Genomic DNA, 52,612 nt, shown 5'->3' with positions numbered 1-52,612 from the left:
GAGTCGCGCCACAGCTCTTGCTGCATCAGGTCAGGGGTGTCAACTCGACACGCTTTTCGTCGAGTTGACACCCCTGACCTGATGTGGCCCGCTCTTGGTGCGGCTCGTGACGGGACCCCACCGCCAACGCAACCCTCAAAGCAACGCGCAGCCGCCCAAAGCAACAGGCGTGCCATCAACCCGCGAGTGGCGCGGACCCCCCGATCAGATTGCCGGGGGTCTGGGGGCAGAGCCCCCAGGGGAAGCACGCAAGGCGACCAGGCCGCCCGCAAGGCGACCACCAGCAAGGTCGCGGCCCACAAGGTAACGACCCGCCCGGTGTCCACCCGCAAGGTCGCCGCCCGCAAGGTCGCCGCCCGCACGGTGACCCACCCAGCCGGTCGCGCACAGCACCGATGACCACGCTGACGCAGGCGTCCCCCCGATCCGGGAACCCCTACAACTCAACCTACTCAGAGGGTCCGACAAGATCAGCCGAGCAGAGCATCCACAAAAGCCCCAGGCTCGAACGGCGCCAGGTGGTCGGCGCCTTCACCAAGACCGACGAGCTTCACCGGCACGCCGAGTTCGCGCTGCACCTGAAAAACAATCCCGCCCTTGGCCGTACCGTCCAACTTGGTCAGCACGATCCCGGTGATGTCCACCTGCTCGGCGAAAACCCGAGCCTGAGTCAGCCCGTTCTGCCCGGTGGTCGCGTCCAGGACCAGCAGAACCTCATCCACCACGGCCTGCTTCTCGACCACGCGCTTGACCTTGCCAAGCTCGTCCATCAGGCCCTTCTTGGTGTGCAACCGCCCAGCGGTGTCGATCAGCACCGTGTCGACCCCGGTGTCCATCCCCCGCTTCACCGACTCGAAGGCCACCGAAGCCGGGTCCCCACCCTCAGGCCCGCGCACGGTCTCCGCGCCGACCCGCTTGCCCCAGGTCTCCAACTGGTCGGCGGCAGCAGCACGGAACGTGTCCGCGGCACCAAGCAGAACAGTCCGACCGTCCGCCACGAGAACGCGCGCCAACTTGCCGGTGGTCGTGGTCTTGCCAACGCCGTTGACACCCACCACGAGCAGCACGGCGGGCTTGCCGGCGTGCGGCAGCGCCTTCAAAGACCGGTCCATCCGAGGCCCGAGAGCGTCGACCAGCACAGTGCGCACCAACGCCTGCGCCTCAGCCTCGGTCCGCACGCCAGCGCCGGCGATCTTCGAACGCAACGTCGAGACGATCTCGGTCGTCAGCGCCGCGCCCAGGTCCGCGATGAGCAGCGTGTCCTCGACGTCCTGCCACGAGTCCTCGTCCAGGTCTCCGGCGCCCAGGAGGCCCAGCAGCGACGTGCCGAACGCGTTGCGCGACTTCGAGAGCTTGCCGCGCAGCCGTTCCAGGCGGCCGGAGGTGGGCTCGATCTCCTCGACCTCGGACGCCTCGACGGGCAGGTCGACCTCGACGAAGCCGCGCTTCGCCGAGTCGCGCGGCACGGAGGCGTCGTCGCCCACGCCCGGCTGGCCGTCGACCTCGGTGCGGTCGGCGACCGGGTGCTCGACGGGAGTCACCTCGGCGACGGCCACCGCTTCGGCGGCACTCGCTTCGGGGGCGGCCGGGGTCAGCGAGATCCCGGACGACGCCTGGTATCCGCCAGGCCTCGGCGCCTCCTCCTTCTGGGTCAGGCTGATGCGACGGCGACGCGTCAGCACCACACCGGTCACCAGCGCGGCGATCAGCACGACCGCCACGACGACGAGGATCAGGACAAGGGAGGACGTCGGCACGAGCTCATGCTTTCACAGACCATCATGTGACCTGTCAACCATGTATTGCTCATTTAGGCGAAGATTTCACCAAGGCTCTTGCGTCCCGCCACGCTGTGGAATAGACCACACGTCGTGAGGGTGATCGGACTGATTTCCGGCACGTCGATGGACGGCATCGACGTCGCCGTCGCCGACCTGTCGATCAACGGTGACGTGGTCGAACTCGTGCCGGTGCAGTGCGCCGAGCACCCCTTCCCCAAGGACCTGCTGGAGAAACCGCGGGACCTCGCCGAAGTGTGCGCCTTCGACACGTCGCTGGGGCAGGCTTTCGGCGAAGTCGCCGCCGGGTACCTGCCGGCGGACCTGATCTCCTCGCTCGGGCAGACCGTGCACCACGAGGTCCAGGACGGCGACTGCCTCGGCACCCTGCAACTCGGCCAGCCCGCCTGGATCGCCGAACGGACCGGCGTCCCGGTCGTCGCCGACCTCAGAGTCCGCGACGTCGCCGCAGGAGGCCAGGGAGCCCCGCTGGCCTCCACCCTCGACGCGCTGTGGCTCGCCGGCATGGCCGAGGACGCGCCCGCGATCGCGTTGAACATCGGCGGCATCGCCAACATCACCGTCGTCAGACCCGGCAGCCGGCCGATCGCCTACGACACGGGCCCCGGCAACGCGCTGATGGACGCCGTGATGGAGGTCCTGAGCAACGGCGAACGTCGCCAGGACACCAACGGCGAGTTCGCGAGAAGAGGCACCGTCAGGGAAGACGTGCTCAAGAAGCTCCTCGCCGACCCGTACTACGCGAAGCCGTGGCCCAAGTCGACGGGCAAGGAGCACTTCAACGCCGAGTACCTCCAGGGCTTTCCCACGGTCCAGGCCGAGGACATGCTCCGCACGCTCGCCGAACTCACCGCGCGCACTATCGCGGACGCCTGCCGCGCCCACGACGCGAGCGTGGTCGTCGCGTCCGGCGGCGGCATGCGCAACCCGGTGCTCGTCGAGGCGCTCACCCGAGCGCTCGACCCCGTCCCGTTGAAGATCAGCGATTCACTGGGCCTGCCGCGCGACGGCAAGGAGGCCTACCTCGCCGCGCTGCTCGGATTCCTGACGTGGCACGGGATCGCGGGCAACACGCCGTCCGCGACCGGTGCGTCCGGACCGCGGCTGCTCGGCAGCATCACGCCCGGCAACGGGCCGCTCAGGATGCCGGAGCCCGTCACCACCGCCGTGACCAAGCTGAATGTGGGGGACCCGAAGTGCGCGGACTAGACCTCGCGATCATCGCCCTGTTCCTCGTCGGGATGCCGTTGCTCGGCATGTGGATCGGCGGCAGGCAGAAGTCGTCCACCGACTACTTCGTCAGCGAGAAGCGCATCTCGTGGTGGGTCGTCTGCCTGTCGGTCGTGTCCGCGGAGACCTCGACGCTCACGGTGCTGAGCGTGCCGGTGATCGCGTACATGGCGACGCCCGCGCAGGGCGGCATGACGTACCTGACGCTCGCGCTCGGCTACATCGTCGGCCGGATCATCGTCAGCTTCGTGCTGCTGCCGCGCTACATCGCCGGTGACCTCGTCACGGCGTATGCGTTCCTGGGCAAGCGATACGGCAACGGCATGCGCGCCACGGCGTCCGTGACGTTCCTCTTCACGCGACTGCTCGCGGACGGCATCCGGCTCTTCGCCACAGCGATCCCGATCAAGCTCGTGCTCGCGCAGTACGGCATCGACGCGAGCTACTGGGCGATCATCCTGGCGCTCGGCATCGCGATGGTGTTCTACAGCTTCTTCGGCGGCGTGCGCGCGGTCGTGTGGGTCGATGCCATCCAGATGCTCTGGTACGTGCTCGGTGGCGTCGTGGTGATCTGGTGGCTGTCGGGTCAGCTGCCGGACGGCTGGTTCTCGAAGGCCGTCGACGTCAACAAGTTCCAGATCTTCGACTTCACCTCGTCACCGCTCACGGGCGCGTACCCGTTCATCGCGGCGTTCTTCGGCGGCGCGCTGCTGTCGATGGCCTCGCACGGTGCGGACCAGTTGATCGTGCAGCGGCTCATGTCCACGAAGGACGTGAAGTCCGCGCAGAAGGCGTTGATCGCCTCCGGTTTCGTGGTGTTCCTGCAGTTCGCGTTCTTCTTGTTCATCGGCGTGATGCTGTGGGCGTTCTACAACGGCGTAGACCCGGTGAAGAACCTGAAGCTCGGCAACAAGGACGAGCTCTTCGGCTACTTCATCGTCAACTCGCTGCCGTCCGGCCTGTCCGGCTTCGTGATCGCCGGCATCCTCGCGGCCGCGCTGTCGTCGTCGCTGGGCGCCCTGGCCTCCAGCACGGTCACCGACGTCTACGAACGCATCCGCAAGACCCCGATGACCGACGACGAGCGCCTGCGCCACGGACGGATCTGGACCCTCGTGTGGGCGGGTCTGCTGATCGTCTGCGCGGGCCTGTTCGCCTCCTCGAACAAGACCACGGCGGATCCGATCGTGGTGCAGGCGCTCGGCATCGCCGGCTACACCTACGGCGCGCTGCTCGGAGCCTTCCTCCTCGGCCTCATCTTCAAGCGCGTCACGCAGGTGGACGCGATCATCGCGTTCGTGTCGACGGTGCTGGTCGTCGGTTTCGTGATTCTCGGTGTCAAGTTCGCCGGCAGCACGCCGACGATCGACTTCGGCAAGGCCACCGCTGACCTGAAGTCCTTGACCGGCTGGTGGAACACGCCCCTGGGGGTGGCGGTCACCTTGCTCGTGGGTGGGTTGTTGTCATTGCGGCATTCACGCGGTGTGGCGGTACGCGACGAGCTCGATGTGAAGGCGGAATCCTAGTCGGGCGAACATGTTCTGCGACGACTCGTTGCCCGCGTGGATCGACGCGGCGGCCTGCGGCCTGGCACCGTGGTCCGCCGCGAGTTTCCACAGCAGTTCGGTGATGAGCGCAGCGCCCACGCCCTGACCGCGAACATCGGGTTCGACGGCCACGAAGTCGACGTAGTACTCCTCGGGCTGGGCTTTGCCCGCGGCGTACCCGAGCACGCGCCGGCCGTCCATGGCGACGACGATCGTGCGCTTCTGCGGATCGGATTCGACGAGTTGCTTCCCGGACAGGTAGGTCCGCGGGAAACATCGCTCGTGCAGGACCGCGACGGCCTCGTGCACGAACCGATCTGTCGGGAGGACGCGCATCTCGCGGTCGCTGGGACATTTGGCGTCCCTGAGCAGCAACGTGCGCAGGTCCCCGTTGTCGAGTATGTGGATGGCACTCGCCTTGCCCGCGCTGAAGGCGTGCCTCTCGGCGAACGCCGCCAGTCGCTTGTGGGCTGTGTGCCCGTAGAGCTCGAGATCGGAGATGCCGGTGAGGAGCTCGGTGGCGCGCCGGAACATCGCGTCGGCGGTCTGGTCCCAGATGCGGCTGCCCGCGGGGTGGTTGACCGGTACGTCGACGAACGGTCCGTGCAGCCACGCACGACCGAGCTCGGCGTCGATCTCCACGCTGAGCATGCCGGTGATGTTGTCGTCGGCGTCGACGGCCACCACCGTGCAGTCCGCCCAGCTGGGCTCGAACTCGCCGAGCTCCGCGCGGAGCTCTTCGACTGTCTCACCGAGGTACCCGATGTGATGCGCGTTGTCGGCCTGGAGCCGGACCAGCAGCGCCATCGTGGCGCCGAGGTCGCCAGGTTCGGCGAAACGGATGTCGTACATAGAAGGAATGGTTGCTCGCACGGCCGTTCGAAGCGAGGGAGTTTTCCGCGGTCTCAGGTCACGATCGTGCGGCTCTGTAAAATGGCGTGGATGTCGTCCGTCCGAGACCTCGAAGAGCTGGCAGCCAGGAACGCGTTGGCGCAGGCCAAGGCCCATGCGGGTGACTTCAGGGGAGCCGCCGCCGAGTTCAGGTCGCTCGTGAGGGACCACGTGGCCGCGGTGGGCGCGGACGATCCACGAACTCTCGCCGTTCGCCTGAACCTGGCGCAGGTGCTCGGCACCGCCAAGCAGTACGGCAAGGCCATCGAGGTCTGCGCGCCGCTGCTGCGCGACCAGACCCGCGTCCTCGGTCCCGAGCACGACGACGTAATGGAGACCACTCAGCTGCTGGCGAACCTTCGCTACCAGGCCGGTGACGCCGAGGGAGCGGTCGAGGATCTGGAGCGGTTGCTGGCGGCCCTGTCCCGCGTGCTCATGCCCACCCACGACCGGATCGTCAAGGTGAAGCGCGAGATCGCGTACTTGAAGCGCCCTACATGACGTAGGAGACAACACTCACACCGGGGCACTGCGCGGCGCTGGTATGCCGTAGCACGAACACCGACGTCCCGGGCACAACACCCAGATTCGGGCTTGCAGGGCAGGTGAGGGTGGGGGACTCTTCTACGGTGAGTGAGGAAACGATCCAACTCGATCTCAACGAATCCGGGGTGGCCGTCGACCTGCCCTTGCCGGCGAACATCCGGGACGGTGTCCAGGGAGTTCCGTATCGGCCGGTCGAATTCCGAGACGATGATCTTCCGTCAGCTCTGGAACGCGCTGCCGCCTGGTTGCGGCAGACCCAGGACTGGCTGGGCGAACCCGTGGACGTGATCGCAGTCCATCTCGACTACGACGACACCCACGGCAACCCGTACTACGACCTCAAGCTGCTGTGCAACGACGAGGATCTGGCGGGCGTGCCAAAGATCATGCGAGAACACGAAGGGGCTCCTACCGGCCAGTAGCTTTTCCGGCTACCGTTCGGAAGATGTCGGATCGCGTATATCCCCCGGTGATCGCCGCAGCGAAGCTCATGTTCAAGGTGCTCGACGTGCGGCTCACCGTGGAGGGGGCGCACCACGTCCCGCGCACAGGTGGAGCGGTGCTGGCGTCGAACCACGTCAGCTACCTCGACTTCATCTTCGCGGGCTACGGGGCGCGTCCCTCGGGGCGCCTCACGCGGTTCATGGCGAAGCACGAGATCTTCGCCAACAAGATCGCAGGCCCGCTCATGCGCGGCATGCACCACATCCCCGTCGACCGGAGCGCGGGCCAGGCCTCCTACCAGCAGGCCCTGTCCGCGCTCCGCACCGGCGAGGTCGTCGGGATCTTCCCCGAGGCCACCATCAGCCGGTCGTTCACGGTCAAGGACATCAAGTCCGGCGCGAACCGCCTGGCCTACGAGGCCGGCGTGCCGATCGTCCCCATGGCGTTGTGGGGCACCCAGCGCCTGTGGACCAAGGGCCGTCCCAAGGACCTGACCCAGCGCCACGTGCCGGTCACCATCCTCATCGGCGAGCCGTTCGAGCCCTCCCCCGGCGACTCCGGCGACGACGTGCTGCGCAAGCGGATGCAGGAACTGCTGGACACCGCGCAGGCCGACTACCCGACCGAGCCGGGTGCCTGGTGGGCGCCGGCGCACCTCGGCGGCACCGCTCCCACGCCGGAACAGGCGGCCAGGCTGGACTCGCGCGGCGCCTGAACCAGGTTTCTCCAACGCTCCCTTGCGAGGCTGGTTCCCCGACCAACCACCTCGACCGGGGGATTCGATGAAGATCGGACGTGCGGCGGTACTGCTCGCGGTGATGGCGTTGTTCCTGGGACTGACGCCCGCGGCCCAGGCAGACGTGACCTGGGTGATGAAGTCCAGGTTCAACAACTACTGCCTGGACTACAACCCCACCGACGGCGTGCACACGCGACAGTGCAACGGCGGTGACTTCCAGCGTTGGGACCCGACCTACTACTCGGACGGCACGACCAGGTACATGAACGTCGCCACCAAGATGTGCCTGGACGCCAGCGAGTTCGGCGTGCGCGGGTGGGGGTGCAACGACCTGAACTACCAGCGCTGGACGCGCAGTTCGTTCAACGCCACGGAGTTCCAGCTGTTGCACCAGCGCAGCAACCACTGCCTCGACATGAGCGAGTTCGGCGTGCGCACCGTCGGCTGCAACGGCCGAATGTGGCAGCGCTGGGTCAGGGTCAACTGACTGATCGGCCCCTGACCTGGCGATACAAGGTTTCCACAAGCATCGTCCGGCAGAGTGGTCCGTGCGCACCTGGAGCGATGAGGTCGATCTGGGGGATCTCATCCCTTCGGGCGCGTAGAGGCCGCGGCCGGAGTTGGTTAAAGCCCCCCAGGCACCGCTCCGGCCGCCCTCTCAGGCTTCCGCGTCCGCCGGTTCGGGCGAAGGTTCCGCCACCGGCTCCTCGGTCACGACGGGCTCCTCGGTCACGACCGGCTCCGCGGCCTCGACCGGCTCCGCCACCGCGACGGGTTTCGCCGCCGCACGCGCGGGCACGTCGCTGGACGTGCGCAGCCGCTGCGAGATCACCTGCGAGATGCCGTCACCGCGCATCGAGACGCCGTACAGGGCGTCCGCGATCTCCATGGTCGGCTTCTGGTGCGTGATGATCAGCAGCTGCGACTTCTCCCGCAGCTGCTCGAACAGGGTGATCAACCGGTGCAGGTTCGTGTCGTCCAGCGCGGCCTCGACCTCGTCCATCACGTAGAACGGTGAGGGGCGGGCGCGGAAGATCGCGACCAGCATCGCGACCGCGGCCAGCGACTTCTCGCCACCGGAGAGCAGCGACAGGCGCTTGACCTTCTTGCCGGGCGGGCGGGCCTCCAGCTCGATGCCGGTGGTCAGCATGTCGTCGGGCTCGGTCAGCACCAGCCGGCCTTCGCCACCGGGGAACAGGACCTTGAAGACGATCTCGAACTCGCGCGCCACGTCCTCGTAGGCCAGCGTGAAGACCTCGAGGATCTTGTCGTCGACCTCCTTCACGACGGTGAGCAGGTCGCGGCGGGTGTCCTTGATGTCCTCCAGCTGCGTGGAGAGGAACTTGTAGCGCTCCTCCAGCGCCGCGAACTCCTCCAGCGCCAGCGGGTTCACCTTGCCCAGCAACGACATGTCGCGTTCGGCGCGCTTGGCTCGGCGGGTCTGGGTGTCGCGGTCGAACGGCATCGGCTGCGGCTCGGAGACCTGCTCGCCGCGTTCCTTGGCGGCCTGGTACTCGGCCATCTCGGCGGCCGACGCGGGCACCATGACCTCGGGGCCGTACTCGTTGATCAGGTCGTCCAGGCCGATGCCGAAGTCCTCGGCGATCTTGGTTTCCAGCTGCTCGATGCGCATGCGCTGCTCGGCGCGCAGGACCTCGTCGCGGTGCACGGCGTCAACGAGCTTCTCCAGCTCACCGGACATCTCGCGCGCCAGGTTGCGCACCTGGGTCAGCAGGAGTTCGTGCTGCGAACGACGTTCCTGGGCCTGGTCGCGTTCACGGGCGGCACGGGACAGCGAGATCTCGATGCGTTCCAGCGCCTGCTCACCGCCGCGAGCGACGGCCTTCGCCACCACGGCGCCACGGGCGCGGTGCTGGGTCGCGCGGGCGTGGCGTTCGCGTGCCTCACGCTCGGCGCGCGCGGCACGACGAAGGCCCTCTGCTTTGCCCTGCAACGCCCGTGCGCGCTCTTCCGCGGTGCGCTGCACCAGACGCGCGTCCATCTCGCCCTGACGCGCCTGAGCGAGCTCTGCAGCCAGTTCGTCGCGCTGCTCGGTGTCCGGCTCGTCGTCGAGGGTCTGCTCCTCCTCGGCCATCAGCAGCCGCTCTTCGAGTTCGCCCAGCTTCATCAGGGCTTCCTCGCGCGACCGCTCGACCTTGGCGCGCTGCTCGGAGATGCGGCTGACCTCGGCCTCCGCCGACCGCACGGCCGTGGCCATCCGGTTGAGCCGCTCGCCGGAGCGGGCCTGGCGGACCTTGGCCTCCTGCATGGCCTCCTTGACCGCGTCGAGCACCTTGCGGCGGGACTGCTGCTCGGCGCGGGCACCCTCCAGCGCGGCCGAAGCGTGCTCCAGCGCCCGTTCGGCGGTCGCGAGCTGCTCCTGCGCCTCGTCGACGGCGGCCTGCACCTCGATGACGCTCTGGCCCTGGGCACCCGAACCACCGACGGCCCAGTCCGTGCCGAAGAGGTCGCCCTCCCGGGTCACCGCGCGGCCGTGGAACCCGGCCGCGGTGTCCAGATCTCCCACCACAGCAAGGCGATCGAGCGCCCGGGCCAACGCCGGACGCAACGCCTCGGGGGCGTGCACGACGTCGATCGCCCACCGCGCGCCGTGCGGCAGGTGGCCCCACTGACTCGTGTCCACAGTGGACCCGTACGAGCCGATCAGCACGCCCGCGCGGCCGGCGTCCTTCTCCTTCAACAGCTTCAGCGCCTGCAACGCGCCGTCGCCGGACGACACCGCGACGGCGTCGGCGATCGGGCCGAGCGCGGCGGCCAGCGCCACCTCGAAACCGGGCTCGACGGTCAGCAGCGCGGCGACGGAACCCAGCAGGCCGGGCACGTCCGACGCGAGCAGCGCGCCCGCGCCGTCCTTGCGCGTCAGTCCCAGCGAGAGAGCGTCGACACGGGCCCGCCACGACGCGATGTCGCGTTCGGACGTGCGTTCGGCCTTGACCAGTTCCTCGACGCGCTGCCGTGCCGCGTCGTTGGACTGCACGGCCTGGCGGTGGCGTTCGTCGAGGCCGTGGTCGTCCTCGTCCTCGGTGCCGGTGATCTCGCGGGCCTCGGCCAGTTCCATCGACGCGTACTCGACGCGTTCGGAGGCCTCGGACAGCGTGACGGACAGTCGTTCGATCTCCTCGGCGGTCGCGCTCGTCTTGCTGCGCAACGCTTCCACCTGACCGGACAAGCGGGCGAGGCCCTCGCGGCGGTCGGCGATCGCGCGGACGGCGGCGATGTGCGCCTTCTCCGCCTGCGAGACCATGCGCTCCAGCTCGGCACGCGTCTCCACGGCCTCCGCCAGCGCGATGCGGGCCTCCGTCACGCCTTCCTGGAGCTCCAGCTCCATCTCGGCGGTCTCCTCGGCCTCGCGGTCGAGGTCGTCGGGGTCGCGGCCCCTGCTGGGCGCGTCCACGACGTCGGAGAGGTGGCGGGCTCGTTCGGCGGCGAGGCGCACGGTGCCGCGGAGGCGTTCCTCCAAAGCGGACAGCCGGTACCAGGTGTCCTGCGCGGCCTGCAGCCTCGGCGCGTCGGCGGCGACCCGCTCCTCCAGCTCGTTCTGCTGGTACTGGGCCGCCTGCAACGACTTCTCGACCTCGGCGCGGCGCACGCGGGCCTTCGCCTCGTCGTGCTCCTCCTGCGCGATGGTCTCGCGCTGCGTCACCAGGTCGTCGGCGAGCAGGCGGAGTTTGCTGTCCCGCAGCTCGGACTGGACGACCTGCGCGCGGCGGGCGATCTCGGCCTGCTTGCCGAGAGGCTTGAGCTGGCGGCGCAGTTCGGCGGTGAGGTCGGTGAGGCGCGTCAGGTTCGCCTGCATCGCCTCCAGCTTGCGCAGCGCCTTTTCCTTGCGCTTGCGGTGCTTCAGGACGCCGGCGGCCTCTTCGATGAACGCGCGCCGTTCCTCCGGTTTGGACTCGAGGATCGCGGCGAGCTGGCCCTGACCGACGATCACGTGCATCTCGCGGCCGATGCCGGAGTCCGACAGCAACTCCTGGATGTCCATCAGGCGGCACGAGTTGCCGTTGATCTCGTACTCGGTGGCGCCCTCGCGGAACATGCGGCGGGTGATCGACACCTCGGTGTACTCGATCGGCAGCATGCCGTCGGCGTTGTCGATCGTCAGCGTCACCTCGGCGCGACCGAGCGGCGCGCGGCCGGACGTGCCGGCGAAGATGACGTCCTCCATCTTGCCGCCGCGCAGGTCCTTGGCTCCCTGCGTGCCCATCACCCAGCGCAGCGCGTCGAGCACGTTGGACTTGCCGGACCCGTTGGGGCCGACCACACAGGTGATGCCGGGCTCGAAGCGCAGCGTGGTAGCCGAGGCGAAGGACTTGAAGCCCTTCAGCGTCAGGCTCTTGAGATGCACGCCGGGCAGAGTACCCAAACGCTTGCGGGTGATGCGGGACGCGGGCCTTGACCTGCGTTTCTATGGACGGAGAGTAACCAACAACCCGCTCTCGTCCGACACCTCCAGACGTTCGATCTGGTCGACCCGGAACGACGTCGAACCGGGAATCCGCTCGTCAGCCCCGTGATCGGAACCCCACCAGCCGCCGATCTCCCGCTGGCCCTGCCGGTCGAACACGATGACCTTGCAGCGCGCGCCGGGCTTGACCTCGCCGAGCTTGAACCACATCTCGGTGCCCCAGGTCTTCGAGACCATCGACACCTCGCCGTTCACGCCACTGGCGGCGTCCTTGGCGGCCCAGGTCGGCGTGGGCGGCTGGGACGACGAAGGCGGTGTAGCCGTGGGCTGCGACGGCGTCTGCCGCAGGAAGAAACTGCCTCCGACCAGTGCGAGGAGGACGAGGGCTGCCGCGCATGCGATCAGAACGCGGCGCTGGTTGTGCTTCGGCGCCGGAGGGCAGGCGGGGATCTCGTCGAGGTTCTCGACGTCCTCCAGGGTCAGGCGGCCGAGCAGGCCCGGCAGCGGGGCCAGCCGCAGCATCTCGGCCTGGCAGCAGTCGCAGGTGCCGAGATGACGTTCGAACGCGGCTCGTTCCTTGAGGTCGAGCGAGCCGAAGAGATAGGCGCCGACATCGACGGTGTGCTGGCAGCTCACGCCTCGGTCACCCCTCTTTCCTCCAGCGCGTCGCGCAGCGCCCGCAGTGCGTAGAAGCAGCGCGACTTGACCGTGCCCGGCGGGATGCCGAGCGTCTTGGCGGCCTCCGCGACGGTGCGGCGGCGGTAGTAGAGCTCGATGACGACCGTCCGGTGCTCAGGCGTGAGCGCCCGCAGCGCCGACGCGATCTGCCACGTCTGCAGCACGTGCTCGACCTGGTCGCTGACCGGCGGCAGGTCCACCGGTTCGAGCGGCACCTCGGTCGCGCGTGCGTTGCGGCGGCGGTAGCCGGAGATCACCAGGTTCTTCGCGACCGTGTAGAGCCACGGCGCCGCGTCGTCCGGTTTCAACTCCTCGTGGTGCCGCCACGCGCGGAGCAGGGTCTCCTGCACGACGTCCTCTGCCTGCTGGTAGTCGCCGTCGACCAGCCGCAGCACGTAGTGCAGCAGCGGGCCCCTCCAGCGGTCGTACAGCTGGATGAGGACGTCTTCCGAGGAGTCCACGATCTCCTACTACGCCATCTCGTCCGGAAAGGTTCAGCGCTCGATGAACCCTGTCAGGTCACCCCTGGCGTCGGACCACTGCTCACCGACAGATTCGACGTGTCCGGGGGTTTCACCCGAACGGAGAGCATTCAGCAGTTGTTCACAGTTCTCCCGTGACCCCTCGGCAACGACCTCGACCCGGCCGTCCGGCCTGTTCGAAGCACTCCCCACCAGGCCGAGTTCTAGCGCCCTGGCTCGCGTCCACCAGCGAAAACCAACACCCTGAACCCGTCCTCGCACCCACGCGTTTAGTCGCACGTCCACCTCCGAATGGTTGCGTAGTCACGCCAGGTGACCGAAGACGCACTCTGGGGTTGTCACCCATTAGTGGTACGGTCCCGGCTCGTGAGTGCCCGCAGCCTCTTACTCGGCCTGCTGATCGGTGCAACCGGAATCGGCGGCCTCGCCCTCTCCGGTACCTCTCCTCTCGGCATCGGTTTCACCAATGCCGCACAGCAGGAGACCACCGACGCAGCGAACCAGTTCGGAACGGGCAACGCCGCCGCACCCAACGGCAACAGACCGCAGTCCGACGGCGGCAACGCCGACGTTCCAGCACCTCAGACGTCCTCCTCGGTGCCCGCCACCTCGACGACGTCTGAAACGCCTTCCTCCACGCCTTCGACGCCGGCGTCCCCGTCCACCACGACGCCACCCCCCGAGGCGCCGAAGCCGCCGGCCCAGACGCAGCCGCCCACCGGTCAGACGCCGGAGCAGGCCGTGCTCGCGCTCACGAACGACGCCCGTGCCGCAGCAGGATGCAAGGCCCTCGTGATCGACGACCGCATCACGACCGCCGCGCAGGCCCACAGCACGGACATGGCGACCAAGAAGTACTTCTCGCACACGTCGCAGGACGGCAGGACGTTCGACGTGCGGATGAAGGAAGCCGGTTACCCGAAGCCGGGCGGCGAGAACATCGCGATGGGCTACCCGACCGCCGCGGCGGTCGTGGACGGCTGGATGAAGTCCACCGGCCACCGCGAGAACATCGAGAACTGCAGCTTCACCACGATGGGCGTGGGACTGGACACCCGCGGCAACTACTGGACCCAGAACTTCGGCCGCTGACCGTTCAAACAGGGGAAACTTCGTGTACGAGAGCCCGGAACCGGACTCGCGCTCGCGCTTCTTCCGAGGTGCACCGCAGGTCGTCCTAGCCGCCTCAGGCGTCGTGCTGGCGACCGTCTTCGCCGCCGTCGCCTCCTTCGCGGCAGGCTCGGACTCCGCATCCGAGTCACCGGCGACCCAGCCGCCCCGCAAGGAGGCCGTGCGCGACGCCCTGAGCATCGTGCCGACCTCCGCACCGACCTCGAGCGTCGAGCAGACGTCGTCGGCCGCGGAGACCACCACCGCCACCTCGGCGACCACGACGACGAAGAAGCAGACGCGCGTCACGACCATCACGCGTCCCGACGGCACCACGACGACGGTCACGACCGACGACCCGCCGCCGGTGATCACCTCGTCGTCCACGACGACCACCACGTCGAAGACCACGACCACGACCACGTCGTCGACCACCACCACGACGGACCCGACGACAACGACGACGGCGCCCTAGGGTTACGCCCGTCACCGCCAAGTGACGCAGAGCTACACGAAGGTGTGGCTCTGCTGAGGCGATGGTTCGTTTCCGCCGATAACTCGAACGCAAGTCCATCCGACCGGGTTTCCCCCGAGGAGCGAGTGGTGTTCGAGGAAGATCATCCGCAGTCACCGGCCGAGCAGGCCCAGCCGAAGAAGCGCGTGGGCACGGCAGTGATGCTGGCGGCCGGCGGTGTGGTCGTGGCGACCCTGTTCGCCACCGTGGCCTCCATGCTGGCCGCCTCCGGCCGCGAAGCGAGCCCGGAACGCACCGCGGCCGACGTCGTGCAGACCATCACGAGCGTCGCGCCCGACGGCAGCACCAGCACCGTCGTGGTCACGGTGTCCTCCGGCGCCCCGAAGCCGGCGTCCGCACCGGACCGCAAGCAGGCCGCCCGCCCGCAGGACCAGCCGAAACCGGGCACGCCGGACCAGCCGCAGCTGACCACCGACCCGGCCAAGCCCACGAAGCCGACGCAGAGCACCCCGCCGCCGTCTCAGACCGAGCCGCCGTCGTCGACCCCTTCGTCCTCGGCGTCGCCGACCACCGAGCCGCCGGCGTCCTCGTCGTCGAGCACGCCCCCGCCGGACCCGAAGCCCTAACGGCCACGAAACACCGCCGCAGGAATCCCGTCGAGGGCACAGAGCCGGTAGTCGTGCGGCGCGGCGAGCCAGAACGCACGCGAGCCCGGCCAGAGCACGACGGTCCGGGAGGCGTGCGCCTGGCCCCAGGGATGATCTGCGAACGCTCCCAGCTCGGGTGCGCGCTGATCTCCGCAGGCAGTTCGATCACGGGCGCCCGGCGACCTCGTCCTCTTCCACCCGTCTCAGCCCGTCGGACGGCGCCCCGGACAACGCTCCCCCTACAGCTCGAACCGGTACCCCATGCCGGGCTCGGTCAGCAGGTGCCGCGGCCGCGCGGGCTCCGGCTCCAGCTTCCGCCGCAACTGCGCCAGGTACACCCGCAGGTAGTGCGTCTCCTTCTCGTACGCGGGGCCCCACACGTCCCGCAGCAGCTGTTTCTGCGCGACGAGCTTTCCCGCGTTGCGGGCGAGCACCTCCAGCAGGCCCCACTCGGTGGGCGTGAGGTGGATCTCGGTGCCGTCCTTGAGCACGCGCTTCGCCGCCAGGTCGACGGTGAACGAGGCGGTCTTCACGATCGGCTCGTCCTCGGGGCCGGCCGCGGCCGAGCGGCGGACGGCGGCGCGCAGGCGGGCGAGAAGTTCATCCATGCCGAATGGTTTTGTCACGTAGTCGTCGGCGCCTGCGTCGAGGGCTTCCACCTTGTCGGCCGAGTCGGTGCGGGCGGACAGGACGATGATCGGCAGGCTGGTCCAGCCGCGCAGGCCCGCGATGACGTCGGTGCCGTCCATGTCGGGCAGGCCTAGGTCGAGGACCACGACGTCCGGTTTGCCGTCGGCCGCCAGGCGGAGGGCCGTGGCGCCGTCGGGGGCCGTGAGCACCTCGTAGCCGCGGGCCGAGAGGTTGATCCGCAGGGCGCGCACGATCTGCGGCTCGTCGTCGACCACCAGTACTTTTGTCACGCGACCCTCTCATCTGCGGGGAGTGAGATCACCACGGTGAGGCCGCCACCGGGTGTGTCCTCCATGGTGATCGTGCCTCCCATCGCCTCCGTGAAGCCCTTCGCCACGCTCAGACCGAGACCAACGCCACCTGGCGTGCGGTCGCCCAGGCGCTGGAAGGGGGCGAACACCTGGTCCGCCGTGCCGCTGGGCAGGCCGCGACCGTGGTCCACGACGCGTAGCTCCACCTCGGAGCCGTGTGCGGACGCGCGCAACGCCACGGCGCCGGCGTAACGCAGCGCGTTGCCGACGACGTTCGCGATCACTCGTTCGAGCAGGCCCACGTCGGCGCGCACGGGCGGCAGTGACTCCGGGACGTCGACCTCGATGTCGCCGGGCTGGCCGACCAGGGCCCGCGCGACGGCCTCGTAGTAGTCGACGGCGCGGAACTGCGGTTCCACGGCACCCGTGGCCAGGCGGGAGGAGTCGAGGAGGTTGTCGACCAGGCCGGTGAGCCGGTCCGCCGACTCCTCGACCGCCTCCAGCAGTTCGGCCGTGTCGGAGTCCGAGAGTCGCAGCTCCGGGTCGCGCAACGAGCCCACGGACGCCTTGATCGACGTCAGCGGCGTGCGGAGGTCGTGCCCGACGGCGGACAGCAACGCGGTGCGCAGCTCGGTCCGGGAGGCCTGGCGCTGGGCTTCGAGGGCCTGCTCGGCCATGCGTTGCTGCCTCAGCGCGAGCAACGCCTGACCCGCGGCCGCTTCGAGAACTCGGCGGTCGGAGGCGGGCAACGAACGGCCGCGCAGCGCCAGGTGCACTTCCGGCGTCACGGCGATGTCGACGTCCGCGTCGTCGGGCTCGTCGCACGGGCTGACGCCAACGCACGCGACTCGCTCCCAGGACCCGTCGACTCGTTCCAACAGCGCGACGGACGTCAGTCCGAAGTTCTCCTTCACCTTCTCCAACAGCCGTGCGAGCGGATACGGGTTCGTCAGCACTGTGCGCGCGTACGACGCGAGGAGCGTGGCCTCGGTGCGAGCGCGCGCTGCCTGCGTCGCACGGCGAGCGGCGTGGTCCACCACCAACGCCGTGGAGACGCCCACGATGATCATCGCGAAGAAGGTCAGGACGTTCTGCTGGGCGTCGATGGTGAACGTGTAGAAGGGCTCGGTGAAGAAGAAGTTCAGCAGCAACGCGTTGATCAGCGCGGCGGCGATCGCGGGGCCGAGCCCGCCGACGATCGCGACGACCAGCGTGACCAGCAGGTAGCCGATGACGTTGGTGGAGAAGTTCAGGCCGCTGCGCAGCGACGCACCGGCCGCGGTGACCAGCGCGGGACCGGCGACCGCGAGGAACCAGCCCCACGCGAGCCGGCTCGGCTTCAACGGGCTGCCCGCGAACCGTGCTCGCCAGCCGCTGGTCGTCGCCGGGTGCGTGACCATGTGGACGTCGATCGCGCCGGACTCCTGCACGACCGTCGAGCCGATACCTGCCGAGAACACGCGCGCGAACCGCGAACGGCGCGAGGTGCCGACCACGAGCTGAGTGGCGTTGACGCCCCGTGAGAACTCCAGCAGCGCCGTGGGCACGTCATCGCCGACAACGGTGTGGAACGTGGCACCGACGTCCTCGGCGAGCTTGCGGTACTTCTGCAATGAGTGCGGATCGGCTCCTGCGAGGCCATCACCGCGAAGTACGTGCACGACGAGAAGATCGCCACCCGCGCGCGTGGCGATGCGACGCGCGCGACGGATGAGAGTCTCGCTTTCCGCGCCACCGGTGATGGCGACGACAACGCGTTCGCGCGTCTCCCACGTGTCGGTGATCTGCTGCTCGGTCCGGTAGCGCAGCAACGCGACGTCGACCTGGTCGGCGACCCACAGCAACGCGAGTTCGCGCAGCGCCGTGAGGTTTCCGACGCGGAAGTAGTTGCCGAGCGCGGCGTCGATCTTGTTCGCCGCGTAGACGTCGCCGTGCGCGAGCCGGCGGCGCAGCGCTTCCGGCGTGAGGTCGACGAGCTGCATCTGGTCGGCTTTGCGCACGACCTCGTCGGGCACCGTTTCCTTCTGCGGCACGCCGGTTATGCGCTGAACGACGTCGTTGAGCGATTCCAGGTGCTGAATGTTGACTGTCGACAGGACATCAATCCCGGCTTCGAGGAGTTCCTCGACGTCTTGCCACCTCTTTGCATTACGGGATCCGGGCGCGTTCGTGTGGGCCAGTTCGTCGACGACGGCGAGCTGCGGCGCACGGGCCAGCACGGCGTCGACGTCCATCTCGGTGAGTTCGACGCCGCGGTGCACCGAGTGCCTGCGCGCGACGATTTCCAGGCCTTCGACCAGTTCGGCGGTCTTCGCACGACCGTGGGTCTCCACAAATCCGATGACCACATCTGTGCCGCGTTCCCGCCTGCGGTGCGCCTCACCGAGCATGGCGAACGTCTTGCCGACGCCGGGAGCGGCGCCGAGGTGGATGCGAAGCTCGCCACGTCGGGGTTTCGGACTCACCGGCCCAGTCTGCTCCTGGCCGGACATGGACCGTTCGGTGGTATGCGCTGCGCCACACGGCTAAACGAGTGCGCCTTCCCACAGTTCTGTCAGAAGATCTGTCTCGTTGAATCATGCTTCAGCACGGCGCCCGTTCGAGTGAGCTTCGCTGCGCTTTTTACGCCGTTTACCAGCACATTTAAGTGTGACGGACGCGCGCCGTGACACCCCGCGTCACCACAACGGCCGAATGGGTTATCGGCAGTTGGCGGATAGCGCGCGGAGCGTGAATGAGGGAAAGTGCCAGGGTTCGTGTCCGAATTCGGACAATCACATGCGCGCGGAGAAACGATGCCCACCACCGTCACCAACCACGAGGCACTTCAACTCGTGGTGGCCGTGCACCGGCTGGTGCGAAGTCTTCGGCAGGCCGCTCCGGCCCGCCGTTTGCAACCCACCCAGTTATTGGTGCTGTCAGAACTGAGCGCCCACGGCCCGATGCGGATCGGCGAGATCGCGGTGCGCGCCTTGTGTTCGCAGCCGACCGCCACAACCGTCGTGACCAGCCTGGAGTCCACCGGCCTCGTCCGTCGCGAGCCAGATGCCGCCGACGGCAGAGCAACGATAGTCGTGCTCACGGAAGTCGGTCGCGAGACGATCCTGTCGCTCGCTCACGGCGAAGCCGAACTATTGAGTGAAAGAATGTCCGAACTTTCGCCAGAAGACAGAGAACACCTGCGCTCGGCCATGCCGGTTTTGCGGGGCCTGGCCGAACCACAGCAGAACAAGTAGGAGCGGGACCCCCCGACGGGCCCCGCTCCTACGTTTACTTGCTGGGTGACACGGAAGTAGGTGGCACCGAGCTCGAGGTCGCGCTTCCAGAACTCGACGGTGTCGCACTGGACGTTGATGACGGAGCGGACACGCTCGGTGCCACCGTGTAACAAACACCGTTTTCGTAGTCGATCTTCGGCCGCGGATAGCGGTTAGCCGGAATGACCGGCTCAGGACCGTTACCCGGGTCATTGCAGCTGTTGTAGCTTCGCGGCGCGTTGATGGGCTGGCCGTCCTGGTCGTACAGCAGCACGTTCGTGAGCAACTTGCCGTTCTCGTCGTACGCGTAGATGTTCTGGTACGTCTCGACCATCGGCTGCGGGTAGGACGAGCGCGACGAGGAGCCGTAGGCCAGCTGGTTCGCCGTCACGTCGATCACCTGGAAGAGCAGTCCCACCGCCAGTGCCGACGCGGGCAGGCTGAACCACAGCCACCGACGGTCGATCTTGGCGCGCGGCCCGGCGAACACCGACACCACCGCGATCGCGGCGAGCGCCAGGAACCCGAGGATGTCGCGACCGGCGAGCAGCACCGCACCGAGCCCGAGCAGACCGGCCCGGATCAGCCACCACGCGGGCTGCAACGACTTCAGGTAGGTCAACGCCCGTTCCGCCGGCGTGCCCTGCTCCGGCGTCAGCCACTTCTTCAGCCGGTGGGTCTCCGGCAGGTTCATGATCTCCTGCTGGACCGGCCCGCGGTCGTACACCAGCGCCAGGCTGAGCACCAGGATCACCGCGGGCAGCAGCAGGATCGCCGGCTCCCGCAACGCCGCCGCCCCCGCGAGCAGCGTGACACCGGTGGCGGCGACGAGTCCCCACGCCGCGGCCCGAGGCCTGGTCAGCCAGCCGCCCTTCGCGGTGACCGGCAACCGCTCGGTCTTCGGCGGATATCCGGCCGCCTGCCGCAGTTCCTGCGCGTACTGGTCGGGCGACCCGAGCCGCTGCTCCAGCGTCTCGTCCTCGCCGAGCTCGGTGGACAGCTCGGCGACGTGCGCCTCGACGTCCTCCATGATCTCGGCGACCTCGTTGGGCGGCAGGTCGTCGAGGGCGGCACGCATCCCGGCCAGGTAGTGCTCGACACCGAGCGCTTGGGTGTTCATGCTGCGACCTCCTCGAGCAGGCCGTCCAGCGTGCTGGCGAACGACCTCCACGTCTCCCTCGACTCAGCCAGGCGCGCCCGCCCGGTCTCGTTGATGCTGTAGTACTTGCGGTGCGGGCCTTCTTCGCTCGGCACCACGTACGAGGTCAGCATCCCCGCGTTGTAGAGCCGCCGCAGCGTGCCGTACACCGACGCGTCACCCACTTCGTTCAGTCCCCCGGCGCGCAGTCTGCGCACCACGTCGTACCCGTACCCGTCGTCCTTGCGCAGAACCGCAAGCACGGCCAGGTCCAGCACCCCTTTGAGCAGTTGACTGGTGTCCATCGCCCCTCCGACCTCGGCTTGGTGGTCGAAATCGGCAAAGCCCATTTCGACCACCAAACGAACCCCCGTCTTTCCGAGAGTCAGCACTGTTGCGTTATGGAGGCTACTACGCAGTGCGCAGTACTGTCCAACGCGCGTTACGGCACCGAGATTTGAGACGCGGAGGTGGGTTCGACTACAGGACGCTCAGGCGCGTGCGCGGGTTGTCAGCACGTCGCGGAGCAGGGAAGAGAAAGCCTCAAGCCCGAGGGCGAGGCTGGCACCGCGGGCACGAGTACGAGGAGCGGTTCATGAACGGCTCTCGGATCATCGCCGCACCGCACCGCTTGCACGGCCGGTTCTCCTGCCCGTAAGCGTTCAGGGAGCGGTCGAAGTACCCGGACTGCCCGTTGATGTTGACGTACAGGGCGTCGAAAGAGGTCCCACCCTGGCCGAGCGCCTCACGCATCACGTCGGTGGCGTGGTCCAGCAGTTCGGCGGCCTTGACCTTGGCCAGCTTGTCCGTCATCCGGGTGCCGTGGAGCTTCGCGCGCCAGAGGGCCTCGTCGGCGTAGATGTTGCCGATACCGGACACGAGGGTCTGGTCCAGCAAAGCGCGCTTGACCTCGGTGTGACGCAGGCGCAACGCGCGCACGGCAGCATCACGGGAGAACAAGGGGTCCATGGGGTCGCGAGCGATGTGCGCGACGGAGTCGGGGACCAAGGTTCCGTCGACCTCGACCAGCTCGGCCAGAGCGAGGCCGCCGAAGGTGCGTTGGTCGACGAAACGGAGCTCGGGTCCGCCGTCGTCGAACGTGAAACGGACGCGCAGATGCTTCTCGTCGGGGGCCGACGAGGGTTGAACGAGCATTTGGCCGCTCATGCCCAGGTGCGCGAGCATGGCGGCCTTGTCGGCCAGTTCGACCCAGAGGTACTTGCCGCGGCGCTTGGCTGCCACCATCGGTTGCGAGGCCAAGCGCGCGCAGAAGTCCAAGGAACCCAGGTCATGCCGGCGAATGGCACGTGGGTGCAACACCTCTACCGAGGAGATGACCCGGCCGGCGACGTGGGCTTCGAGGCCGAGGCGTACTACCTCGACCTCTGGGAGTTCGGGCACGTCAGGCTTCGGACTTGCCCTCGTCGACGGGCTGCGCCTCGATCACGGCAGCCTGCGGCTTGGTGGGCTTGAGCACCCACACACCCGCGCGGCTCGTGTCCCTGACCAGCACAAGGCCCTGGATTCCTCCACTGCGGGAGGTGTTCACCGGCCCGCGGTTGGTGCGCGTACGGCGGTTCGTGCGGTTCCTGGTCGCATACATTTGCGGTCTCAGTCTTCCTCGGTTGGGGAGATCCCTGGCGTCACCGAGGCGCCATTCTGTCCGTTCTTGGCCACGGCCGACTCCTGCTCGGCCTTGACCCGTTCCGACAGAACATGATAAGCCGCTTCGGCGGCTTTCTGCTCGGCTTCCTTCTTGGTGCGCCCATCACCCTTGCCGTAGGGCTGGCCACCGACGAGCACCGTGGCGGTGAACTCCTTGCGGTGGTCCGGCCCCTGGTCGTCCACGCGATACTCCGGGACGCCGAGACTGGCTTGAGCGGTGAGCTCCTGCAGGCTTGTCTTCCAGTCCAGTCCAGCACCCAAAAGCGGAGCTTTGGCCAAGAGCGGATCGAACAGCCGGTGAACGAACGTTCGTGCGGTATCGATACCGAACTGCAGGTACACCGCACCGATGACGGCCTCGAGACCGTCAGCGAGAATGCTCGCCTTGTCCCTGCCCCCGGTCAGTTCTTCGCCACGACCGAGCAACAGGTGTGCACCGAGCCCGCCCTCACTCAGGTTGCGCGCGACGCCGGCCAGCGCGTGCATGTTGACCACGCTGGCACGGAGCTTCGCGAGCTGACCTTCTGGAAGGTCGGGATGAGTGCGGTAGAGGTGGTCGGTGACGACCAGCCCCAGTACCACGTCTCCCAGGAACTCGAGACGCTCGTTCGGCGGCAAGCCGCCGTTCTCGTACGCGTAAGACCTGTGGGTGAGCGACAGCACGAGCAGCTCGGCGTCGAGTTCGACGCCGAGCGCTTCGAGCAGGTCCGCGCGGTCCGCTTGCGGTGCGCGCGGCGGCTTTCCCCCCACTACGTCGCCGAGGAGATCAGGCCGGCTGAGCGACCTGGCGGCCAGCGTACTGACCACAGGCCGGGCAGGCGACGTGCTGCGGCTTCGGCTGGCGGCAAGCCTTGTTGGAGCACGCCACCAGGTGCACGGCAGACGTCTTCCACTGGGAACGGCGCGCACGGGTGTTCGAACGCGACATTTTCCGCTTCGGGACGGCCACGACTACTTCTCCTCCGAGTTGTCATCGCTGAACCGCTCTTGCAACGCGGCCCAACGAGGGTCAATCGTCTCATGCCCGTGGTCGGGCCCGAGCTCCGCCCACCTGCCACCACACTCGGAGCAAAGCCCCTTGCAGTCCGGCTCGCAGAGCGGTGCCTGCGGCAGCGCGAGAACGATGGCGTCCCGCACCACAGGCTCGAGGTCGATCAGATCGTTGACGATCCGGCTGACCTCGTCTTCATCAGTGGTCGCGTCGGTGGTGCTGTCCGGCCAGGCGTAGAGCTCGGTGATCCGGACTTCGACCTCATCGGTGAGCGGCTCGAGACACCTCGAGCACTCCCCTTCGACCTTCGCGAACGCTGTCCCCGACACGAGCAGGCCCTCCACGACCGATTCGATCAGGAGGTCGAGCTCCACTTCCCCGTCCTCGGGCACCGCGATCACCCCGAGCAGCCCCACACCTGCGCCGGGAACCGACCTCACGAAGGGTCGGCTGAGGCCGGCGCGACGGCCGATGTCCCTGGTGTCGATGACCCAGGGACCGGATGCTGTGGGACGCGTGGACGCGTGACGATGCTCAGTCATGATTTCGGGTTTTGCCGGCGGGGACCTACCACGTCCAGCCGTTCCAGGGTACGGGACGACGCCCCCGTGCGTGAAATCGGCAGGTGATCGCACCTGTCCGACGTAGCACGAATCACACGTTCAGGCGTGTTCCGAGCCGCTGGTTCGTCAGGAACCGTAGTCGAACGGCGCCGCGGCACCCGCGACGGCCGGCCCGCGCAGGTGCGAACGGCCCTTGCCGACCGACCTGAGCGTGTGCGCGAGGAGGTCCTCGAAGTCCGCGAGCTTGCCGTCCACGTACGCGTCGCACTCCGACCGCAGCCGGATCGACTCGCTCTGGGCGGCGTCGAGCAGGCGCGCCGACTCGGCGTGCGCCGCCCGGACGACCTCCTGCTCGTTGACGAGCCTCGCCTGCTCGGCGCGGCCGTCCTCGGTGGCGCGCTCGTAGTTCGCGCGGCCCGCCTGGATCATGCGCTCGGCCTCGGAGTGCGAACGCCCCACCAGGTCGTCGTACTCCTGGCGGCCGGCGGACACGGTCCGTTCGGCCTGGTCCTCCGCCTCGGCGATCATCCGCTCGGCGCGGGCGCGCGCGTCGGACAGCATCGCCTCCGCCTCGGCCTGCGCCTCGGCGAGCATGCGATCCGCGTCCGCGCGTGCCTTGGACACGCCCGACTCGGCCTCGTGCTTGGCCTTGCCGACGACCTCGTCGCGGTGGTCCAGCACGTCCTGCGCGTCGTCGAGTTCGGCAGGGATCGCGTCACGCACGTCGTCGAGCAGTTCGAGCACGTCGCCGCGCGGCACCACGCAGCCCGAGGTCATCGGTACTCCGCGCGCTTCCTCGACGATCGTGACGAGCTCGTCGAGTGCCTCGAACACCCGGTACACGTCTCACTCCCTAACCCCTGTGACTCCCACCCACAAGTGTGCCCTGCCGATCTACCCGGGAGAGGGAGATCGGCAGGGCGTGTCAGGATTTGCCCCGATCCGGCAGGGGGAAACGTGAAGATCACAATCAGGCGGGCCACGGCCGCCGATGTCCACCCGATCGTGGCGATGCTGGCGGACGACCCGCTCGGCGCGCGGCGCGAGACGCCCGGCGATCCCGCCTATCTGAAGGCGTTCGAGGTGATCGACGCCGACCCGCACCAGTACCTGGCGGTGGCGGTGGACGGCACCGAGGTCGTGGGCACGCTGCAGCTGACGTTCACGTCCGGCCTGTCGCGCCTGGGCATGACCCGCGCGACCGTCGAGGCCGTGCGGGTGCGTTCCGACCAACGCGGCAACGGCCTCGGCGAGCACCTGATGAGGTGGGCGATCGACGAGGCGCGCGCACGCGGTTGCGGTGTGGTTCAGCTGACGACGGACGCGTCACGCGTGGACGCGCACCGGTTCTACGAACGGCTCGGGTTCACCGCGTCGCACGTGGGAATGAAGCTGGCGCTCTAGCGGGTTTCGGCGAGGCGCTGCTGCAAGCGCTGCTCGATGGACGCGGGCAGCAGCGTCGAGACGTCGCCGCCGTACGTCGCGACCTCCTTGACCAGCGAGGACGCCAGGTAGGAGTACTGCGGGCTGGCCTGCATGAACAGCGTGTCGACGCCGGTGAGCTGGTGGTTCATCTGCGCCATCTGCAGCTCGTAGTCGTAGTCGCTGACCGCGCGCAGGCCCTTCACGATGGCCTTGATGTTGTTCTCGCGGCAGTAGTCGACCAACAGCCCGTGCCACGAGTCCACGCGCACGTTGTCCCATTGCGCCGTGACCTCGATGAGCATCTCCTGGCGCTCCTCGACGTCGAACAGCGTGCGCTTGTTCTTGTTGATGAGCACGGCGACGACAACCTCTTCGAAGAGGTGCGCGGCTCTCCCGATGATGTCCAGGTGACCGTTGGTTACCGGGTCGTAGGAGCCGGGGTACACGGCACGCGTCATGTGCCGGACGTTAGCACCCGATCGGACGCCTCCAGGCGTGTCCGTGGTTCTCGTCACCCATCAGAACGCACCTGTGCCCAGTACACGGCCGTGTCCCCGTAACGCTTGGCACGCAAGGCTTCCACTTGCTCAGGCCACGCTGGTTCGCCGCTTCGCGAAGCACGTTCCACGATCAAGATGGCGTCCCCGGCGAGCCTGGGCACGATCCCGCGGAGCACTTTGGCGAGTTCCTCGTCGCCCACGGCGTACGGCGGGTCGGCGAACACGACGTCGAACTTCTCCCCTTCGGCCGTGACGTACGCCTCGGCCGTGCGATTCACAACGACCGTGTTCGCGAACCCGAGCTCTTTGGCGTTGCCCTTGAGGACGTCGGCGGCCCGCTTGTCCGACTCGACGAACGTCGCGTGCTCCGCGCCCCGGCTCAGCGCCTCGAACCCGAGCGCGCCCGACCCGGCGTAGAGGTCCAGCACCTTCGCGCCGTCGAGGTCGAACAGCGCCTCGAGGGAGCTGAACAACGCCTCCCGCACCCGCTCGGACGTGGGCCGCGTGCCCTTGGGCGGAACCTTGAGCCTGCGGCCTCCCGCGGTCCCGGCAACGATTCGTGTCACCGGGCCATCGTCCCAGGTGCGCTCCGCGCGTCAGGCGAGCGCCTGCCACCAGCCGTCGACCTCGGCCGGCTTGTCGACGTCGACCCGTTCGCCAGGCCTCGGCACCGCGAGCTTCAGCCCGCCCGCCTTGACCTCCCGCCACACGCGGTCGATCGGCTCGCCCCACGGGTGCAGCGCGAGGTTGAACGTCGCCCAGTGCACCGGGATCAGCAGCTCGCCACCGAGGTCCTTGAACGCCTGAACGCCTTCCTCCGGCGTCATGTGGATGTCCGCCCACGCGTCGTTGTACGCGCCGACCTGCATCAGCACCACGTCGAACGGCCCGTGCTCGGCACCGATGGCCGCGTAGCCCGGGAAGTAGCCGGTGTCGCCGCTGTAGAACACGGCACGCTCACCGCGCTTGATCACCCACGACGCCCACAACGTCACGTTGCGCTGCACCGAACGGCCGGAGAAGTGTTGTGCCGCAGTGCAGGTGAGCGTGAACCCGTCGACGGTGTGCGACTCGTCCCAGTCCAGTTCCACGACGCGGTCGGCGGGCACGTCCCACCGCGCGAGGTGTGCGCCGAGCCCGAGCGGCACCACGAACACCGCGGACGTCCCGGCGGTCAGCGCCTGCACGGTCTCCATGTCGAGGTGGTCGTAGTGGTCGTGCGAGATCACGACGGCACTGATGTCGGGCAAATCCGACAACTCGTGCGGAACCGGGTGCAGTCGCTTGGGACCGACGTGCGCGGACGGCGAGACTCGGTCGCTCCACACAGGATCGAGGAGCACGGCGGCGCCGTCGATCTCGATCAGCGCGGACGCGTGGCCGTACCAGGTGACGTGCAGTCCGTCGGTGACCGGCGTGGCGGGCCCCACGAGCGGCACCGCCACCGCGGGCTTGCGGTCCTGTCCACCGCGCACGAAGTCGCTGATCGAGAACGAGTCCCTGTCCGGAACGGTGCGGACTTCCTTGTCGTTGTGGAACTTCCCGTCGCGGAAACGCGGCGAGCGGGACATGTGGACCGGATCCGGCTTCCCGCCGAGCTGCCGGGGCACGTCCTTGAGCGCCCAGGCCACCCCAGCCAGGCCGAGCAGTCCGGCCAACGCCTTCTTCATGTGCGAAACCCTCTTCCCCTGACTCCCGTGTCCGGTGCAACGCAGGGAATCGTCGTGGAGTTCCGCGCACTCCGCACAGCGAAAGGGCCCGGTCTCGACGAAACCGGGCCCTTCACACGAGACGAGCTACTCCAGAACGATCAGGAGGTCGCCGCCCTCGACCTGCTGGGCCCCGCGCAACGCCAGGCGCTGCACGACACCCGCCTTCGGGGCGGTGATCGCGGCCTCCATCTTCATGGCCTCGATCGTCGCGACGGTCTGGCCGGCGTCGACGCGGTCGCCCTCGGCCACCACGGCCGTCACCACGCCGGCGAACGGGGCCGCGACGTGGTTCTGGTTCGCGCGGTCGGCCTTCTCGGCGGCCGGGATGTCGGCTGCCACCGAGCGGTCGCGGATCTGGATCGGGCGCAGCTGGCCGTTCAGGGTCGCCATGACCGTGCGGATGCCCCGCGCGTCGGCCTCGGAGATCGCCTCCAGGCCGATCAGCAGCCGGACGCCCGGCTCCAGGTCGACGGAGTACTCCTCGCCGGGACGCAGGCCGTAGAAGAAGTCCTTGGAGCGCAACACCGACGTGTCGCCGTAGGCGTCGCGGTGCGTGCGGAACTCCTTGGTGGGCGCCGGGAACAGCAGCCTGTTCAACGTCGCCCGCCGGTCGTCGACGAGACCCGCCTCGTCCTCGGCGGACAGCTCCTCGACCGGCTTCGGGGCGGGGCGGCCTTCGAGGGCCTTGCTGCGGAACGGCTCCGGCCAGCCGCCGGGCGGGTCGCCCAGCTCGCCGTGCAGGAAGCCGATCACCGAGGCCGGGATGTCGAACTTGCCGGGGTCCGCCTCGAAGTCCTTCGGTGCGACGCCCGCGCCCACGAGGTGCAGCGCGAGGTCACCGACGACCTTGGACGACGGCGTCACCTTCACGAGGTGGCCGAGCATGCGGTCGGCGGCCGCGTACATCGACTCGATCTCCTCGAACTTCTCGCCGAGACCGAGCGCGACGGCCTGGGTGCGCAGGTTCGAGAGCTGACCACCGGGGATCTCGTGGTGGTAGACGCGGCCGGTCGGGCCGGGGATGCCGGACTCGAACGGCGCGTAGATCTTGCGCACCGACTCCCAGTACGGCTCCAGGTCGCAGACGTTCTGGAGGTTCAGCCCCGTCGAGTGCTCGGTGTGGTCGGTCAGCGCCACGATCGACGACAGCGGCGGCTGCGAGGTCGTGCCCGCCATCGACGCGGTCGCGCCGTCGATCGCGTCCACGCCGGCCTGGATCGCGGCCAGGTAGGTCGCGAGCTGGCCACCGGCCGTGTCGTGCGTGTGGAGGTGGACCGGGACGTCGAACTCCTTGCGCAGCGCGGTGATCAGGCGCGACGCGGCGGGTGCCCGCAGCAGGCCGGCCATGTCCTTGACGCACAGCACGTGCGCGCCCGCGCCGACGATCTGCTCGGCGAGCTTGAGGTAGTAGTCCAGTGTGTACAGACGTTCGTCCGGATTGGACAGATCGCTCGTGTAGCAGAGCGCGACCTCGGCGATCGCCGTCCCGGTCTCGCGCACCGCCTCGATCGCCGGGCGCATCTGCTCGACGTCGTTCAGCGCGTCGAAGATCCGGAAGATGTCGATGCCGGTGTTCGTCGCCTCCTGCACGAACGCCTTGGTGACCGCCTCGGGGTACGGCGTGTAGCCGACCGTGTTGCGGCCGCGCAGCAGCATCTGCAGGTTGATGTTCGGCACCGCTTCGCGCAACGACGCGAGGCGCTCCCACGGGTCCTCCGCGAGGAAACGCAGCGCCACGTCGTAGGTCGCGCCGCCCCAGCACTCCAGGGACAGCAGCTCCGGCGTCATGCGCGCCACGTGCGGTGCGACGGCGAGCAGGTCCTTGGTGCGCACTCGGGTGGCGAGCAGCGACTGGTGCGCGTCGCGGAACGTCGTGTCCGTGACGCCGACGGCCTTGCTCTCCCGCATCCACCGCGCGAAGCCCTCGGGGCCGAGCTCGACCAGCTTCTGCTTGGAACCGGCGGGCGGTTCGGCGTTGAGGTCGATGACCGGCAGCTTCTCGCGCGGGTCGACCGCGGTGGGACGCGTGCCGTTCGGGTGGTTGACCGTGACGTCCGCGAGGTAGGTCAGCAGGCGCGTGCCGCGGTCGGCCGAGTGGCGCGCCGTCAGCAGGTGCGGGCGCTTCTCGATGAACGACGTGGTGACGCGGCCCTCGTAGAAGTCCGGGTCGTCCAGAACGGCCTGGATGAACGGGATGTTCGTGGACACACCGCGAATGCGGAACTCCGCGATCGCACGGCGCGCACGGGCGACGGCGAGTTCGAAGGTGCGACCGCGGCAGGTGAGCTTCACGAGCATCGAGTCGAAGTGCGGGCTGATGGCCATGCCCGCACCCGCCGTGCCGCCGTCAAGGCGGATGCCGGACCCACCCGGCGAGCGGTAGGCGCTGATCGTGCCGGTGTCCGGGCGGAAACCGTTGGCCGGGTCCTCCGTGGTGATGCGGCACTGCAGCGCCGCGCCGCGCAGCTGGACGGTCTCCTGGGACAGGCCCAGGTCCTCCAGCGTCTCGCCGGACGCGATGCGCATCTGCGACTGCACCAGGTCGACGTCGGTCACCTCTTCGGTGACCGTGTGCTCGACCTGGATGCGCGGGTTCATCTCGATGAAGACGTAGTGGCCCTGCGGGTCGAGCAGGAACTCGACGGTGCCGGCGTTGCGGTAACCGATGTGCTTCGCGAACTTCACCGCGTCGGCGCAGATGCGGTCGCGCAGCTCAGGAGCGAGGTTCGGCGCGGGCGCGATCTCGATGACCTTCTGGTGGCGCCGCTGCACGGAGCAGTCGCGCTCGAAGAGGTGGATCACGTTGCCCTGGCCGTCGGCGAGGATCTGCACCTCGATGTGGCGCGGTTCGACCACGGCCTGTTCGAGGAACACGGTCGGGTCGCCGAACGCGGACTCGGCCTCGCGTGACGCGGCCTCGAGGGACTCGCGCAGCGCGGACGGCTCGTCGACCTTGCGCATGCCGCGGCCACCACCACCGGCGACGGCCTTCACGAAGACGGGGAAGCGCATCGTCTTCGACGCTTCGAGCAGCTCGTCGATGTCGGACGACGGCGGGCTCGACTCCAGCACCGGCAGCCCGGCCTCGCGGGCGGCGGCGATGGCGCGCGCCTTGTTGCCCGTCAGCTCCAGAACCTCGGCCACGGGGCCGACGAAGGTGAGACCTGCCTCACGGCACGCCATCGCGAGTTCCGGGTTCTCCGACAGGAAGCCGTAACCGGGGTAGATCGCGTCGGCGCCGGCCTTGCGGGCGGCCTTGATGATCTCCTCGACGGAAAGGTAGGCGCGGACGGGATGTCCGGCCTCACCGATCTCGTAGGACTCGTCCGCCTTCAACCGGTGCAGTGAGTTCCGGTCCTCGTGTGGGAAGACGGCGACCGTTCCCGCGCCCAGTTCGTAGGCGGCTCGGAACGCGCGAATCGCGATCTCGCCGCGGTTGGCGACAAGAACCTTGCGGAACATCCGTGCCCTCCCGGTGTTACTCGGCAGTCATCAGTCGTGGCACGTTACCGTGCGACTCTTGCCTGTTGGGAGGACTGTCCCACGTGATGGGTGTCATCCTGATCGGTCTTGCTCACACCAATTCTCGCGTGATGAGAGCAAAGTGGATACCCACCACCCGGTCAGACTGCGGCCGGTAGTGGGTTTAACCAGATCGAGTGACGATCTTCGCGACTATCTCGGTAGGGTGAGCCATATGGCCGGGGCTGATGGAGCCGGGCAGCCTACTGCCCGCACACCGCATTTCGACGTTGTCCTTCGTGGTTACAACCAGCGACAGGTGAACGAACGAGTCACCCGCTTGGAGTTCGACCTCAAGAACTCGAACCGCTCCCGTGACGCGGCCGCCGCGCAGGTGGGGGAGCTCACCAAGCTCCTCAACTCGATGCGCGCCGATCTCGACAAGACCAAGATCCAGCTCCAGAACCTCGCCAGCAGTCCCGTGAGCGCGTCGAACGTCACCGAGCGTGTGCGCGTGATGATGAGCCTGGCCGAGGAAGAGATCGCGGACATCCGCAAGGACGCCCTCGACAAGGCTGCCGCGACGCGCGGGGAGGCCGAGCGGTGGGCCGCGGACCAGCGCGACGCCCACCAGCGCCTGCTCGCCGAGACCGAGGCGCGCCGCAAGCAGTTGGAAATGAACTACCAGCAGCGCCACGCCGAGCTGGACCAGCAGACCGCCGGCCGCAGGTCCGAGCTGGAGGCCGAGCACTCGGCGTTGCAGGCGAAGCTCGCCGCCGAGCACGAGGCGCTGGTCGCGGAGGTGCGCACGAACGGTGAGCGCGTCGCCGCCGAGTTCGAGAAGAAGTCGGCCGACCTGGACGCCCACCGCGTCGAACTGGACGCGAAGTACAAGGCGTACCACGACGAACTGGACAAGGAGTACGACGGACTCAAGGCGACGCTGACCGCCGAGCACCAGAAGGTGCTGGCGGACGCGCGGTCCGAGGCCGAGCGGATCTCCGCCGAGGCCGAGGTCAAGCGCGTCGAGACGCTGCAGAGGCTCGACGACGAGCTCAAGGCCAGGCAGGCGGAGGCCGAGAAGGCGCTCGCCGACATCGAGGCCGAGTCGCTGGCGAAGGCCGAGAAGATCGGTGCCGACGCGTCCGCTCAGGCGATCGCGCTGGTCAGCGCGGCCGAGGAGAAGGCGGCGACGACCCTGCGCGTCTCCGAGGACAAGGCCACGGCCACCGTCGCGGAGGCCTCGCAGAAGGCCGAGGCCACGGTGCGCGAGGCCGACGAGAAGGCCGTCGCGCTCGTCCGCGACGCCGAGGCCAAGACGTCGGCGCTGGTGCGCCAGGCCGAGGAGAGGTCCGCCGCGGCCGTCGCCGAGGCCGACCAGCGCGCGGCCGCGGCGTCCGAGAAGGAGTCGTCGCTGCGTTCGGCGCACGACAACCTCGCCACGCAGTTCCACGCCGCGCAGGCAGCGGTGGAAGCGGCGATGTCGGTGCTCAAGCCTCTGGAGGACGGTTCCGCGGACGCGGACGAGGCAGCGGCCTCGCCTGCCTCGGCGGTCTCGCCGGTCGAGCAGAAGACCGAGCAGCTGCCGAAGCCGCGGCAGAAGGACTGAGTTCTATCCGGGGAACGGCGGCAGGCTGCTCGTGGCCCAGCTCGTGTGGCAGCTGCCGTTCGCCGCGAAGTCGCTCGCGAACCCGATGAACTCCCTGCCGTCGAGCGACGGCACGCCGGTCGGGTGGTAGTTCGGGCAGTAGTTGTCGCGTGCGCCAGGCACCGGAACCGGCGCGGGGATCTCGTACCAGCCGTCCCTGCCGCCGTTCTCGGAGACGAAGATCGTCCTGCCGTTGCCGGGATCGACCTTGCCGTTGGCCGACATCAGCATCTGTCCCATGAGCAGCACACGTCCCGTGGCGGTGCCGTTGGGCGCGAGCACGATCGACGGCGTGTGCGCGAAGTACTTGCCGTCCTTGGTCGTCGGCCGCTTGCCGAACCACTTGGGGTCGCCCCAGTTCACGCCGTCCGGTGACGTGCGGTGGTACGCCTCGCAGAAGTACTGGTCGGGCTGCGAGCAGATCTCGTACATCATGTAGTACTCGCCCGTCGGCAACCGCTTGACCTGCTGCATCCCCGGCCGCAGCCAGCCGGGCTGCACCGCGACGACCTTCTGCTTGGCCGACCAGATGACGCCGTCGTTGGACACGGTCCGCCCGATGTACTGGCTGTGTCCCTTCTCGGACTCGTCGGAGAAGTAGCAGTTGAGCCTGCCCTCGGCGTCGACCGACAGATCCGGCTCCCACAGCCCGCCCCCAGGCCGGGCCCGCGCGCACTCCGACAGGTACCGCCACGACTCGCCCGCGTCGTCGCTGCGCCAGATCCGCGCCTTGAGCGTCTCCGCCTTGAAACCGGCCGAGCCGGCCCACAGCACCGTGCCCGCGGGCATGTCGCCGACCCTTTGCGGCAACTCGTAGAGGTGCCCGCAGCACGTGGCCGTGGCCCCGGCGTCGTCGGTGAACGCGGCGATCTTCTTGAACCTCTTGCCGGCGCGCCCTGCTTTGAGCACGTCCACGACGTGGTCGCCGTGCAGCGCCACCAGGATCGAGCCGCGCTGAGTGCCGTGTTCGAGGCGGATCGCGTGCGGGTAGCGGGACTCCTCGCCGGTCAGCACCACCGGGCTCGCCAGGGCCGGGCTCGGGCTGGAGAGGACGGTGAGGGCGGCGGCCAGCGCGGTGATGATCATGCGACGCACGCTGGGAACGTACCGAGGTCGCGGGGCGGTTCCGGCGCCTGGCACGCGCACACCTTCAGGTGATGTGGGGAGAGAAGGGGGACCCGGCCTAGGGCAGGTGGGGTGGCGGCGAGTAATGCGGGCGGCGGGCAGGCGGAGTGGGGGGCGGCGGGTCATGCGGGCGGCGGGCGGGCGGCGGGCTGGCGGCTGGCAGGCGGAGTGGCGGGCCGCCCAGGTGGCGGGCTAGGCGGGCGGCGAGCTAGACGGGCGGCGGACAGGCGGAGTGACGGGCCAGGTGGGTGGCGGCGAGTCATGCGAGCAGCGGGCTAGCCGGGTGGCGGCTGGCAAGCAGAGCACCCGCCTCGCCAGGTACCTGGCGAGGCGGGTGGCGACTAGGCGGGTGGCGGGCTAGACGGGTGACGGCTGGCAAACCGAGCGGCGGACCACCCAGGCGACAGGCCACGCGGGCGGCGAGCCAGGTCGGGGTCGCGAGCCACGCCGGGGTGGCAGGACGCGCGAGATCGCGGGCCAAGCAGGGCGGCGACCAGGTGAGCAGGAGCTCGCACCCGTGCCGCACCCTTCCCACACGCGGCACGAACCCCAGGGCGCACACCCCTGCGGCACGCGCGCTTGTGCTAGTCCGTGGACACGCCGCTCAAACTCCGTCGCACAACCCTCGCGCCTCGCCCGCACAACTCGGCTCCGCCGCACCAACCCCGCCACACGCGGCACCAACTCCGCCGCACGAACCCCGCCCCGAGCCAGGGCGAGGCGCGCGCGACACGAACGCGCATCTCGCCCTGCCCACAGGCGGCACCAGCCGCGCCCCGCGGGCCCCGGCCGGCTAGGTCTTCTCCAGGAAGTCCGCGCGCTCCTCCGTCAGCAGCGTCGCCACCATCCCCGCCAGCCCCGGATGCTCGGCCAGGTCCGGGTCGGCGTCCACGACCTGCTGCGCTGCCGTGCGAGCGTCCGCGATGATGTCCTCGTCGCGCAGCAGGGACAGCATCTTCAGGCCCGAGCGGCGGCCTGACTGGGCGGCGCCCAGGATGTCGCCCTCGCGGCGCAGTTCGAGGTCGAGCTGGGCCAGTTCGAAGCCGTCCAGAGTGGACTCGACGGCGCGGAGGCGTTCCATCGTGGCCGTCATCTCCGGCATCTCGGTCACCAGCAGGCAGAGGCCCGGGGCGCTGCCTCGGCCCACTCGGCCGCGGAGCTGGTGGAGCTGCGAGACGCCGAAGCGGTCGGCGTCCATGATGGCCATGACGGTGGCGTTCGGGACGTTGACGCCTACCTCGATGACTGTGGTAGCCACGAGGACGTGGACCTCGTTGGCGGAGAAGGCGCGCATCACCGCGTCCTTCTCGTCCGGGGGCATGCGGCCGTGCAGGATCTCGATTCGCAGGCCTCGCAGCGGGCCCTGCGCGAGCATGGTGGCCACGTCGATCACGGAGAGGGCGGGGCGCTTGTCCTCGTCGTCGGACTTCGCCGGTTCCTCGTCGCCGATGCGCGGGCAGACGAAGTACGCCTGGTGGCCCTTCGCCACCTCCTCGCGGACTCGGGCGAAGGCTCGGTCCAGCCAGGCCGGCTTTTCGCGGGCCGGGACCACCGAGGTCTTGATCGGCGAGCGGCCGCCGGGGAGTTCGCGCAGTGCGGAGACTTCCAGGTCGCCGTAGACCGTCATGGCCACCGTGCGCGGGATCGGGGTCGCGGTCATCACGAGCACGTGCGGGTTCTCGCGCTCGCCGCGGGCCGAGAGGGCTGCTCGTTGTTCCACGCCGAAGCGGTGCTGTTCGTCGACCACGACCAGGCCCAGGGAGTGGAACTCCACCTTCTCCTGGATGATCGCGTGCGTGCCGACGACGATGCCCGCCTCGCCGGTCACGATGTCGAGCAACGCCTGACGGCGCTGGGCCGTGTTCATCGAACCCGTCAGCAGCGTGACTCGCGTCGCGTCCTCCGCGCCGCCGAGCTGGCCCGCCTGGGCGAGGTCGCCGAGCATCTCGGTCAACGAGCGGGCGTGTTGTGCCGCAAGGACTTCCGTGGGGGCGAGCATCGCGGACTGACGGCCCGCGTCGACGGCCTGGAGCATCGCCCGCAACGCGACCATCGTCTTTCCCGAGCCGACCTCGCCCTGCAACAACCGGTTCATGGGGACAACAGACTCAAGATCAGCGGAGACCTGCTCGCCGACCTCCACCTGGCCCGCCGTCAGCGTGAACGGCAGCCGCGCGTCGAACGCGTCCAGGATGCCGCCGGACCTGCGCGCACAGGCGGGTGCCGGACGGGCCGTGGAAGCCTTGCGGCGCTGCGCCAGGGCCAGCTGCACGGCCAGCGCCTCGTCCCACTTCAACCGCAGCTGCGCCACCGAGATCTGCGCCCAGCTGTCCGGCCGGTGGATCGACCGCAGCGCGTCCTCCAGGCCGATCAGGCCCTGCTCGAGACGGAAGTCCTCGGGCAGCGGGTCCTCCGGCACGCCGTCCCAGATCTCCAGGAGCTGCTTCACGCAGTTCGCGATGTTCCACGTGTTGATGTGCTGCGACGCCGGGTAGACGGGCAGGAAGGCCTGCAGGAACGACGAACCGTCCTGCTCCGCGGTGAGGACCTCGAACGCCGGGTGCACCAGCTGCAGGTTCTGCCGGTAGCGGCCGACCTTGCCGGCGAACAGCGCGCGCGTGCCCGGCAGGAGTTCCTGCTCGGCGACGAACGCGGGCTTGCCGAAGAACACCAGGTGCAGCTCCGAGGTGCCGTCGGTGATGACGGCCTCGGTCATCTGGCCGCGGCGCGCCTTCATCTGGCGCTTCTGGCACTTGCGGACCTCGGCCTGCACCGTGACGTGCTCGTCGATTTCCAGCGACCTGATGTCGGTCAGCTTCCCGCGCTCGTCGTAGCGGCGCGGGTAGTGGCGCAGCAGGTCGCCGACCGTCGTGAGGCCGAGGCCGGTCTCCAGTGCGTCGGCGGTCTTCTTGCCGAGCAACGGCTGCAGCTTGTCGTCGAAGGAGATCATCGCGCCCTATTGAACTACTCGACACCGACAAAAATCACCGCGTCCGGCTGTCCGCCCGGATACGCGGTCACCTCGACCTCCGGATGGGTGACCCGCACGTGGTCCTCCAGCACTTCGGTCAGGCCTTCGGGCGCGTCGGCGCCCAGGATCACCGTCACCAGTTCGCCGCCGCCCGCCAGCATGCGGTCGACCAGGCGGCAGGACAGGTCCATCAACGACTCCGGCGCCGCGGGACCAGGCTCGATCAGCACGACCTCGCCGTCCAGCATGCCCAGCAGGTCACCCGGCTGGCAGCGGCCCACCCACGTGAGCGCCTCGTCCGCAGCGATCGAGAGCTCACCGCGGCGCGTGGCTGCGGCGGCCTCCGCCATGGCGACAACGTCGTCACCGGCGCGCCGAGAGGAGTCGTGCACCGCCAACGCCGCGAGGGCCTGCACGGGCGAGAACGTCGGCACCACCACTACGTCCTGCCCTGCGGCCTGTGCGTACGCCACGGCCTCGTCCAGAGCCGTACGGATGTCCGGATCACCCGGCAGCACCGCGACGTGACGCGCGCGCGTCGACACGATGGCCGACAACAGGTCCGTGGGCGTCGCAGTAGTAGAAGCGAGGTCGAACACCGCGGCGCCTTCCGCGCGGAACAGGTCCACGGCGCCGCTCACCACCACCACGATCGCCCGGTCACGCACAAACCGAGAAGCCTGCGCGGCGATCTGGTCGGCGAACCGCGCCACGGTGATGCGGTGCGGACGCCCGGCGCGCACACCCGACTCGACCGCCGCACCGATGTCGTTGCAGTGCACGTGAACGGTCCACAACGAGGCCCCGTCCCCCACGACCGACACGCAGTCGCCCAGCTTGTTCAACGTGGCGCGCAGCTCCGCGACCGCCTCGTCCGAGGTGTCGTCGAGCAGGTACATCACCTCGTACTCGAACTCCGACGACCCGCTTTCCCGCTCGGTCGTCAGCGACTCCGGCGTGCGCGGCAGCAAGGGCGCGTCTATCGGCGTTTCCACACTCTGGCCGGTGATCACCGCGGCCAGTGTGTCCAACAACACAACGAGCCCTCGTCCGCCCGCGTCGACCACTCCGGCCTTGGCCAGCACGGCCAGCTGACGGGGCGTATCGGCCAGTGCGACAGCACCCGCGCGCGACGCCGCCATCACCACGTCGTCCAGTTCGTCCGACTCGCAGTCACGAGCGGCCTCGGACGCGGCGTGCAGCACGGACAGAACAGTGCCGGGTACGGGCTTGGACACAGCGGCCGTGGCCAGCTCATCGGCCCGGTGCAGGCCCTTGCGCAACGCCGTGCCGGTGACCAGCGACACCTCCTGCACGGTCTCCGCCAGGCCCCTGAGCACCTGGGACAGGATCACGCCCGAGTTCCCGCGCGCCCCGGCCAGCGCGCCGCGGGCCAGCGCCGAGAGCGCGTCCCCCACCGTCGACATGGGCGAACGCAGCAGCGCGTCGAGCGCCGACTGCATCGTGTGCAGCAGGTTCGTACCTGTGTCACCATCCGGCACGGGAAAGACGTTGATCTGGTCGATCGACTCCCGATTGGCGTCCAACGACCGCACGCAGGCGTCTGCCCATCTGCGCACCGCGACCGCATCCATGACCTGCATGGCGGCGAGAGTATCCACCCGGTTTGGTCACGGGTGAGGCCACCGGCTACCCTCATTGAGTTGCCGTGCCCGGTTGAGGCTTGTGCACGCTTGCGCGCCCACCGGGACGCATGACTTACCGCTTGAGGAACCTGAAGGAGTGGCTGACGTGGCTGCCGTGTGCGACGTCTGTGGCAAGGGGCCGGGCTTCGGCCATTCGGTTTCGCACTCCCAGCGGAAGACGAACCGCCGCTGGAACCCGAACATCCAGTCTGTGCGCGCGAAGGTCTCGGCCTCGCAGCGCCAGCGGATCAACGTGTGCACGTCCTGCCTGAAGGCCGGCAAGGTCGTGCGCGGCTGATCACCGCCACAGTTCGTTTTCAGTTCGGGGAGAGCTCGGCTTCGGCCGGGCTCTCTTCGCGTTTCAGGGCCCGGCGCACGAACACCAGGCAGGCAAAGCCGCTGATCAACGCCCCGGTGCCGCCGAGCGCGAACACCGCACGAGGCCCGATGACCAGCAGCAACCCTCCTGCGGCCGTCGTTCCGAGCAGGTTCGCGCCGATCACCATCGACCCGACCGCGGCGAACGCCCGCCCGCGCATCTCCTCAGGTGTGCGCAACCGCACGACGGCGTTCAGCGCCACGTTGTGGACCCCGTTCGACACACCGCCGATGACCCAGCCCGTCCCGGCAGCCGCGAAGAACGGGAACGCCGCCGGGACCAGCACGCCGATGCCCGTGGTGACCGCGGCGAAAGCGATCGCGTGGGCCACCTGCGACACGGTCCGCAGCCGCGCCGCCACCCGGTTGCCGACCAGAATCCCGCCCAGCCAGCACGCCTGCATCGCCCCCAGCACGAACTCGTCGCCGTGCAGCACGTACCGCACGAACGCGGGGTCGGCCACGTTGACCACCACGACCGTGCCGACGCAGAAGGCCAGCCCGACGATCGTCGCGAACAGCACGGCGTCCTGCCGCACGTGCCGAATGCCCGCGAGCGCGCTGGGACGTACCTCGTGCGTGCCGGAAGGGCGGCGTTCCGAACGCACGAAGGCCAGCATCACCGCATAGGCGAGGAACGTGCCGCCGTCGATGAGCAACGCCACGGGATGTCCGAAGAACCCGGCGAGCAACGCGCCACCGGTGACGCCCGCGATGCTGCCGAGACTGCGCCCGGTGCTGAGCCACGCGTACCCGCGAGTCGCTTCTTCTTCACCCGCGATGTGCGGGAGCAGAGCCGAGATGCAGGGCTGGGCGATCGCACGGCCGCAGCCCGAGAGGAACACGAGCGCCACCACGAACACGGGCTGCCCCATCAACGGCGCGACGGTCGCGATCGCGCCGCCCTGGAAGACCAGCGCGGCGATCAGCAGGCGGCGGTTGGGCAGCCGGTCGACGAGCATTCCGGCGAGCGGTGCGCCGAGGACGAACGGCAGCAGTTCGGCGACGAGGATCGCGGCGACCAGCAACGGACTGATCGGCGTCGCCCAGAACAGCAGGACGAGCAGTGACAGGGAATTCCCGAACTCGCTGACGGCCGCACCGGCGGCCGTCAGCGTCAGATCACGTCTTGCCGAGGCAATTACGGGAGCTTCCAGTCGATCGGGGCGGCGCCCTGCTTCTCCAACAGTTCGTTGGCGCGGCTGAACGGCTTCGAGCCGAAGAAACCGGAATGCGCCGACAAAGGCGACGGGTGCGCGGATTCGATGGCGGGCAACGGTTCCAGCAACGGACGCAGGTTGCGCGCGTTGCGGCCCCACAGGATCGAGACAAGAGGTGCGTCACGGGCGGCGAGAGCCTTGATCGCCTGCTCGGTCACCTTCTCCCAGCCCTTGCCCTGGTGGGAGTTCGCCTTGCCGGGCTGCACGGTCAAAGCCCTGTTGAGCAGCAGAACACCGCGCTCGGACCACGGGGTCAGATCGCCGTTGGACGGGATCGGGTGCCCGAGATCTTCGGCGTATTCCTTGTAGATGTTGATGAGCGACTTGGGAATGGGCCGCACGTCGGGGGCCACCGAGAACGACAGACCGACCGCGTGGCCGGGCGTCGGGTACGGGTCCTGGCCGACGATCAGCACCTTCACCTGGTGAAACGGCTGCTGGAATGCACGCAGCACGTTCTCGCCCGCGGGAAGATAGGTGCGATCTGCGGCGACCTCCGCGCGCAGGAACTCACCCATGGCGGCGATCTGGTCAGCAACGGGGGCGAGAGCTTCAGCCCAACCGGCTTCGACAACTTCGTTGAGGGGACGAGCCACGGCTGTGAACCCTATCTCACTCAATCGAGCCGACGGAGCTTCTCTCGGTACAAAGCGATGTTCTGAACATATTTCTCCACGATGAATGCCCAGGCCTGTTCTGGCACAACGTGTCCGGCACGTTCGCGAGCAGGAACTCCCAGCACCATCGTGCGTTCGCGGACGTGGCCGTCGAACGAGACCACCGCGCCGGCGCCGACGATCGCGCCCTTTTCCACGATGGAACCGTTGAGCACCACCGAACCCGAGGCGATCAGGCAGTCGTCCGCGACCGTCGCGCCCTCGATGTGGACGTTGTGGCCGATGACGCACGACGATCCGATGTGCACCGGGTGGACCTCGGTGCAGTGGATGACCGTGCCGTCCTGGATCGACGTGCGTTCGTCCACGACGATGCGCCCGTAGTCGCCGCGCAGCACGGCTTGCGGCCACACCGACGAGAACGCGCCGATGCGGACGTCGCCGATCACCGTCGCGTCCGGGTGCACGTACGCCTCCGGGTGGATCTGCGGCGTGTAGTCCCCCAGCGCATAGATGGCCATGCGCCCGAACCTACAACGACTTCCCGAAGCAGCGGCTCTCCGGGTGGTCCCGGTACACACCGAAGTTGTCGATCCGCTCGTAGCCGCTGGACGTGTACAGGGAGATCGCCTCGGGTTGGCGCAACCCGGTCTCCAGCACCATCCGCTGCAGACCCGCCTCGCGCGCGGTGGTTTCCAGATGCGCGAGCACGAGCCGTGAGAGGCCCTTGCCGCGTGCGGAGTCGACGACGTACATCCGCTTGATCTCGGCGGCGCCGTCCAGCTCGTCGTTGACGCGCCAGCCGCCGCACGCGACGGGCTCGCCGTCCAGGTAGCCGATGACGAAGTAGCCCAGGGGCGCGGCGAACTGCGCCGGATCGACCGGCGTGACGTCGACGTCGCCGTAGCGCTCGACGTAGACCTGCTGGAGGTCGGCGATCATCTTGACCGAGTCTGGATGGTCATACGCGCGCGTGCATAGTTCCACGGATTGAATCCTACGCCCGCCAGTGCTCCCAGCCAGGAGGTTTTTCGTAGTTCCTGCCGTCGACCGTGACACCTTCGCCCGCGCGGACCGTGCCGATGGTCGTCCAGTTCGGCGGAACCGCCTTGGGGCCGGGGAACGTCGCCGCGAGGGCGTGGTCCTCGCCTCCGGTCAGCGCCCAGTGCCGCGCGTCCCCGCCAAGCGCCGACGCGACGTCGAGCAGGCGCGGGTGCAACGGCAGCAGTTCGGTGCGGATGTCGATCGCCACGCCGGAGGAGTCCGCGATGTGACTCAGGTCCTGCAGCAGTCCATCCGAGACGTCGATCATCGAGGTGGCGCCCGCCTCGGCGGCCCTGGGACCTTCCTCGTACGGCGGTTCCGGGGTGCGCTGGGCGTTGACGATGCCGACCGGCGAACGGAATCCGCGGCCGAGCACGGCCAGTCCCGCGGCGGCCCAGCCGAGCCTGCCGGCGACCGCCACGACGTCCCCGACGAGCGCTCCCGACCTCGTGATCGGCTCGAGCCCGTTCATGTCTCCCATGGCGGTGATGGAGATCACGAGCGTTCCGGAGCTGACCATGTCGCCCCCGACGATGCCCGCGCCGGCCGTCGCCGCCTCCTGCCAGAGTCCCGACATGATCCCCTCGACGACGGACGCGGGGGTGTCGGCCGGACAGGCGATGCCGACGAGCAGTGCGGACGGCAGGGCTCCCATGGCGACGACGTCGGCCAGGTTCACGGCGGCCGCTTTTCGGCCCACCTGCTCGGGAGTGGACCAGTCGAGTCTGAAGTGGACACCCTCGACGAGCACGTCCATCGAGGCGACGACCCGTCCGTCCGGGACGGCGACGACGGCCGCGTCGTCACCGGGACCGAGGATGGTCGTCTCCGGCTGCGCCCGACCGGTCGTCACCCGGTGGATGAGATTGAACTCACCCACATCGGCGACCGTCTCCGCGTCGCGCGGCGGCTCCGGACGCAAAGTTGCCTCCCAATCTGAGCATTCGGAACCCCAACTGGGGTACGTTGCGTGACACGTTCCTACCTCGACCCAACCTGTCGCGACGAAGGGGCACGCCGTGGTGCATGCATACATCCTCATCCAGACCGAGGTCGGCAAGGCCGCCGCAGTCGCCTCCGAGATTTCCGGGATCGCCGGAGTAGCCACCGCCGAAGACGTCACCGGGCCGTACGACGTCATCGTGCGCGCCGAGGCGGAGACCGTCGACCAGCTCGGCCAGCTCGTGGTCGCGCGCATCCAGAACGTCGAGGGCATCACTCGTACGTTGACCTGCCCGGTGGTACATCTCTAGCTCGTGTTGTCATAGCCGGGTGACTCAGCAGGAATCCACGTCAACGCTGTCCCGGCCGCTGCTCGCGGCGGTCGGGCTCGCTGTCGTGCTCGCCATCGGTGTCGCAGGGCTCGGTCTGGTGCTGGGCACGGGAAACCAGTCGGAGGACGTACCCGGTCGCACGGGTCCCCTCGCCCTGGTCTCGATCGACGCGCCCGACGCGGGCTCGCCGACGTGCGTGACCCTGACCGAGAAGCTGCCGGTGGGGCTGCCGTCCGGGAAGGACATGCTGCCGCGCAGGGAACTCGCCTCCCCCGCACCTCTCGCGACGGTGGCGTGGGGTGACGCCAAACACGATCCGGTGGTCCTGCGCTGCGGCCTGCCGCGGCCGAACGAGCTGTCGGCGACCTCGCAGCTGCGGGTGATCTCCGACGTGCAGTGGCTGCAGCTGCCCGGTTCCGGCAGCTCCACGTGGGTGATCGTGGACCGCGGCGCGTACGTGGCGCTGACGGTGCCCGACGAAGCGGGCACCGGACCGTTGCAGGACATCTCCACGACGGTGCGCGACCTCCTGCCCAAGCAGCCGGTCAGGACCGCGCCCTAACGCAGGCCCGAGCCGCGCGCGATCGCCGTCTCGATCAACGTGGTCAGCAGCGTCGCGAAGTCGATGCCGGTCGCGTCCCACGCCTTGGGGTACATGGAGATCGGCGTGAAACCGGGCATGGTGTTGAGCTCGTTGATGATCAGCTCGTTCTGCTCGGTCAGGAAGAAGTCCACCCTGGACAGACCCTGGCAGTCGAGCGCCTTGAACGCGGTGACGGCGAGTTCGCGCAGCCGTGCGGTGATGTCGTCGTCGAGCTTCGCCGGGATGTCGGCCTCGTAGGAGTCGTCGACGTACTTGGCGTTGAAGTCGTACCACTCGACGCTCTCGCCGACCGGGCGCAGTTCGGCGGGCAGCGAGGCCTCGACGCGGCCGTCCGGGAACTCCAGCACCGCGAGCTCGATCTCGCGGACGTTCGGCACGGCGGCCTCGATGATGACCTTGGGATCGTGCTGGCGCGCCTCGAAGATGGCGGCGTCGAGGTCGCTCCAGTCAGAGACCTTCGAGATGCCGACGGACGACCCTGCGCGCGACGGCTTCACGAACACCGGCAGCCCGAGGTGCTCGCGCTCGTCGAGGGTGAGCGTGGTCGCGGCGCGGTCGAGAGCGACGAACTTGCCGACGTCGAGGCCCTCGGCCTGGAGGATCTTCTTGGCGAAGACCTTGTCCATCGCGGCGGCACTGGCGAACACGCCGGGCCCGACGTACGGGACGCCGCCGAGTTCGAGCAGTCCCTGGATCGTGCCGTCCTCACCCCACGCGCCGTGCAGCAGCGGGAAGACGACGTCGATGTCCTTGAGCGCCTGGCCGGGTTCGATCGCGGCGACGGTCTGGTTGCGCAGCGTGGGGAGGTTGCCGGCGCCGGCCTCCAGCGCGTTCGGGTCCGTGCCGAGTGCCCACTGCCCCTGCGGCGTGATGCCGACCGGCACCACCTCGAACCGGTCCGCGTCCAGGTAGGGCAGGACGCTCTTGGCGGACTGGCAGGAGACCTCGTGCTCGGAGCTGCGGCCGCCGAAGACCACGGCAACCCTCGTCTTGCGCTGCGTCATGCGGGCGACCCTACCCGTTTGGGCGATTGTGCCTACCTGCCAGTTAGCCTCGGTCGCGTGCTGGAGATCAAACCGCTCGACCTGGACGACGCGGCTGCGGTTCAGGCCTACGCGGACGTGCGGATCGCAGTCGATCCGGCGTCGAGCAGGGAACGGATCATCGCGTCGCTGCACGATAAGAACCCGGATTTCGACGAGGTGGTCCGCCTGATCGCCCGCCGCGACGGCGAAGGCGTCGGTATCACGTCCGCGGGTCTGCTCGGTGGTCTGAACGCACGGCTGGCGATCGGTCCGATCACGGTGCACCCGGAGCACCGCGGGCAGGGCGTCGGCACCGCGCTGCTGGACGCGTTGCTGCCGGAGTTGCGCGCCCGCGGCCGGGACACGTTCGAGAGCTGGGGTGTGATCAAGGGCAGCGTGGGCGAGCACTGGGCGGTGGCGCGCGGGTTCCGCGTGGCCGCGTCGAGGGTGATGCAACGGCTGACGTTCGCCGGCACCGATCCGGCTTCCCGGGAGATCGAGGCGCCACCCGGATACCGGCTGGAGCGGTGGATCGGCGCGACGCCGGAGCACCTCCTGGCGTCGGTCGCCGTGACCCGGCAGGCGATCCACGACGCGCCGGCCATGGAGTCCGCGCTGCGGGCACCGGCTTGGACGCCGGAGGTCGTGCGCGCCGAGGAGGCCGAGGCTCGCGCCGGCGGTGTCGAGCTGCGCGTCGCCGTCGTGGTCGAAGAAGCCACCGGCCTCGTGGTCGCGCTGACCGACGTCGCACTGCAGCCAGGCGACTCGGCGAACACGCGCTGGGGAAGCACGATGGTCGTGCCCGCCCATCGCGGCCACGGACTCGCCCGAGCCGTCAAGGCGCACATGCTGCGCTGGTTGCGCGCGGACCGGCCCGCGCTCGAGAGCGTCGACACCGGGACGGACGCGACCAACGCCGCCATGATCAGGGTGAACGAGCAGCTGGGCTTCGTCACCGACCGCGAGGTGGTTGTCGTCAGCCGTTCGCTGTGAGCAGTTCCGTCAGCACGGGCAGGGCGTTCACCAGCTGTTCCCGCGAGCACGCGCTGTAGCCGATGACCAGCCCGTGCAACTTGGCCCGGTTCACGTAGTGCCGGGCCAGGCCGTCCACCCGCAGGCCGCGTTCGAGTGCCTGCCTCGTGAGGTCACGTTCCCGTTCGGCACCAGGCAGCAGCACCACGACGTGCGCGCCCGCGTCGTCGCCGAGTACCTCGATACCGGCCTCCGCGAACGTGTCGATGATGAGCGCACGGCGTTCCGACAGCTCACGGCGCAGCTTGCGCAGGTGCCGGCCGAGGTCGCCCATGCGGGCCAGTTCGACGACGACCCGCTGGCCGGCGGCGGACGGGCTGGTGCCGGTCAGGTCGCGGTGTTCCAGCACGGTCGTGGCGATGTGCTCGGGCGCGACCATCCAGCCCGCGCCCAGGGTGGGTGTGAGGATCTTGCTCGTGGTGCCGAGGTGGACGACGACGTCCGGGGCGAGCGCGGCCAGTGACGGCAGCGGGGCGACGTCGTAGCGGAGTTCGCCGTCGTAGTCGTCCTCGATGACGAGCCAGCCGTCACGGCGGGCCCGTTCGACCAGCGCGACCCGGCGGCCCGCCGACATGCGGCCGCCCAGCGGGTACTGGTGGGCGGGCGAGCAGTAGACGGCCCTCACGCCCGCCGGCACGGCGTCCGGCAGCAGTCCTTCGGCGTCGACCGCGGCCTGGACGACCTTCAGACCGTTGGCGCGGAAGACGCCCACGGCCCGTTGGTAGCCGGGTTCCTCGACGGCCACCGCGTCGCCGCGCTTCAGCACCGCGACCGCGATCTCGGTCAGCACGGCGGTGGTGCCGCCGGTCGCGAGCACCGGGTCGGCGTTGACGGCCAGGCCGCGGTGCCGCAGCAGGTGTTCGGCGATGGCCTCGCGGTACTCGGGCAGGCCCGCGCGTTCGGGACGGGACAACGGGGGTGCGTCCGCCGCCGCGCGCCACGCCCTGCGCCAGGCCGCGCGGTCGAGGCCTCCGGCCCAGGGCGCGCCGGTGCCGAGGTCCACGAAATCGGTGATGGTGGGCGCGACGGGCTTGCGCGAACGCTTGCGCAACGGGCCGGGCGGCGTGGTGGTGACGTACGTGCCGGAGCCGTGCCGGCCGGCGATCCAGCCTTCCGCGTGCAACTGTTCGTAGGCGGCGGCAGTGACCGTGCGGGAGACTCCAAGACTGTCGGCCAACGCACGCGTGGACGGCAGCCGGTCGCCCGCACGCAGGCGTCCTTCCGACGCCGCCGAGCGGAGCGCGTCGGCGAGTTGGACGGCGAGCGGTTCGGCGGACTCGCGGTCCAGCGCGACGGGAAGTGCGGTTTCAGCCAAAGTGGCCTTCTCAGATCGATCAGAAATGGCGCTTCAATGATGCCACTTCCGCGCGCACAGTAGAGACATGACCTCTGACGTGCAGCTCTCCCCCACCCCGCGCAGCACCGTGATCCGCGGCAAGAAGCGAGCCGTCGAAGACCGCCAGGTGCTCTACGACATCCTCGACGCGGGCATGGTGTGCCATCTCTCCGTGGAGGTCGACAGGGCGCCGTTCCTCATCCCCACCGCGTACGGGCGGGACGGCAACACCATCTTCCTGCACGGGTCGACGGGCTCACGGTCCATCAGGAGCATGCTCGAGGGCAAGCAGGTTTGCGTCGCGGTCACGTTGGTGGACGGCGTCGTCTATTCACGGTCGGTGTTCCACCACTCGATGAACTACCGGTCGGCGATCATCCACGGCACCGCGAAGATCGCCGAGGACACCTCGCACGCCCTGCGCACGATCGTCGAGCACGTGACGCCGGGCAGCTGGGACTACGCGCGGCAGCCGTCCAAGAAGGAGCTCGCGCAGACGGCCGCCCTGGAGATCGACCTCACCGAGGCCAGCGTCAAGGTGCGCGCCGGCGGGCCGGGCGAGGAGCCGTCGGACCTCGAAGCGAACCTCGTGTGGGCCGGACACATGCCACTCATCCAGTCGTGGGGCGCGCCGGTGCCGCACGAGACGGACAGGGCGATCCCGCCGCACGTCAGCGAACGGGGCCGTTGACCGGGTCGTAGCGGTACGGGGTCATGGCGCGTGTGCCGTGGCGGTACACGTGGATCGACACGGCCGGATCCACACCGTCGTTGCGCACCTGGTGCACGTAGCCAGGGCCCCACACGCGGGACTGACCGGTGTGCAGCGTGTGCACGACCTGGATCTTCGTGGTCACGACCTCGGTCAGCAGGCCGCTGACCACGGTGAACGCACCGGAGGTGTGGTCGTGGTCGTGCAGCGACGCGACCTGGCCGGGGAGCCAGCTCATCAGCCAGATCTCCTGGTCACCGGTCTTGTCGACCAGCGCGGAGAAGCGCTCTTCTGGGTCGTAGCGCAGCAGGTGCTTCCAGCGGTCGCGGTCGGCCGCCCACGCCAAAGCCACCCGGACGGGGTGCAGCAGCTGGGTGTTTTCAGGCAGAACGACGCTGTTCTCGGGAACGGCGAACATCGGGGAAAAGTCCTAACCAGGCGAGTGCGCGAAAAGAGGACGCGGGACTATCGCCAGGTACAACAGCAACATGCGTTGAAGGACATGGAGCAGAGGGTCCCGAAAACGGGACCCTCCGTCAATCCAGTCCCAAAGCGTGGGACACGTCCGCGACCAGGTCTCGAGTGTCCTCACAGCCGGCCGAGAAGCGCACCAGGCCCTCGGGCACCGGGTCGCCGAACTGGGCCCGCCGGTCCGCGGTCGAGTGCAGGCCGCCGAACGACGTCGCCGCCGAGACGAGCTTCGAGCGCGACAGGAACTTCTCGACGGCGGCCACGTCCGGCAGTTCGAACGTCAGCACGCCGTTGAACCGCCGCATCTGCTGCGCCGCCACGAGGTACGAGGGATCGTCCGACGCGCCCGGCCAACGCAGGTTCGCCACCCGGCCCTTGAGCAACGCGTGGATCGCGGCGGCGTTCTCCGCCTGCCGCGCGAGCCGCAGGTCCAGGGTTCCCAGGCCGCGCAACGCGAGCCACGTCTCGAACGGGCCCGCGATCGCGCCGCTCATCGTCCGCGCGTCCCGCACCTTCGCCGCCAGCTCGGGAGAAGCCAGCGTCACGTGTCCGAAGAGGACATCGCTGTGACCCGCGACCGCCTTGGTGTCCGAAGCCACCACGACGTCCGCGCCCAGCTCCAGCGGCCGTTGCCCCAACGGCGTCGCGGTCGTGTTGTCCACGGCCAGCAACGCACCCGCGGCGTGGGCAGCCTCTGCGAGCGACGCGATGTCGCAGACGTCCAGGCCGGGGTTCGACGGCGTCTCCAGGAGAACCAGCCGAACGCCCTCGAAGGACGGGTACGGCCCTGCCGTAGGCACCTCGACCACGTTCACGTCCATTTCGGACACGAACTTCCGGGTCAGGAAGTAGCCGTCCGACGGGACGACCAGAGTGTCCCCAGTGGACAGAACCGTCCGCAGCAACGTCGAGATGGCCGCCATCCCGGACGGGAAGACGACGCACTCGCCCCCTTCCAACGACCCCAGGGCGGATTCGAGTGCCCGCCAGGTCGGGTTGCCGGCGCGGCCGTAGTAGTCCTCGCCGCCCAGGTGGTACGCCGACGCGAACACCGGCTGCGCGCCGAACGGATCTCCCGGCTCGCCGGAAACCGCGTGGACGACCCGTGTGCCGTCACCGAGTTCGGGGCTCACTGGCGTTCGTGCTTCCGGTCGCGACCCAGCAGCGCGGCACCGAGGTCCCGCACGCTCAGGCCGTCGTGGCAGACCTGGTGGATGCCTTCGGTGATCGGCATGTCGACGCCGTTCGCCGCCGCGAGTTCGCGGATCGACGAGCAGGACTTCACGCCCTCGGCGACCTGTCCGTGCGCGGCCTCCTGCGCCTGCGCGAGAGTGTCGCCACGCCCGAGCCGTTCGCCGAAGGACCGGTTGCGCGACAACGGCGACGCGCACGTCGCGACCAGGTCACCCAGTCCGGCGAGGCCCGCGAACGTCAGCGGGTCGGCGCCCAGAGCGGCGCCCAGCCGTGCCGTCTCGGCCAGGCCGCGGGTGATGATCGACGCCATCGTGTTGTCGCCGTAGCCCATGCCCGCGGCCATGCCGCACGCCAGCGCGATGACGTTCTTGCACGCCCCGCCCAGCTCGCAGCCGACCACGTCGGTGTTGGTGTACGGGCGGAAGTACGAGTTCGAGCACGCGTGCTGCAGGTCGACCGCGCGGTCGTGGTCCGTGCACGCGATGACGGTCGCGGTCGGCTGCTCGACGGCGATCTCCTTGGCCAGGTTCGGCCCGGACACCACGGCGACCTGCGACTCGTCGACGCCGGCGACCTCGCGGATCACCTCGCTCATCCGCTTCAGCGTGCCGAGCTCGACACCCTTGGACAGCGACACGAGCGTCGCGTCCGGCGGCAGCAGTTCCTTCCACGCCGACAGGTTCACCCGCAGCGTCTGCGACGGCACGGCCAGCACCACCGCGTCCGCCCCGTCCAGCGCCTTGGCCGGATCGGAGGTGGCGCCGAGGTTGGCCGGCAACGAGATGCCGGGCAGGTAGCCGGAGTTCACGCGGGTCTCGGTGATCTCCGAGGCGACGTCCTGACGCCGCGCCCACAGCACGACCTCGGGACCGGAGTCCGCGATGACCTTCGCGAAGGCCGTGCCCCACGAACCGGAGCCGAGCACCGCAACACGTTCGATCGCCATGGTGTTCAGGCCTTCCTCGGTCCGTAGAAGCCCTCGGGGGCCGGCTCCTGACGCACCTCGGCCAGGTGCTCCTTGACCGCGCCCATCAGCAGGTCCGTGACCTCGCGCAGCATCGGGAGCGTCTCCTCCCTGCCGCGGTAGGCGGAGAGGTCGACCGGTTCGCCGACGAAGTGCGTGATCGTCTTGCGCGGGAACGGCCGGAACTTCTTCGCGTAGTGGTTGTAGAGGTCGAGCGTGCCCCAGCGGGCGACGGGGATGACCGGGCCGTCGTGCTGCAACGCCAGCCGAGCCACGCCGGTGCGCGAGTTCGCGGGCCAGCCGTCGGGGTCCTTGGTGATCGTGCCCTCGGGGTAGATCACCACGATCTGACCGGTCGCCAGCGCCTTGTGCGCCTCGCGCAGGCTCTGCTGGGCGTCCGTGGTCCCCCGGTAGACGGGGATCTGGTTCGCGCCCTTCAGGATCCGGCCCATGATCGGCACGTTCCACAGGCTGTGCTTCGCCAGGAAGTGCGGCACCCGGTAGTTGCGGTGCACGAACACGGCGTCGTAGCACGGGTCGAGGTGCGAGATGTGGTTCATGACGAGCAGGGCCGCCCCCTGGCGCGGGATGCGGTCCCCGTGCAGGATCCGGTGCCTGCCCAGCACGAACGACATCGGGTAGACGATCGCCGCGGCGACCCCGACCCAAAAGCCGCCCTTCTCCCTTTTGGCCACGAGGCCTCTCCTTACCTGCGTAGATCTGCGCCCGAGAGCACAGTAGTCGCCGAATCGTGGACTATGACTAGGTGCGGGATGAAGTTGACCTAGTGGTCCCGGTCAAGACCCTCGACAGGGCCAAGACCAGGCTGACCAGCGCGACCGGCGGAGATCCGGTGTCGCACGCGGCGCTGGCGCTCGCGCTCGCCCTCGACACGGTGAGCGCGGCGATCGCCACCCCCGGTGTCCGCCGAGTGGTCACGATCACATCGGACCCGGCCGTCGCGTCCGAAATGGCCGCTCTCGGTGTCGAGTCGCTGCCGGAGCCCGCCGAGCCCGGACTCAACGCGGCTTTGCGGCACGGCGCGCGCACGCTCCGGTCGTCCCGGATCGGCGCGCTTCAGGCGGACCTGCCGGCGCTCAGGCCCGACGAGTTGCAGGCCGCGCTCGAAGCCTCGGCCGGACGGCGCGCGTTCGTCCCGGACCGTCAGGGCACCGGCACGACGTTGCTCCTCGCGGCACCTGGCGGAGAACTCGACCCGAGGTTCGGCGTCGGGTCGGCCGGGCACCACCGGGTTTCCGGTGCGGTCGCGCTGATCGGCGCGTGGCCGTCGTTGCGCTGTGACGTGGACACGGAAGAAGATCTGCGGCTCGCGCTCATGCTCGGCCTCGGCACGCACACCGCGAACGCCTTGCCCGCCTGGACAACCTGAGCAGTCCTCACGCGTCTTCCCGGGTGATCACGACTTGGGGAGACTGATGCGAGCGCTCATCGCGCTGGCGGGCGTCACTGCGCTCGCAGGCTGTGTGGCCGCCTATCCGATCGACCGTCCACCGGACTACCGGGCGGAGAACAACCTCAGCACGTGCGGGGTGGACCTGCCCCAGGACTGGAAGGACCGGCTGTCGCGCACGTCGACAGAGGCGGGCTCGCACGAGAAGGTCACCGTCGTCGCGGCGGACGCAGACGGCGGCACGACGCTGGTGAAGACCACACGCAACAGGACTACCGAACTTGTGCTGCGCGACCACGGCAAACGCCAGCAGGTGGTCGCGATGCAGAACGACGGGCAGGTGTTCGGCGTCGAGTTCGACGGCCGCTGGGTGACGTTCTCCACCACGCCCAACCCGGCCAACCTCGCCACGACGACCTACGCGTGGGACTCGCGCAACGACGGCGCACCCGCCGAGATCGGCGGCTACGGTGCCGTGGTGCACAACGGCAAAGCCGCCTGGTCGGACCGTGCGGGCGTGCACTTCTACGACCTGGCCAAGAAGAAGGACAGGATCGTCGGCCAGGGCGAGACTCCCGTGTTCTTCGGCGACGCGGTCATCTGGCAGCAGGGCGGGAAGTTCCGCGGTGAGGGAGCGCTGCCGGAACAGCTGGCGAACGCGACCCCCGGCCCCAGCGTGGCATCGGACGGCCGCACGGTGGTGTGGACGCAGGGCGACAAGCTGCGCGGGTGGCGCGACGGCTGGCCGGAACCCCGTGACCTGGCCGGGATCAAGCTCACGCCGACGAGCGAGGGCATCCTGTTCCCGCGGGTCAGCGGGGACTTCGTGTCATGGGTCTCGGGGTCGTCCCACGTCACGGACATGCGCAGCGGCGCGACCCTGCGCATGACCGACGGCGCGTACTGGCTGGAAGTCCACGGCGGAGTGCTTACGCAGCAAGGATGGCGCGTCGCGGCCACCGCGCCGCTCTCGGAGCTTTCACCGCTGAGCAGGTGTTAAGGCCGTGACGAACGCCACGAAAGTGTTGGTTTAGGCAACGCAACGGGGAACCCCGGCACCTTTACATCCGTATCCCCTGCTGCAAACGACGTATCCCCCGACGTCGTTCCCCGACGCATTGCCCCGAGGTGTACCTGCATGACTTCACTGACGCACGCCGACTACCTGGCGTTGCGCCGCTTTCCCGCTCTGGACGGCCTGCGTGCCATTGCCGCGGTCCTGGTCGTCTTCTTCCACTACGGCGGCCCCGACTGGCTCCAGGGCTGGGCCGG

Annotated in this window: 54 protein-coding genes (1 of these 54 cut by a window edge); 20 read left to right on the top strand and 34 right to left on the bottom strand. The window is 68.9% G+C overall.

Features of this window, described 5'->3' with window-relative positions; all coding sequences use genetic code 11:
• Positions 1 to 470: 470 nt before the first annotated feature.
• A complete protein-coding gene (ftsY, locus tag ACH413_RS43320; protein WP_360048477.1) occupies positions 471 to 1,757 on the bottom strand; it encodes a signal recognition particle-docking protein FtsY in 1,287 nt (428 codons plus the stop codon).
• 120 nt (positions 1,758 to 1,877) lie between these two features.
• Here ftsY and ACH413_RS43315 point away from each other — a divergent pair, with 120 nt between their 5' ends.
• Together ACH413_RS43315 and ACH413_RS43310 are read left to right on the top strand one after the other, a co-directional pair.
• Positions 1,878 to 3,008: an anhydro-N-acetylmuramic acid kinase gene (locus tag ACH413_RS43315; protein WP_360048568.1), complete on the top strand. Its 1,131-nt coding sequence runs from the start codon at positions 1,878 to 1,880 to the stop codon at positions 3,006 to 3,008.
• Positions 2,996 to 4,555, top strand: coding sequence for a sodium:solute symporter (locus ACH413_RS43310; protein WP_360048479.1), 1,560 nt, complete (start codon positions 2,996 to 2,998; stop codon positions 4,553 to 4,555). The genes ACH413_RS43315 and ACH413_RS43310 overlap by 13 nt, the downstream gene beginning before the upstream one ends.
• Here ACH413_RS43310 and ACH413_RS43305 read toward each other — a convergent pair.
• On the bottom strand, positions 4,505 to 5,428 hold the full coding sequence (locus ACH413_RS43305; protein WP_360048480.1) for a GNAT family N-acetyltransferase: 924 nt from the start codon (positions 5,426 to 5,428) through the stop codon (positions 4,505 to 4,507). The two genes, ACH413_RS43310 and ACH413_RS43305, sit on opposite strands and share 51 nt — an antisense overlap.
• A 90-nt stretch (positions 5,429 to 5,518) precedes the next feature.
• Between ACH413_RS43305 and ACH413_RS43300 the strand changes: the two genes are divergently transcribed.
• From ACH413_RS43300 to ACH413_RS43285, 4 genes are all read left to right on the top strand, one after another.
• On the top strand, positions 5,519 to 5,968 hold the full coding sequence (locus ACH413_RS43300) for a tetratricopeptide repeat protein (RefSeq protein WP_360048482.1): 450 nt from the start codon (positions 5,519 to 5,521) through the stop codon (positions 5,966 to 5,968).
• Positions 5,969 to 6,096: 128 nt separating this feature from the next.
• A complete protein-coding gene (locus tag ACH413_RS43295; protein WP_360048483.1) occupies positions 6,097 to 6,435 on the top strand; it encodes a hypothetical protein in 339 nt (112 codons plus the stop codon).
• A gap of 23 nt (positions 6,436 to 6,458) precedes the next feature.
• Positions 6,459 to 7,172 carry a lysophospholipid acyltransferase family protein gene (locus tag ACH413_RS43290; protein ID WP_360048485.1) on the top strand — a complete coding sequence of 238 codons (714 nt, stop codon included), beginning with the start codon at positions 6,459 to 6,461 and terminating at the stop codon, positions 7,170 to 7,172.
• Positions 7,173 to 7,239: 67 nt separating this feature from the next.
• Entirely contained in the window at positions 7,240 to 7,683 is a 444-nt protein-coding gene (locus tag ACH413_RS43285) for a ricin-type beta-trefoil lectin domain protein (protein ID WP_360048487.1), read from the top strand.
• A gap of 171 nt (positions 7,684 to 7,854) precedes the next feature.
• On the opposite strand, the gene smc is transcribed toward ACH413_RS43285, so the two are convergent.
• From smc to ACH413_RS43265, 4 genes are read right to left on the bottom strand one after another with little or no spacing between them, the layout of a single operon-like run.
• Positions 7,855 to 11,562: a chromosome segregation protein SMC gene (smc, locus tag ACH413_RS43280; RefSeq protein WP_360048489.1), complete on the bottom strand. Its 3,708-nt coding sequence runs from the start codon at positions 11,560 to 11,562 to the stop codon at positions 7,855 to 7,857.
• 60 nt (positions 11,563 to 11,622) lie between these two features.
• Positions 11,623 to 12,258 (bottom strand): zf-HC2 domain-containing protein, encoded by a 636-nt coding sequence (locus ACH413_RS43275; protein ID WP_360048491.1) that lies wholly within the window; start codon positions 12,256 to 12,258, stop codon positions 11,623 to 11,625.
• On the bottom strand, positions 12,255 to 12,761 hold the full coding sequence (locus tag ACH413_RS43270) for a sigma-70 family RNA polymerase sigma factor (protein WP_093593275.1): 507 nt from the start codon (positions 12,759 to 12,761) through the stop codon (positions 12,255 to 12,257). The genes ACH413_RS43275 and ACH413_RS43270 overlap by 4 nt, the downstream gene beginning before the upstream one ends.
• A 33-nt stretch (positions 12,762 to 12,794) precedes the next feature.
• Positions 12,795 to 13,067: an acylphosphatase gene (locus tag ACH413_RS43265; protein WP_093593272.1), complete on the bottom strand. Its 273-nt coding sequence runs from the start codon at positions 13,065 to 13,067 to the stop codon at positions 12,795 to 12,797.
• A gap of 81 nt (positions 13,068 to 13,148) precedes the next feature.
• Here ACH413_RS43265 and ACH413_RS43260 point away from each other — a divergent pair, with 81 nt between their 5' ends.
• The 3 genes from ACH413_RS43260 (at position 13,149) to ACH413_RS43250 (ending at position 14,993) form a co-directional block, all read left to right on the top strand.
• Positions 13,149 to 13,874 carry a CAP domain-containing protein gene (locus ACH413_RS43260; RefSeq protein ID WP_360048494.1) on the top strand — a complete coding sequence of 242 codons (726 nt, stop codon included), beginning with the start codon at positions 13,149 to 13,151 and terminating at the stop codon, positions 13,872 to 13,874.
• Positions 13,875 to 13,896: 22 nt separating this feature from the next.
• Positions 13,897 to 14,367, top strand: coding sequence for a hypothetical protein (locus tag ACH413_RS43255; protein WP_360048495.1), 471 nt, complete (start codon positions 13,897 to 13,899; stop codon positions 14,365 to 14,367).
• 128 nt (positions 14,368 to 14,495) lie between these two features.
• On the top strand, positions 14,496 to 14,993 hold the full coding sequence (locus ACH413_RS43250) for a hypothetical protein (RefSeq protein WP_360048496.1): 498 nt from the start codon (positions 14,496 to 14,498) through the stop codon (positions 14,991 to 14,993).
• A gap of 260 nt (positions 14,994 to 15,253) precedes the next feature.
• Here ACH413_RS43250 and ACH413_RS43245 read toward each other — a convergent pair whose 3' ends face one another.
• Together ACH413_RS43245 and ACH413_RS43240 are read right to left on the bottom strand one after the other, a co-directional pair.
• Positions 15,254 to 15,934 carry a response regulator gene (locus tag ACH413_RS43245; RefSeq protein ID WP_360048498.1) on the bottom strand — a complete coding sequence of 227 codons (681 nt, stop codon included), beginning with the start codon at positions 15,932 to 15,934 and terminating at the stop codon, positions 15,254 to 15,256.
• Entirely contained in the window at positions 15,931 to 18,447 is a 2,517-nt protein-coding gene (locus ACH413_RS43240) for a DUF4118 domain-containing protein (RefSeq protein ID WP_360048500.1), read from the bottom strand. Before ACH413_RS43240 ends, ACH413_RS43245 begins: the two co-directional genes overlap by 4 nt.
• A gap of 303 nt (positions 18,448 to 18,750) precedes the next feature.
• Between ACH413_RS43240 and ACH413_RS43235 the strand changes: the two genes are divergently transcribed.
• A complete protein-coding gene (locus ACH413_RS43235) occupies positions 18,751 to 19,191 on the top strand; it encodes a MarR family transcriptional regulator (protein WP_319977601.1) in 441 nt (146 codons plus the stop codon).
• A 34-nt stretch (positions 19,192 to 19,225) separates the two neighbouring features.
• On the opposite strand, the gene ACH413_RS43230 is transcribed toward ACH413_RS43235, so the two are convergent.
• The 8 genes from ACH413_RS43230 to ACH413_RS43195 all read right to left on the bottom strand — a co-directional run bounded on the left by ACH413_RS43230 (position 19,226) and on the right by ACH413_RS43195 (position 24,412).
• A complete protein-coding gene (locus ACH413_RS43230; RefSeq protein WP_360048502.1) occupies positions 19,226 to 20,332 on the bottom strand; it encodes an HAAS signaling domain-containing protein in 1,107 nt (368 codons plus the stop codon).
• Complete coding sequence (locus ACH413_RS43225; protein ID WP_089917641.1) at positions 20,329 to 20,655, bottom strand: PadR family transcriptional regulator; 327 nt, start codon at positions 20,653 to 20,655, stop codon at positions 20,329 to 20,331. Before ACH413_RS43225 ends, ACH413_RS43230 begins: the two co-directional genes overlap by 4 nt.
• A gap of 238 nt (positions 20,656 to 20,893) precedes the next feature.
• On the bottom strand, positions 20,894 to 21,751 hold the full coding sequence (mutM, locus tag ACH413_RS43220; RefSeq protein ID WP_360048504.1) for a bifunctional DNA-formamidopyrimidine glycosylase/DNA-(apurinic or apyrimidinic site) lyase: 858 nt from the start codon (positions 21,749 to 21,751) through the stop codon (positions 20,894 to 20,896).
• A 1-nt stretch (position 21,752) separates the two neighbouring features.
• Positions 21,753 to 21,953, bottom strand: a complete 201-nt coding sequence (locus tag ACH413_RS43215) for a hypothetical protein (protein ID WP_093593249.1) — start codon at positions 21,951 to 21,953, stop codon at positions 21,753 to 21,755.
• Positions 21,954 to 21,961: 8 nt separating this feature from the next.
• A complete protein-coding gene (rnc, locus tag ACH413_RS43210) occupies positions 21,962 to 22,765 on the bottom strand; it encodes a ribonuclease III (protein WP_360048570.1) in 804 nt (267 codons plus the stop codon).
• Between the two features lie 16 nt (positions 22,766 to 22,781).
• Positions 22,782 to 22,964, bottom strand: coding sequence for a 50S ribosomal protein L32 (rpmF, locus tag ACH413_RS43205; RefSeq protein ID WP_030467958.1), 183 nt, complete (start codon positions 22,962 to 22,964; stop codon positions 22,782 to 22,784).
• Positions 22,965 to 22,966: 2 nt separating this feature from the next.
• Positions 22,967 to 23,548 carry a DUF177 domain-containing protein gene (locus tag ACH413_RS43200; RefSeq protein ID WP_093593243.1) on the bottom strand — a complete coding sequence of 194 codons (582 nt, stop codon included), beginning with the start codon at positions 23,546 to 23,548 and terminating at the stop codon, positions 22,967 to 22,969.
• A gap of 147 nt (positions 23,549 to 23,695) precedes the next feature.
• Complete coding sequence (locus ACH413_RS43195; RefSeq protein ID WP_360048506.1) at positions 23,696 to 24,412, bottom strand: DivIVA domain-containing protein; 717 nt, start codon at positions 24,410 to 24,412, stop codon at positions 23,696 to 23,698.
• A 120-nt stretch (positions 24,413 to 24,532) separates the two neighbouring features.
• Here ACH413_RS43195 and ACH413_RS43190 point away from each other — a divergent pair, with 120 nt between their 5' ends.
• Complete coding sequence (locus ACH413_RS43190; protein WP_360048572.1) at positions 24,533 to 24,973, top strand: GNAT family N-acetyltransferase; 441 nt, start codon at positions 24,533 to 24,535, stop codon at positions 24,971 to 24,973.
• Here the strand turns inward: ACH413_RS43190 and coaD are convergent.
• From coaD to ACH413_RS43170, 4 genes are all read right to left on the bottom strand, one after another.
• On the bottom strand, positions 24,970 to 25,452 hold the full coding sequence (gene coaD, locus ACH413_RS43185; RefSeq protein WP_319977615.1) for a pantetheine-phosphate adenylyltransferase: 483 nt from the start codon (positions 25,450 to 25,452) through the stop codon (positions 24,970 to 24,972). The two genes, ACH413_RS43190 and coaD, sit on opposite strands and share 4 nt — an antisense overlap.
• A gap of 53 nt (positions 25,453 to 25,505) precedes the next feature.
• Positions 25,506 to 26,060: a 16S rRNA (guanine(966)-N(2))-methyltransferase RsmD gene (gene rsmD, locus ACH413_RS43180; RefSeq protein WP_360048507.1), complete on the bottom strand. Its 555-nt coding sequence runs from the start codon at positions 26,058 to 26,060 to the stop codon at positions 25,506 to 25,508.
• A 30-nt stretch (positions 26,061 to 26,090) separates the two neighbouring features.
• Positions 26,091 to 27,164 (bottom strand): MBL fold metallo-hydrolase, encoded by a 1,074-nt coding sequence (locus tag ACH413_RS43175; protein WP_360048509.1) that lies wholly within the window; start codon positions 27,162 to 27,164, stop codon positions 26,091 to 26,093.
• Between the two features lie 126 nt (positions 27,165 to 27,290).
• Positions 27,291 to 30,668: a pyruvate carboxylase gene (locus tag ACH413_RS43170; RefSeq protein ID WP_360048511.1), complete on the bottom strand. Its 3,378-nt coding sequence runs from the start codon at positions 30,666 to 30,668 to the stop codon at positions 27,291 to 27,293.
• Between the two features lie 319 nt (positions 30,669 to 30,987).
• Between ACH413_RS43170 and ACH413_RS43165 the strand changes: the two genes are divergently transcribed.
• Positions 30,988 to 32,277 carry a hypothetical protein gene (locus ACH413_RS43165; protein WP_360048512.1) on the top strand — a complete coding sequence of 430 codons (1,290 nt, stop codon included), beginning with the start codon at positions 30,988 to 30,990 and terminating at the stop codon, positions 32,275 to 32,277.
• Positions 32,278 to 32,280: 3 nt separating this feature from the next.
• Here the strand turns inward: ACH413_RS43165 and ACH413_RS43160 are convergent, their stop codons facing one another.
• From ACH413_RS43160 to ACH413_RS43150, 3 genes are all read right to left on the bottom strand, one after another.
• Complete coding sequence (locus ACH413_RS43160) at positions 32,281 to 33,411, bottom strand: exo-alpha-sialidase (protein WP_360048514.1); 1,131 nt, start codon at positions 33,409 to 33,411, stop codon at positions 32,281 to 32,283.
• A gap of 823 nt (positions 33,412 to 34,234) precedes the next feature.
• On the bottom strand, positions 34,235 to 36,391 hold the full coding sequence (gene recG, locus ACH413_RS43155) for an ATP-dependent DNA helicase RecG (RefSeq protein WP_360048516.1): 2,157 nt from the start codon (positions 36,389 to 36,391) through the stop codon (positions 34,235 to 34,237).
• Between the two features lie 14 nt (positions 36,392 to 36,405).
• Complete coding sequence (locus ACH413_RS43150) at positions 36,406 to 38,016, bottom strand: DAK2 domain-containing protein (RefSeq protein WP_360048518.1); 1,611 nt, start codon at positions 38,014 to 38,016, stop codon at positions 36,406 to 36,408.
• A gap of 148 nt (positions 38,017 to 38,164) precedes the next feature.
• Here ACH413_RS43150 and rpmB point away from each other — a divergent pair, with 148 nt between their 5' ends.
• Positions 38,165 to 38,356, top strand: coding sequence for a 50S ribosomal protein L28 (gene rpmB, locus ACH413_RS43145; protein WP_030467945.1), 192 nt, complete (start codon positions 38,165 to 38,167; stop codon positions 38,354 to 38,356).
• Positions 38,357 to 38,375: 19 nt separating this feature from the next.
• Here the strand turns inward: rpmB and ACH413_RS43140 are convergent, their stop codons facing one another.
• From ACH413_RS43140 to ACH413_RS43120, 5 genes are read right to left on the bottom strand one after another with little or no spacing between them, the layout of a single operon-like run.
• Positions 38,376 to 39,551: an MFS transporter gene (locus ACH413_RS43140; protein WP_396425919.1), complete on the bottom strand. Its 1,176-nt coding sequence runs from the start codon at positions 39,549 to 39,551 to the stop codon at positions 38,376 to 38,378.
• A 26-nt stretch (positions 39,552 to 39,577) separates the two neighbouring features.
• Positions 39,578 to 40,252 carry a uracil-DNA glycosylase gene (locus ACH413_RS43135; RefSeq protein WP_360048520.1) on the bottom strand — a complete coding sequence of 225 codons (675 nt, stop codon included), beginning with the start codon at positions 40,250 to 40,252 and terminating at the stop codon, positions 39,578 to 39,580.
• A 20-nt stretch (positions 40,253 to 40,272) separates the two neighbouring features.
• On the bottom strand, positions 40,273 to 40,794 hold the full coding sequence (locus ACH413_RS43130; protein WP_189153847.1) for a gamma carbonic anhydrase family protein: 522 nt from the start codon (positions 40,792 to 40,794) through the stop codon (positions 40,273 to 40,275).
• Positions 40,795 to 40,804: 10 nt separating this feature from the next.
• On the bottom strand, positions 40,805 to 41,215 hold the full coding sequence (locus tag ACH413_RS43125) for a GNAT family N-acetyltransferase (RefSeq protein WP_360048521.1): 411 nt from the start codon (positions 41,213 to 41,215) through the stop codon (positions 40,805 to 40,807).
• Positions 41,216 to 41,270: 55 nt separating this feature from the next.
• The gene (locus tag ACH413_RS43120; protein ID WP_360048522.1) at positions 41,271 to 42,239 is read right to left on the bottom strand and encodes a thiamine-phosphate kinase; all 969 of its coding nucleotides are present in this window, start codon (positions 42,237 to 42,239) and stop codon (positions 41,271 to 41,273) included.
• A 97-nt stretch (positions 42,240 to 42,336) separates the two neighbouring features.
• On the opposite strand from ACH413_RS43120, the gene ACH413_RS43115 reads away from it, so the two are divergent.
• The gene (locus ACH413_RS43115) at positions 42,337 to 42,570 is read left to right on the top strand and encodes an Lrp/AsnC ligand binding domain-containing protein (protein ID WP_030467939.1); all 234 of its coding nucleotides are present in this window, start codon (positions 42,337 to 42,339) and stop codon (positions 42,568 to 42,570) included.
• 19 nt (positions 42,571 to 42,589) lie between these two features.
• Complete coding sequence (locus ACH413_RS43110) at positions 42,590 to 43,153, top strand: DUF3515 domain-containing protein (RefSeq protein WP_360048524.1); 564 nt, start codon at positions 42,590 to 42,592, stop codon at positions 43,151 to 43,153.
• Here the strand turns inward: ACH413_RS43110 and ACH413_RS43105 are convergent.
• Positions 43,150 to 44,199 (bottom strand): D-alanine--D-alanine ligase family protein, encoded by a 1,050-nt coding sequence (locus ACH413_RS43105; protein ID WP_360048525.1) that lies wholly within the window; start codon positions 44,197 to 44,199, stop codon positions 43,150 to 43,152. The two genes, ACH413_RS43110 and ACH413_RS43105, sit on opposite strands and share 4 nt — an antisense overlap.
• A gap of 57 nt (positions 44,200 to 44,256) precedes the next feature.
• On the opposite strand from ACH413_RS43105, the gene ACH413_RS43100 reads away from it, so the two are divergent.
• Positions 44,257 to 45,213, top strand: coding sequence for a GNAT family N-acetyltransferase (locus ACH413_RS43100; protein WP_360048527.1), 957 nt, complete (start codon positions 44,257 to 44,259; stop codon positions 45,211 to 45,213).
• Here ACH413_RS43100 and ACH413_RS43095 read toward each other — a convergent pair.
• Complete coding sequence (locus ACH413_RS43095; RefSeq protein ID WP_360048529.1) at positions 45,197 to 46,567, bottom strand: PLP-dependent aminotransferase family protein; 1,371 nt, start codon at positions 46,565 to 46,567, stop codon at positions 45,197 to 45,199. The genes ACH413_RS43100 and ACH413_RS43095 overlap by 17 nt on opposite strands.
• Before the next feature lie 67 nt (positions 46,568 to 46,634).
• On the opposite strand from ACH413_RS43095, the gene ACH413_RS43090 reads away from it, so the two are divergent.
• On the top strand, positions 46,635 to 47,279 hold the full coding sequence (locus ACH413_RS43090; RefSeq protein ID WP_360048531.1) for a pyridoxamine 5'-phosphate oxidase family protein: 645 nt from the start codon (positions 46,635 to 46,637) through the stop codon (positions 47,277 to 47,279).
• On the opposite strand, the gene ACH413_RS43085 is transcribed toward ACH413_RS43090, so the two are convergent.
• From ACH413_RS43085 to ACH413_RS43070, 4 genes are all read right to left on the bottom strand, one after another.
• Positions 47,260 to 47,718, bottom strand: coding sequence for a cysteine dioxygenase family protein (locus tag ACH413_RS43085; protein WP_360048532.1), 459 nt, complete (start codon positions 47,716 to 47,718; stop codon positions 47,260 to 47,262). The genes ACH413_RS43090 and ACH413_RS43085 overlap by 20 nt on opposite strands.
• 118 nt (positions 47,719 to 47,836) lie before the next feature.
• Positions 47,837 to 48,904, bottom strand: a complete 1,068-nt coding sequence (locus ACH413_RS43080; protein WP_360048534.1) for a cystathionine gamma-lyase — start codon at positions 48,902 to 48,904, stop codon at positions 47,837 to 47,839.
• Positions 48,901 to 49,911 carry an NAD(P)H-dependent glycerol-3-phosphate dehydrogenase gene (locus ACH413_RS43075; protein ID WP_360048536.1) on the bottom strand — a complete coding sequence of 337 codons (1,011 nt, stop codon included), beginning with the start codon at positions 49,909 to 49,911 and terminating at the stop codon, positions 48,901 to 48,903. The genes ACH413_RS43080 and ACH413_RS43075 overlap by 4 nt, the downstream gene beginning before the upstream one ends.
• 5 nt (positions 49,912 to 49,916) lie before the next feature.
• Complete coding sequence (locus ACH413_RS43070) at positions 49,917 to 50,624, bottom strand: lysophospholipid acyltransferase family protein (RefSeq protein ID WP_360048538.1); 708 nt, start codon at positions 50,622 to 50,624, stop codon at positions 49,917 to 49,919.
• 71 nt (positions 50,625 to 50,695) lie between these two features.
• Here ACH413_RS43070 and cofC point away from each other — a divergent pair, with 71 nt between their 5' ends.
• From cofC to ACH413_RS43055, 3 genes are all read left to right on the top strand, one after another.
• Positions 50,696 to 51,319 (top strand): 2-phospho-L-lactate guanylyltransferase, encoded by a 624-nt coding sequence (gene cofC / locus ACH413_RS43065; RefSeq protein ID WP_360048540.1) that lies wholly within the window; start codon positions 50,696 to 50,698, stop codon positions 51,317 to 51,319.
• Positions 51,320 to 51,365: 46 nt separating this feature from the next.
• On the top strand, positions 51,366 to 52,340 hold the full coding sequence (locus ACH413_RS43060; RefSeq protein WP_360048542.1) for a hypothetical protein: 975 nt from the start codon (positions 51,366 to 51,368) through the stop codon (positions 52,338 to 52,340).
• A 138-nt stretch (positions 52,341 to 52,478) separates the two neighbouring features.
• On the top strand, positions 52,479 to 52,612 hold the 5' end (the start) of the coding sequence (locus ACH413_RS43055) for an acyltransferase (protein WP_360048543.1). The gene runs 1,033 nt beyond the window's last position; the window shows 134 of its 1,167 coding nt (coding positions 1–134); the start codon lies at positions 52,479 to 52,481; the stop codon falls past the right edge of the window.

It is taken from the genome of Lentzea sp. NPDC020367, assembly GCF_044387305.1.
In the GTDB taxonomy this organism is placed as follows: Bacteria; Actinomycetota; Actinomycetes; order Mycobacteriales; family Pseudonocardiaceae; genus Lentzea.
This window is presented reverse-complemented; position numbering and strand designations above follow the sequence as displayed.

Coding starts and splice junctions, on each gene's coding strand:
- ACH413_RS43175 (WP_360048509.1), bottom strand. CDS start 27,164: ATGAAGAAGGCGTTGGCCGGACTGCTCGGCCTGGCTGGGGTGGCCTGG.
- ACH413_RS43230 (WP_360048502.1), bottom strand. CDS start 20,332: ATGAACACCCAAGCGCTCGGTGTCGAGCACTACCTGGCCGGGATGCGT.
- ACH413_RS43300 (WP_360048482.1), top strand. CDS start 5,519: ATGTCGTCCGTCCGAGACCTCGAAGAGCTGGCAGCCAGGAACGCGTTG.
- ACH413_RS43060 (WP_360048542.1), top strand. CDS start 51,366: ATGCGAGCGCTCATCGCGCTGGCGGGCGTCACTGCGCTCGCAGGCTGT.
- ACH413_RS43235 (WP_319977601.1), top strand. CDS start 18,751: ATGCCCACCACCGTCACCAACCACGAGGCACTTCAACTCGTGGTGGCC.
- ACH413_RS43085 (WP_360048532.1), bottom strand. CDS start 47,718: ATGTTCGCCGTTCCCGAGAACAGCGTCGTTCTGCCTGAAAACACCCAG.
- recG (WP_360048516.1), bottom strand. CDS start 36,391: ATGATCTCCTTCGACGACAAGCTGCAGCCGTTGCTCGGCAAGAAGACC.
- ACH413_RS43150 (WP_360048518.1), bottom strand. CDS start 38,016: ATGCAGGTCATGGATGCGGTCGCGGTGCGCAGATGGGCAGACGCCTGC.
- ACH413_RS43215 (WP_093593249.1), bottom strand. CDS start 21,953: ATGTATGCGACCAGGAACCGCACGAACCGCCGTACGCGCACCAACCGC.
- ACH413_RS43285 (WP_360048487.1), top strand. CDS start 7,240: ATGAAGATCGGACGTGCGGCGGTACTGCTCGCGGTGATGGCGTTGTTC.
- ACH413_RS43240 (WP_360048500.1), bottom strand. CDS start 18,447: ATGTCCGGCCAGGAGCAGACTGGGCCGGTGAGTCCGAAACCCCGACGT.
- ACH413_RS43105 (WP_360048525.1), bottom strand. CDS start 44,199: ATGACGCAGCGCAAGACGAGGGTTGCCGTGGTCTTCGGCGGCCGCAGC.
- ACH413_RS43200 (WP_093593243.1), bottom strand. CDS start 23,548: ATGACTGAGCATCGTCACGCGTCCACGCGTCCCACAGCATCCGGTCCC.
- ACH413_RS43090 (WP_360048531.1), top strand. CDS start 46,635: ATGACCTCTGACGTGCAGCTCTCCCCCACCCCGCGCAGCACCGTGATC.
- ACH413_RS43075 (WP_360048536.1), bottom strand. CDS start 49,911: ATGGCGATCGAACGTGTTGCGGTGCTCGGCTCCGGTTCGTGGGGCACG.
- ACH413_RS43225 (WP_089917641.1), bottom strand. CDS start 20,655: ATGGACACCAGTCAACTGCTCAAAGGGGTGCTGGACCTGGCCGTGCTT.
- coaD (WP_319977615.1), bottom strand. CDS start 25,452: ATGACGCGTGCCGTGTACCCCGGCTCCTACGACCCGGTAACCAACGGT.
- ACH413_RS43170 (WP_360048511.1), bottom strand. CDS start 30,668: ATGTTCCGCAAGGTTCTTGTCGCCAACCGCGGCGAGATCGCGATTCGC.
- ACH413_RS43130 (WP_189153847.1), bottom strand. CDS start 40,794: ATGGCCATCTATGCGCTGGGGGACTACACGCCGCAGATCCACCCGGAG.
- ACH413_RS43305 (WP_360048480.1), bottom strand. CDS start 5,428: ATGTACGACATCCGTTTCGCCGAACCTGGCGACCTCGGCGCCACGATG.
- ACH413_RS43125 (WP_360048521.1), bottom strand. CDS start 41,215: ATGATCGCCGACCTCCAGCAGGTCTACGTCGAGCGCTACGGCGACGTC.
- ACH413_RS43290 (WP_360048485.1), top strand. CDS start 6,459: ATGTCGGATCGCGTATATCCCCCGGTGATCGCCGCAGCGAAGCTCATG.